Annotated in this window: 55 protein-coding genes, 1 pseudogene and 2 riboswitches (2 of these 58 only partly in view); of the genes and pseudogenes, 49 read left to right on the plus strand and 7 right to left on the minus strand. The window is 44.5% G+C overall.

Going from position 1 to position 57,671, the window contains the following annotated elements; all coding sequences use genetic code 11:
- The 5 genes in view from E4665_RS02730 to E4665_RS02750 are tightly spaced (at most 20 nt apart) and all read left to right on the plus strand, a layout consistent with a single transcriptional unit that may run on beyond the window.
- Positions 1–438: the end of a BglG family transcription antiterminator gene (locus E4665_RS02730; RefSeq protein WP_167815086.1), read on the plus strand. 1,509 nt of this gene lie to the left of the window's left edge; 438 of the gene's 1,947 nt are visible here — the last part of the coding sequence; the start codon falls outside the window, past its left edge; it ends in the stop codon at positions 436–438.
- Entirely contained in the window at positions 426–875 is a 450-nt protein-coding gene (locus E4665_RS02735) for a PTS sugar transporter subunit IIA (RefSeq protein WP_135347278.1), read from the plus strand. The genes E4665_RS02730 and E4665_RS02735 overlap by 13 nt, the downstream gene beginning before the upstream one ends.
- A gap of 11 nt (positions 876–886) precedes the next feature.
- Positions 887–1,207 (plus strand): PTS fructose transporter subunit IIB, encoded by a 321-nt coding sequence (locus tag E4665_RS02740; protein ID WP_135347279.1) that lies wholly within the window; start codon positions 887–889, stop codon positions 1,205–1,207.
- Positions 1,208–1,227: 20 nt separating this feature from the next.
- The gene (locus tag E4665_RS02745) at positions 1,228–2,292 is read left to right on the plus strand and encodes a PTS fructose transporter subunit IIC (RefSeq protein ID WP_135347280.1); all 1,065 of its coding nucleotides are present in this window, start codon (positions 1,228–1,230) and stop codon (positions 2,290–2,292) included.
- Positions 2,292–4,925 (plus strand): glycoside hydrolase family 38 N-terminal domain-containing protein, encoded by a 2,634-nt coding sequence (locus E4665_RS02750; protein WP_135347281.1) that lies wholly within the window; start codon positions 2,292–2,294, stop codon positions 4,923–4,925. Before E4665_RS02745 ends, E4665_RS02750 begins: the two co-directional genes overlap by 1 nt.
- Positions 4,926–5,035: 110 nt before the next feature.
- Here the strand turns inward: E4665_RS02750 and E4665_RS02755 are convergent, their stop codons facing one another.
- The gene (locus tag E4665_RS02755) at positions 5,036–5,656 is read right to left on the minus strand and encodes a GntR family transcriptional regulator (RefSeq protein WP_135347282.1); all 621 of its coding nucleotides are present in this window, start codon (positions 5,654–5,656) and stop codon (positions 5,036–5,038) included.
- Between the two features lie 266 nt (positions 5,657–5,922).
- Between E4665_RS02755 and garR the strand changes: the two genes are divergently transcribed.
- From garR to E4665_RS02775, 4 genes are all read left to right on the plus strand, one after another.
- Positions 5,923–6,843: a 2-hydroxy-3-oxopropionate reductase gene (gene garR / locus E4665_RS02760; RefSeq protein WP_135347283.1), complete on the plus strand. Its 921-nt coding sequence runs from the start codon at positions 5,923–5,925 to the stop codon at positions 6,841–6,843.
- 3 nt (positions 6,844–6,846) lie between these two features.
- Positions 6,847–8,301 carry a four-carbon acid sugar kinase family protein gene (locus tag E4665_RS02765; protein WP_135347284.1) on the plus strand — a complete coding sequence of 485 codons (1,455 nt, stop codon included), beginning with the start codon at positions 6,847–6,849 and terminating at the stop codon, positions 8,299–8,301.
- Positions 8,302–8,354: 53 nt separating this feature from the next.
- Entirely contained in the window at positions 8,355–9,200 is an 846-nt protein-coding gene (locus tag E4665_RS02770; RefSeq protein ID WP_135347285.1) for a class II fructose-bisphosphate aldolase, read from the plus strand.
- Positions 9,201–9,270: 70 nt separating this feature from the next.
- Positions 9,271–10,590 (plus strand): gluconate:H+ symporter, encoded by a 1,320-nt coding sequence (locus E4665_RS02775; RefSeq protein WP_135347286.1) that lies wholly within the window; start codon positions 9,271–9,273, stop codon positions 10,588–10,590.
- Positions 10,591–11,028: 438 nt separating this feature from the next.
- On the opposite strand, the gene E4665_RS18435 is transcribed toward E4665_RS02775, so the two are convergent.
- Positions 11,029–11,244, minus strand: coding sequence for a hypothetical protein (locus E4665_RS18435; RefSeq protein ID WP_241654634.1), 216 nt, complete (start codon positions 11,242–11,244; stop codon positions 11,029–11,031).
- 361 nt (positions 11,245–11,605) lie between these two features.
- On the opposite strand from E4665_RS18435, the gene E4665_RS02785 reads away from it, so the two are divergent.
- From E4665_RS02785 to E4665_RS02900, 24 genes and pseudogenes are all read left to right on the plus strand, one after another.
- Positions 11,606–12,244 carry a GntR family transcriptional regulator gene (locus E4665_RS02785; protein WP_135347287.1) on the plus strand — a complete coding sequence of 213 codons (639 nt, stop codon included), beginning with the start codon at positions 11,606–11,608 and terminating at the stop codon, positions 12,242–12,244.
- Between the two features lie 280 nt (positions 12,245–12,524).
- Positions 12,525–14,474 (plus strand): AAA family ATPase, encoded by a 1,950-nt coding sequence (locus tag E4665_RS02790; RefSeq protein ID WP_135347288.1) that lies wholly within the window; start codon positions 12,525–12,527, stop codon positions 14,472–14,474.
- 52 nt (positions 14,475–14,526) lie between these two features.
- Complete coding sequence (locus E4665_RS02795; protein WP_135347289.1) at positions 14,527–17,307, plus strand: molybdopterin-dependent oxidoreductase; 2,781 nt, start codon at positions 14,527–14,529, stop codon at positions 17,305–17,307.
- A gap of 273 nt (positions 17,308–17,580) precedes the next feature.
- Positions 17,581–18,045 carry an SRPBCC family protein gene (locus E4665_RS02800; RefSeq protein WP_167815087.1) on the plus strand — a complete coding sequence of 155 codons (465 nt, stop codon included), beginning with the start codon at positions 17,581–17,583 and terminating at the stop codon, positions 18,043–18,045.
- Between the two features lie 65 nt (positions 18,046–18,110).
- Positions 18,111–18,986 (plus strand): FAD binding domain-containing protein, encoded by an 876-nt coding sequence (locus tag E4665_RS02805; protein WP_135347291.1) that lies wholly within the window; start codon positions 18,111–18,113, stop codon positions 18,984–18,986.
- Positions 18,987–19,018: 32 nt separating this feature from the next.
- On the plus strand, positions 19,019–19,792 hold the full coding sequence (locus E4665_RS02810) for a LamB/YcsF family protein (RefSeq protein ID WP_135347292.1): 774 nt from the start codon (positions 19,019–19,021) through the stop codon (positions 19,790–19,792).
- An 85-nt stretch (positions 19,793–19,877) separates the two neighbouring features.
- Positions 19,878–21,164, plus strand: coding sequence for a cytosine permease (locus tag E4665_RS02815; RefSeq protein WP_135347293.1), 1,287 nt, complete (start codon positions 19,878–19,880; stop codon positions 21,162–21,164).
- 219 nt (positions 21,165–21,383) lie between these two features.
- Positions 21,384–22,445: an XdhC family protein gene (locus tag E4665_RS02820; RefSeq protein WP_135347294.1), complete on the plus strand. Its 1,062-nt coding sequence runs from the start codon at positions 21,384–21,386 to the stop codon at positions 22,443–22,445.
- 16 nt (positions 22,446–22,461) lie between these two features.
- Entirely contained in the window at positions 22,462–23,472 is a 1,011-nt protein-coding gene (gene moaA, locus E4665_RS02825; RefSeq protein WP_135347295.1) for a GTP 3',8-cyclase MoaA, read from the plus strand.
- 36 nt (positions 23,473–23,508) lie between these two features.
- On the plus strand, positions 23,509–24,528 hold the full coding sequence (locus tag E4665_RS02830) for a thiazole biosynthesis adenylyltransferase ThiF (protein WP_135347296.1): 1,020 nt from the start codon (positions 23,509–23,511) through the stop codon (positions 24,526–24,528).
- A 107-nt stretch (positions 24,529–24,635) separates the two neighbouring features.
- Positions 24,636–25,898, plus strand: a complete 1,263-nt coding sequence (locus E4665_RS02835) for a molybdopterin molybdotransferase MoeA (RefSeq protein WP_135347297.1) — start codon at positions 24,636–24,638, stop codon at positions 25,896–25,898.
- A gap of 78 nt (positions 25,899–25,976) precedes the next feature.
- Positions 25,977–26,486: a MogA/MoaB family molybdenum cofactor biosynthesis protein gene (locus E4665_RS02840; protein WP_135347405.1), complete on the plus strand. Its 510-nt coding sequence runs from the start codon at positions 25,977–25,979 to the stop codon at positions 26,484–26,486.
- Positions 26,487–26,589: 103 nt separating this feature from the next.
- Complete coding sequence (locus E4665_RS02845) at positions 26,590–27,042, plus strand: molybdenum cofactor biosynthesis protein MoaE (protein WP_135347298.1); 453 nt, start codon at positions 26,590–26,592, stop codon at positions 27,040–27,042.
- A complete protein-coding gene (locus E4665_RS02850) occupies positions 27,039–27,269 on the plus strand; it encodes a MoaD/ThiS family protein (RefSeq protein WP_135347299.1) in 231 nt (76 codons plus the stop codon). The genes E4665_RS02845 and E4665_RS02850 overlap by 4 nt, the downstream gene beginning before the upstream one ends.
- A gap of 14 nt (positions 27,270–27,283) precedes the next feature.
- Positions 27,284–27,769 (plus strand): cyclic pyranopterin monophosphate synthase MoaC, encoded by a 486-nt coding sequence (gene moaC / locus E4665_RS02855; RefSeq protein WP_135347300.1) that lies wholly within the window; start codon positions 27,284–27,286, stop codon positions 27,767–27,769.
- Positions 27,770–27,837: 68 nt separating this feature from the next.
- Positions 27,838–28,911, plus strand: a complete 1,074-nt coding sequence (locus E4665_RS02860) for a FecCD family ABC transporter permease (protein WP_135347301.1) — start codon at positions 27,838–27,840, stop codon at positions 28,909–28,911.
- Positions 28,908–29,693 carry an ABC transporter ATP-binding protein gene (locus E4665_RS02865; protein ID WP_135347302.1) on the plus strand — a complete coding sequence of 262 codons (786 nt, stop codon included), beginning with the start codon at positions 28,908–28,910 and terminating at the stop codon, positions 29,691–29,693. Before E4665_RS02860 ends, E4665_RS02865 begins: the two co-directional genes overlap by 4 nt.
- Positions 29,694–29,751: 58 nt before the next feature.
- Positions 29,752–30,855: an ABC transporter substrate-binding protein gene (locus tag E4665_RS02870; protein ID WP_135347303.1), complete on the plus strand. Its 1,104-nt coding sequence runs from the start codon at positions 29,752–29,754 to the stop codon at positions 30,853–30,855.
- An 80-nt stretch (positions 30,856–30,935) separates the two neighbouring features.
- Positions 30,936–31,577, plus strand: a complete 642-nt coding sequence (locus E4665_RS02875) for a nucleotidyltransferase family protein (RefSeq protein WP_135347304.1) — start codon at positions 30,936–30,938, stop codon at positions 31,575–31,577.
- 8 nt (positions 31,578–31,585) lie between these two features.
- Positions 31,586–32,221, plus strand: a complete 636-nt coding sequence (locus E4665_RS02880; RefSeq protein WP_135347305.1) for a class I SAM-dependent methyltransferase — start codon at positions 31,586–31,588, stop codon at positions 32,219–32,221.
- Between the two features lie 219 nt (positions 32,222–32,440).
- Positions 32,441–33,730 carry an aspartate aminotransferase family protein gene (locus tag E4665_RS02885; RefSeq protein WP_135347306.1) on the plus strand — a complete coding sequence of 430 codons (1,290 nt, stop codon included), beginning with the start codon at positions 32,441–32,443 and terminating at the stop codon, positions 33,728–33,730.
- A gap of 4 nt (positions 33,731–33,734) precedes the next feature.
- Positions 33,735–34,718 carry a C-terminal binding protein gene (locus E4665_RS02890; RefSeq protein ID WP_135347307.1) on the plus strand — a complete coding sequence of 328 codons (984 nt, stop codon included), beginning with the start codon at positions 33,735–33,737 and terminating at the stop codon, positions 34,716–34,718.
- A 206-nt stretch (positions 34,719–34,924) separates the two neighbouring features.
- A pseudogene (locus E4665_RS02895) lies at positions 34,925–35,848 on the plus strand (TIGR01777 family oxidoreductase).
- A 336-nt stretch (positions 35,849–36,184) separates the two neighbouring features.
- Entirely contained in the window at positions 36,185–37,342 is a 1,158-nt protein-coding gene (locus E4665_RS02900; RefSeq protein ID WP_135347308.1) for an RNA-guided endonuclease TnpB family protein, read from the plus strand.
- A 98-nt stretch (positions 37,343–37,440) separates the two neighbouring features.
- Here E4665_RS02900 and E4665_RS02905 read toward each other — a convergent pair whose 3' ends face one another.
- The 3 genes from E4665_RS02905 to E4665_RS02915 form a co-directional block, all read right to left on the minus strand.
- A complete protein-coding gene (locus E4665_RS02905) occupies positions 37,441–37,749 on the minus strand; it encodes a disulfide bond formation protein B (protein ID WP_135347309.1) in 309 nt (102 codons plus the stop codon).
- A 467-nt stretch (positions 37,750–38,216) separates the two neighbouring features.
- Positions 38,217–39,023, minus strand: a complete 807-nt coding sequence (locus E4665_RS02910; protein ID WP_174845437.1) for a BtpA family protein — start codon at positions 39,021–39,023, stop codon at positions 38,217–38,219.
- Between the two features lie 17 nt (positions 39,024–39,040).
- The gene (locus tag E4665_RS02915) at positions 39,041–39,646 is read right to left on the minus strand and encodes a phosphoribosylanthranilate isomerase (protein ID WP_135347310.1); all 606 of its coding nucleotides are present in this window, start codon (positions 39,644–39,646) and stop codon (positions 39,041–39,043) included.
- A gap of 336 nt (positions 39,647–39,982) precedes the next feature.
- Between E4665_RS02915 and E4665_RS02920 the strand changes: the two genes are divergently transcribed.
- From E4665_RS02920 to E4665_RS02970, 11 genes are all read left to right on the plus strand, one after another.
- Positions 39,983–40,729 (plus strand): GntR family transcriptional regulator, encoded by a 747-nt coding sequence (locus E4665_RS02920; protein ID WP_167815088.1) that lies wholly within the window; start codon positions 39,983–39,985, stop codon positions 40,727–40,729.
- Positions 40,730–41,265: 536 nt separating this feature from the next.
- Positions 41,266–42,459, plus strand: a complete 1,194-nt coding sequence (locus E4665_RS02925) for a BMP family lipoprotein (protein ID WP_135347312.1) — start codon at positions 41,266–41,268, stop codon at positions 42,457–42,459.
- A 260-nt stretch (positions 42,460–42,719) separates the two neighbouring features.
- Complete coding sequence (locus E4665_RS02930; RefSeq protein WP_135347313.1) at positions 42,720–44,246, plus strand: ABC transporter ATP-binding protein; 1,527 nt, start codon at positions 42,720–42,722, stop codon at positions 44,244–44,246.
- Between the two features lie 6 nt (positions 44,247–44,252).
- Positions 44,253–45,329, plus strand: a complete 1,077-nt coding sequence (locus E4665_RS02935; RefSeq protein ID WP_206663548.1) for an ABC transporter permease — start codon at positions 44,253–44,255, stop codon at positions 45,327–45,329.
- A 7-nt stretch (positions 45,330–45,336) separates the two neighbouring features.
- Complete coding sequence (locus E4665_RS02940) at positions 45,337–46,245, plus strand: ABC transporter permease (protein ID WP_135347314.1); 909 nt, start codon at positions 45,337–45,339, stop codon at positions 46,243–46,245.
- Positions 46,238–46,804, plus strand: coding sequence for a cysteine hydrolase family protein (locus tag E4665_RS02945; RefSeq protein ID WP_135347315.1), 567 nt, complete (start codon positions 46,238–46,240; stop codon positions 46,802–46,804). The genes E4665_RS02940 and E4665_RS02945 overlap by 8 nt, the downstream gene beginning before the upstream one ends.
- On the plus strand, positions 46,804–47,748 hold the full coding sequence (locus E4665_RS02950) for a carbohydrate kinase family protein (RefSeq protein WP_135347316.1): 945 nt from the start codon (positions 46,804–46,806) through the stop codon (positions 47,746–47,748). Before E4665_RS02945 ends, E4665_RS02950 begins: the two co-directional genes overlap by 1 nt.
- A 16-nt stretch (positions 47,749–47,764) precedes the next feature.
- Complete coding sequence (locus tag E4665_RS02955) at positions 47,765–48,520, plus strand: nucleoside phosphorylase (RefSeq protein ID WP_135347317.1); 756 nt, start codon at positions 47,765–47,767, stop codon at positions 48,518–48,520.
- On the plus strand, positions 48,517–49,674 hold the full coding sequence (locus tag E4665_RS02960) for an iron-containing alcohol dehydrogenase (protein WP_135347318.1): 1,158 nt from the start codon (positions 48,517–48,519) through the stop codon (positions 49,672–49,674). Before E4665_RS02955 ends, E4665_RS02960 begins: the two co-directional genes overlap by 4 nt.
- Complete coding sequence (locus E4665_RS02965; protein WP_135347319.1) at positions 49,671–50,390, plus strand: tryptophan synthase subunit alpha; 720 nt, start codon at positions 49,671–49,673, stop codon at positions 50,388–50,390. The genes E4665_RS02960 and E4665_RS02965 overlap by 4 nt, the downstream gene beginning before the upstream one ends.
- A 167-nt stretch (positions 50,391–50,557) precedes the next feature.
- Complete coding sequence (locus E4665_RS02970) at positions 50,558–51,364, plus strand: MoaF C-terminal domain-containing protein (RefSeq protein WP_167815089.1); 807 nt, start codon at positions 50,558–50,560, stop codon at positions 51,362–51,364.
- Positions 51,365–51,581: 217 nt separating this feature from the next.
- On the opposite strand, the gene E4665_RS02975 is transcribed toward E4665_RS02970, so the two are convergent.
- Both E4665_RS02975 and E4665_RS02980 read right to left on the minus strand, forming a co-directional pair.
- Positions 51,582–51,950 (minus strand): hypothetical protein, encoded by a 369-nt coding sequence (locus E4665_RS02975; protein ID WP_135347321.1) that lies wholly within the window; start codon positions 51,948–51,950, stop codon positions 51,582–51,584.
- A 56-nt stretch (positions 51,951–52,006) separates the two neighbouring features.
- Positions 52,007–53,359 carry a YeiH family protein gene (locus E4665_RS02980; protein WP_135347322.1) on the minus strand — a complete coding sequence of 451 codons (1,353 nt, stop codon included), beginning with the start codon at positions 53,357–53,359 and terminating at the stop codon, positions 52,007–52,009.
- 229 nt (positions 53,360–53,588) lie between these two features.
- A riboswitch (SAM riboswitch) is annotated at positions 53,589–53,697 on the minus strand.
- 156 nt (positions 53,698–53,853) lie between these two features.
- Positions 53,854–53,962, plus strand: a riboswitch (SAM riboswitch).
- An 85-nt stretch (positions 53,963–54,047) separates the two neighbouring features.
- On the opposite strand from E4665_RS02980, the gene E4665_RS02985 reads away from it, so the two are divergent.
- The 5 genes in view from E4665_RS02985 to E4665_RS03005 are tightly spaced (at most 12 nt apart) and all read left to right on the plus strand, a layout consistent with a single transcriptional unit that may run on beyond the window.
- A complete protein-coding gene (locus tag E4665_RS02985) occupies positions 54,048–55,676 on the plus strand; it encodes a nitrite/sulfite reductase (protein ID WP_135347323.1) in 1,629 nt (542 codons plus the stop codon).
- A 12-nt stretch (positions 55,677–55,688) separates the two neighbouring features.
- Positions 55,689–55,907: a DUF3906 family protein gene (locus tag E4665_RS02990; protein ID WP_135347324.1), complete on the plus strand. Its 219-nt coding sequence runs from the start codon at positions 55,689–55,691 to the stop codon at positions 55,905–55,907.
- Positions 55,908–55,917: 10 nt separating this feature from the next.
- On the plus strand, positions 55,918–56,694 hold the full coding sequence (cobA, locus tag E4665_RS02995; RefSeq protein WP_135347325.1) for a uroporphyrinogen-III C-methyltransferase: 777 nt from the start codon (positions 55,918–55,920) through the stop codon (positions 56,692–56,694).
- Positions 56,694–57,440 (plus strand): sirohydrochlorin chelatase, encoded by a 747-nt coding sequence (locus tag E4665_RS03000; RefSeq protein WP_135347326.1) that lies wholly within the window; start codon positions 56,694–56,696, stop codon positions 57,438–57,440. The genes cobA and E4665_RS03000 overlap by 1 nt, the downstream gene beginning before the upstream one ends.
- Positions 57,415–57,671 carry the 5' portion of a precorrin-2 dehydrogenase/sirohydrochlorin ferrochelatase family protein gene (locus E4665_RS03005; protein WP_135347327.1) on the plus strand. It continues 376 nt past the right edge of the window, so 257 of the gene's 633 nt are visible here — the first part of the coding sequence; it begins with the start codon at positions 57,415–57,417; its stop codon lies off the right edge, out of view. The genes E4665_RS03000 and E4665_RS03005 overlap by 26 nt, the downstream gene beginning before the upstream one ends.

The raw sequence follows: 57,671 nt of genomic DNA on the forward strand, positions 1-57,671 counted from the left end.
ACCTTACTGGATCCCAGATTAATTTTCATTAACCCGGATCTCAAATATAGAGATGAGGTCATCCAGTTTATCAGTGCGAAGTTAGTTTCATTCAAGCTGGCAAAGCCGGAAATATTTCAAAGTGCTTTGGAACGGGAAAAACTCTCCAGTACAGCTTTTAATAACATCTCCATACCCCATGCGCAAATTGACTACGTACTCGATCCAAGGATTGTAGTACTGATTAGTAAAAAAGGAATTGTTTGGGGAGAAGAGACAGTGAATATCGTTTTCTTTATCGCCTTGAATAAGAAAGTTCACAAGGAAATTGAGTCCATCTATCAATATTTTAATGAAATACTGGAGGACAGCAGCAAATTAAACAAAATAAAGAACGCTAACAGCAGGGAAGAAGTCCTGGCAGTTTTGAAAGGTGGTGATCCTGTATGCAAATCATAGATTTAATCAGTCAGAAAAATATTGTAATGAATCTCGATGCAAAGACCGAGCAGGAAGCGATAAAAAAATTGTCTATTAAACTTTTTGAAAACGATTACATTAACAATGCGGGTGGATTCTATGATGATGTTTTAGAAAGGGAAAGTTACACAACAACGGGAATTGGCAATGGCATCGCGATTCCACATGGGAAAAGTGACTATGTCAATGAATCAACAGTCATTTTTGCGAAAACAACCGAAGGGATTGAATGGAACTCGTTAGATGGCAGTAAGGTCAGAATTATTTTTTTGATGGCTGTTAATCCCAGAGATAAAGGGAAAGAACATTTGCAAGCCTTAGCGAAAATTGCTTCCAGATTAATGGATGATCATTTTGTAAGGGCTATCAAGGAAGCGAACACAACTGAAGAAGTTATTCAAATTTTATCAAAATAGGGGGATTTATGATGTCACTAAAAATTGTTGCAGTAACAGCATGCATTGCGGGAATCGCACATACCTACATGGCCCAGGCAAATCTTAAAAAGTATGCTGAGAAATCGGGATATGAGATTAAGGTTGAGACTCAGGGATCAATGGGAATTGAAAATCGCTTATCACAGGAAGATATTGACAATGCCGATGTTGTGATCTTCGCAGTCGATACAACAGTTTCCGGTAGAGATCGGTTTGATGGAAAGAAAATATTAGAGCTTGGAACTTCAGCTGTTGTAAAAGACGGGAAATCTGCCATTGAAAAAGCAGCTGCGCTAGTTTCAGGTAATTAATCACAAAGGGGGAATAAATCATGAGTATGAAAAAATTTGGTAAAGATTTGGCTGCACATTTTCAAACAGGTGTGTCGTATATGATTCCACTTGTAACAGCAGCCGGGTTATTAACCTCTATAGCTGTCATCATTGGGGGGCCAAACGTATGGAATGAAACGAAAGATTTATGGGGTAACTTGAGATTAATAGGACAGACTGGACTAGGATTTATCGTTCCAATGATTGCCGCTTATATCAGCTATTCAATTGCGGACAGACCCGGACTAGCACCCGCTTTTATCTGTGGAATGATTGCCAACCAGCTGGGAACCGGGTTCCTGGGCGGCATGCTAGTAGGTATTTTAGTAGGTTATCTAGTTCTATGGCTGAAGAAAATGCCTGTGCCGCAAAATATCATTGTGGTTAAGACACTGATCATTATTCCTTTTGTCGCAAGTTTGGTAGTAGGTTTGCTGCTAATCTATGTCATTGGTGATCCAATACAGGCCTTAACAAAGGGGCTAACGGCTTGGCTCACAGGTATGAAGGGAGCAAATAGCATTCTATTGGCAGCAATTATCGGAGCCATGATGGCAGTTGATATGGGTGGCCCGATCAATAAAATAGCTTATGCCTTTGGTGTTGCTTCTTTCTCATCCGGAGTATACGCACCAAGCACCGCAATGCTTATGGCTATAGCTATTCCGCCGCTAGGCATGTTTGCCGCAACGATAATCGGCAAAAAATATTACTCTGATGCGGAAATAGAGAGTGGGCGATCCGCATTGATCATGGGGTGTGTCGGTATTACAGAAGGGACGATTCCATTTGCGGTTGCTGATCCGGTTCGCGTGATTCCCAGTATTATTGTAGGAACATCTGCTGCCTGTGCCGTTAATGCAGCCTTTGGTGTAACACATAGCACCATGCTTGCAACCGTTATGGCGATTCCTTTCGCAAGTAATGTTTTCACTTATACACTGAGCATTTTAATTGGTGTTGCGATCACGGCGGTCATGGTTAACTTTTTGAAATCACTTAAGAAACGCAATCTAGTAAAACTGGAAACATCTAAAACTGTGGCTCAGGGTGAGGCAAAATAATGGTCACATCATATATAGTGAATCACACACATTGGGATCGTGAATGGTATTTTACAAGCATGGATGCCCTGGTTTTGAGTGATCAACTGTTCACAGAAGTTCTGGATGAACTTGAGAAAAACCCGGACGCCAATTTCTGCCTGGACGGACAGTCATCAATTGTCGATGAGTACGTGGAGATTCATCCGGAAGGACTCAGCAGGATCAGGAATTTAGTAAATGAGGGGCGCCTTTTTTTGGGTCCCTGGTACACGCAAACGGACGCGATAAATGCCGATGCCGAATCCATATTGCGCAATCTTATTATTGGGATTAATGATACGAGAAGAAAGTATGGTAATCCCATGATGATTGGTTATTTACCCGACACATTCGGATTCAACGCTCAAATACCAGAATTACTGAATCAAGCAGGAATTGATAACTTTCTCTTTTGGAGAGGCATCAATCTCGATAAGCAGGTACAGTCACTCTACTTCAAATGGAAAGGATTGGGCGATAGCAGAGTCTATGCGATCAATTTCCCGTTCGGTTACTTAACCGGTATGATCACTCTTGATTCAAAGGAACATTTACAGGATTTTGTCAATGACAGGCTTGATAAGGCGATTGAATTTGAGAGCCGGTATGGAAATCAGGAAGATGTCCTTATTCCATCAGGTATTGATCAGATGAATATTGTTAAGAAACTGGGTGAAACCGTTAAAAAAATAAATGACCTGAGTAAGTATGAGAACAAGATCAGCAGCTACCTGGAGTTTGTGAATATCATCCGGCACAAGAAAGATTTGGAAACGTATCAGGGCGAATTAAAGGATCCAGTATATTCGCGTGTGCATCGGACCATAACGTCAGTCAGAACAAAAATTAAATTGAATAATTTCCTGATTGAACAAAAAATTCTGCGGCGAATTGAACCTTTGATGGTGATTGCGCATAATAACGGCGTCAGAATAGGTCCGGGGCTGCTCACTAAACTTTGGAAAAAGTTACTGGAATGTCAGGCACACGATAGCTTAGGCGGCAGTGTTTCTGATAACGTCGCAATTGATATTATGCATCGGTTTAAGGAGGCAGACGAACTGGCTGACGGTATTGAAAATATGATCTGCAAAAAAATGGCCGATGCCATGGAACTGAAAGATCATGATGTTCTGGTTTTTAATACCGACCCCTTTGAATTTGAAGGCAACAAAACAGTTAAAATTCTGACGGCAACAAAAAGCATCCATTTTATTAATGCGGATCATCCGGTGATTCTTTCTGAGAAATACTATCCCAGCCGCAGTAACATTTTGAAACTTGTTCCAAAAGGAACTGAATACTTTGATGAACCGGCTTATTATGAATTGGACGTTCGAATTCATGTTACTCTGCCACCTATGGGTTTCAAGATCATTCACTTTGAAAACTCAGTAGAACAGCTCCCATCCCGTGTATCCAGCAAAGAGGCATTGGGACAAAATGTAAGTGTCCAAAATGACTATTTCAGCCTATCATTTAATGACGGAGAAATTAGTTTAAAATCCGGGGATAAAGTGTATGATCACATTATTGAAATTGTCGACTCTGCAAATGATGGCGATACGTATGACTATTCACCGCTGCGACGAGATAGCGAACGAGCGCTAACACTTGAAAAAGCATACACAATAAAAGATGCTGAAAAACAATCGCTTGTGGTAATAGGGGCAACTGCTTTACCACTAGATCTAGAAGATCGTAAAGTATTAAGCCCGGCTTATGGCCGTGTTTCCCTAAAAATCATTATGACAGTGACGCCGGAATCACATTTGATTGATGGGAAACTGATTGTTAATAATCAAGTGTACTCTCACCGGTTAAGATTAAAGATAAATACATCAATTGAAAGTGATCATGTTGTTGCGCAGATTCAGAATGGGTTTATTGTTCGGGAAAATGAACCCATTCCCGAAGACTGGGAGAAGAAATATGTTGAGAAACCGGTCAATATTGCTGCATTTGACAAGAGTGTCACAGTTGAAGATAGCAAGAGTCATTTTTCGGTATTTGCAAAAGGGCTGAAAGAATACGAGTATTTGAACAGTTTCCTGTTTATCACACTTATGTCTACCACCGGACAATTAGGCAAACCCGATCTTGTCTGGCGTCCTGGGAGGGCTTCAGGCGATACCACGAATCAGGGACATGTTATGATGCCGACCCCTCTGGCACAGGAAATTGGAGAAAGTAAGTTCGAATTTGCATTGAATATGGAACCTAGTGTATTTGATGAACAAAAAGTAGCTCTTTGTGTCAGAGACTGGCTTTCACCGTCTGTCAGCTATCAATTGCAAAGCCTAAATTTCTTTATCAACAGGCTGGACAATAAGATATGGAAAACAGAGACCGACGTCATACCAAGCAATGGATACTCGCTGATCAAAGCGGATCACGATTTAATTGTTTCATCTATTTATCCGTCTTATCTCGATGCCGATGCTTACATTGTCAGATTATCCAATCCAACAGCAATCCCCGTACCGATCCCGTATGATTTACTGAAAGACAGCATTCGGGTTAATGCACTTGAGGAAGGTGTACCTGTTCAGCAGAGCGTACCGGCTTATAGCATGGTAAGCTTAAAGCGTAAGTTTCAGGTTGAAAATTAGTTTTATTTTCAATTGATCATGGCTTTTGGATGGTACTAACGACAATGAGAACAATTACAGTTAAAAAATCGAAAAAGCTCAGCCATTTGAAGATGAATGGCTGAGCTTTTTTACTTTATAAAGTGCAACGAAAAATCGAGATCTGCCTGTAAATGCTCTTTCATCATTCGTTCCGCATTTTCCGCGTCACGGGCTCGAATGGTTTGATAAATTTTCTCATGTTCATCAATGAGAAACGGACGGTTATGAGAAATAACGGTTCGCCGAAAGAGATAAATAATCGATTTCATATGATCGATCATATCAATCATGATCGGATTATTACTTGCCTGGACGATAACATCGTGAAACCGTTCATTGGCTTTCATGATTTCATCGATGGATCCCGTTCTTCCGATTCGGACACATTCACTCAGGGATTCAAGGTCATGTTCTGTAAAATACATTGCTGCACAGTGGGCGGAGTATCCTTCAAGTAAAATACGCACCTGAAAGGAGTTGCGCAGTTCTTTTTCTTCCGGTTTGACCACCAGTTTGTTAACGATCAGGTGCTCTTGCTCCAGACGCTGTATCGCTTCTCTGATTGGCGTTCTGCTCACACCAACGATTGAGGCGAGTTTATCTTCTACAATTCTTGCCCCGGTAGGAATTTCTCCGTTTAAGATCATGTCACGGATGGATTCATAGGCTTTCAACGATGCATTTTGAGGTTTATCATTATTCCGCTCCATCCCATTCACCTTTTATCCGTTCCTGATTTATCTATCATTATAGCAAAATACGAATCACGTTCCAAAATAGAGGAATAGATCAACTCAAAGAAAATAGTAAATGATTGATATCACAGATTGACAGGAATATAATGAAATATGCAAAACAATTCATATTGTATACAAATTTATTATATTGTATACAAAAGCATTTGATTAAGCTAATATGTAAGCGCTTATCCAAACGCGTGCTTTAAAGAAAAATTAATACGACGGAGGCATTAAGAATGGAATCAAACATTGGTTTTATCGGATTGGGCATTATGGGCAAACCTATGGCACTTAATCTAATTCGGGCGAATTATTCACTGGTTGTCTTTGATATCAATCAATCAGCTGTGGATGAGCTCGTTCAGGCGGGAGCTACTTCAGCGGGCACAGCAAAGGAAGTGGCTGAGAGTTGCGAAGTAATTATTACGATGTTGCCCAAGGGTCAGCATGTCAAGCAAGTCACATTCGGATCTGAAGGCATTGTCTCAGGTGCGCATAAGGGGACTGTCGTTATTGACATGAGTTCGGTGACACCTGCTGATTCCAGAGAAATCGCGAAAGGATTGGCGGAACATAAAATTGAGATGCTGGATGCACCGGTGAGCGGCGGTGAGCCTAAGGCCATTGATGGGACGCTGGCCATTATGGTAGGAGGAAAACAGGTCGTTTTTGAAAGCGTTAACAATGTTCTTCATGCTATGGGAACAAGTGTCACGCTTGTGGGCGATCATGGCTGTGGATCAACCGCGAAGCTGGCAAATCAGATTATTGTCAATCTGAATATTGCTGCTGTGTCTGAAGCACTTGTCCTGGCTGCGAAGGCAGGCATTGATATCGAGAAAATGTATCAGGCCATCCGTGGCGGTCTCGCGGGAAGCACGGTTATGGATGCCAAGGTTCCAATGATTCTGGATCGTAACTTTGAACCTGGGGGCAAAATCGCAATCAATCTTAAAGACATCACAAATGTAATCGCTACCTCGCATGATTTGGACGTGCCGCTTCCGTTAACGAGCCAGCTGTTGGAAATTTTCCATGCGCTGAAAGCCGATGGAAAGATCAATCTGGATCACAGCAGCATTGTCCAGTTCTATGAAAAAATGGCGAATGTCACGGTGAACCGGTCCAATGAGAAAATCGAAGTAAAGAAGGGCTGAGCGATGGCAGATTCCCAGAGACTAACCACAGAAGTTCTTCAGCAATTGCCGAGAATTGATAAAACGTCGACTGATCAATTGCTGAAAAATGCACTGACAGGCTTTGATCGCAAAATCATTGTTCTGGATGATGATCCGACAGGTGTCCAAACCGTGCATGATGTCTCAGTCTATACCGACTGGTCACCAGCGAGCATAGAAAATGGATTCCGAGAAGAAAATCCCATGTTTTTTATTCTGACGAATTCCAGAGGATTTACCCGGAGTGAAACCGTTAAAGCCCATGAAGAAATCGCGAGGAACATTGTCCGGGCGTCAGAAAAATATCAGCGGCCGTTTATAATTATCAGTCGCAGCGATTCAACACTTCGAGGACATTATCCTACGGAAACGGAAGTATTGAAAGAAACCGTCGAGTCACTGACGACAATTAAGTATGATGGTGAATTATTGATGCCCTTTTTTAAAGAGGGCGGTCGGTTAACTTACAATAATATCCATTACGTCCGATATAATGACACCTTTGTCCCCGCGGGCGAAACGGAATTCGCCGGGGACCGGACTTTCGGTTACAAGAATTCTCATTTGGGAAAATGGATCGAAGAGAAGACGGATGGTGAGTTTACGGCGGAGGACACCACCTATATCTCCTTGGAAAGTATCCGGGCTCTTGCTATCGACTCAATTACAGAGCAATTAATGGCTGTCAGAGACTTTAATAAAATCGTTGTGAACGCCGTTGATCAGGCAGATGTACAGATTGTTGCAGCTGCGGTAGTTCGGGCCATTAAATCGGGGAAGAACTTCCTGTTCCGGACAGCCGCAGCTCTTCCTAAAGCGATTGGCGAAGTCAGTGACAGAGCTCTGCTGACTGGACCGGAACTTAGAAAAGAAGATGCCTCAACGGGAGGGCTGATTGTTGTTGGTTCACATGTTCAGAAAACGACTGATCAACTTCAGGAACTCAAAAGAAAGCCACAAATTGAATTCATTGAATTGAACTGCCCGCTGCTCATTGATGATGAAAAAGAGCAACAGGAGATAAACCGGGTGACGAGTCAATGTGATTCGTTGCTCCAGGCAGGCAAGACAGTCACCGTCTATACAAGTAGAAAACGAATCGACCTTGGGCCAGGAAAAAGTGAAGAGGAACTTCAACTTTCTGTAAAAATCTCTGATGCCGTAACGCAAATTGTCCGGCAATTAAATGTCCGACCATCGTATATCATTGCCAAAGGTGGTATTACATCAAGTGACATTGGAACAAAGGGGCTAAGCGTTAAAAAGGCTAAGGTTCTGGGTCAGATTTTGCCCGGAATACCTGTCTGGCAGACCGGAAACGAGAGCAAATATCCGGGGATCTCGTACATCATTTTCCCAGGGAATGTAGGAAAAAAGTCGACACTGCGGGAAGCCGTGGAAATTTTAGAGGAACAAAAAACGGAAGTCATAAAATAAAAGATTGTTACTGTTCTGGATCTCATTCGTATTGAAATGGAGGACGAATTCAAATGCTTGTAAATACTTTGGAACTGCTACGCAAGGCGCAAGAGAAAAAATACGCGGTAGCCGCCTTTAATGTTTACAATATGGAAACCATACAAGCTGCATTCCATGCCGCTGAATCAGAAGGACGACCTGTCATTCTTGCCTTGGGTGAACGGTATTTTCCAATGGTTGAACTGGATGGGTTCTCCGCCATGGTTAAAGCTCTGGCAGAGAAAACGAAGCTGCCTGTTGCCCTGCATCTCGATCATGCAGAACAGAAGGAATCGATTGTTCAGGCTATCCGATGTGGGTTTACTTCTGTTATGTTTGATGGTTCCAGGTTTGATCTGAAAGAAAATATAGCTCAAACGAAGGAAATTGCAGCTATTGCCCATCTGACAGGTGTCTCTGTTGAGGGTGAGGTAGGATCCATGAAGACAGGGGATTTTTCTGATGAAGCAGAAGGTGATGGATCACTGACAGATCCGCAATCCGCCGGGCTCTTCGCCCGTGAGACAGGAATTGATTTCTTAGCTGCTGCAATCGGCACGGTGCACGGTCTCTATAAAGGGGAACCGCACATTGATCTATCGCTCTTGCACGCGATTCATCAATGCGTCCCGATACCCTTAGTCCTTCATGGCGGATCAGGTACACCGGATGATGTGATCAGAAAAGCGATCCGGTTGGGCATTACCAAAATCAATGTCAACACGGAAGTTTCAATCGCAGCAGTCCAAGGTATGCAGAAAACGTTGGATAGTCATCAATGGCCTCATTTGTCCGTCATCACATCTGAAGCACAGAAATCAATGGAATCGGTTATGAAAAAATGCATCCGTCTGTTCTCAAGTGCTTCAGAGGACTAACTTTTATTTACATGTAAGAGCTGAGCGACCCTAGCCAAAATGAATAAAGTGAAAAACAAGGAGGATCAATATGCCGATTATCATTATCTGCGTGGGAGTTGCCTTACTGTTATTATTAATGATTGTCTTAAAAGTAAACGCTTTCATATCCTTGATTCTAGTTTCGATAGCGGTAGGCATTATGGAAGGTATGTCCCCCATTGCCGCAATAACCTCTGTCAAAACCGGACTTGGGGGAACCTTGGGAAGCCTGGCGATGGTTCTGGGGTTTGGCGCGATTCTGGGAAAATTAATGGCTGATTCCGGTGGTGCACACCGAATTGCCTTAACACTTATTAATAAGTTTGGGAAAAAACGTGTTCAATGGGCAGCCGTTTTAACTGGTTTTATTGTCGGTATCGCCCTGTTCTATGAAGTCGGTTTTGTTATCTTAATTCCTCTGGCTTTTACCATTGCCATTGAAGCAGGATTGCCGATTCTCTATATAGGAATGCCTGTCGTCGCGGCCCTGATCACGGTTCACGGATTTTTGCCGCCTCATCCGGGCCCAACCGCCATTGCGACAGTATTCCATGCGAATCTGGGTAAAACACTTTTATATGGGATCATTCTGGCCATACCGGCAGTCATTGCGGGTGGGCCGTTGTTTACAAAATTTTTCAAGGAAAAAGATCTGCAAGCTGAAATTCCTAAAGCACTCTTCAATCCAAAAAAATTCACAGAAGAGGAAATGCCAAGTTTCTCCACAAGCTTAATTACTGCGATCATTCCGGTTATCTTAATGTCTATTCAGGCATTGGTTGAAATATTTTTTCCAAAATCATCAATATTAAGCACGGTTACCTTTTTTGGTGAGCCCTCCATTGCCTTGCTGCTTTCCGTGATCATCGCGTTTTTCACACTGGGTATATTCAGGGGAAAGAAATTGCAGGAAGTGATGAGGTCTGTCCCGTCAGCCATTTCCTCGATTAGCATGATCATTCTGATTATTGGTGGCGGGGGCGCTTTAAAACAGGTTATTATTGACAGTGGTGTGGATAAATACATTGCCCATATCATGCAGGGGAGTACACTTTCGCCACTCTTGCTGACTTGGCTGATTGCAGCGATTTTGCGCGTTTCCCTGGGTTCAGCAACAGTAGCAGGGCTAACGGCGGCAGGAATTTCCGCTCCTCTGATCGGGTTAACCCATGTGAGCCCTGAATTAATGGTGCTTGCAACCGGTGCCGGGAGCATCACATTCTCTCATGTTAATGATGCGGGATTCTGGATCTATAAGGAATATTTTAATTTGTCTATTGGGAAAACAATTAAAACGTGGTCCATCATGGTAACTATTCTCTCACTTGTCGGTTTGGCCGGTGTCCTGATCCTCAACTTATTTATTTAATGGTTTCATAGGGCTTAAATTAAAGAGGCTGTTCCAATTGTTCGATGTTGGACAATGGAACAGCCTAGTTTTTACGGTTCTGCTAATGCATTATAAAAATCTCTGGGTGGATTCTTATAATTGTCCCAATGCGTGATGGAAAATGTTTTTCATTACTGGTGAGGATATATTGGCACTCCTCTCCGATTGCTGTAATCCAGATATGAAAATCATTCTGATCAAAGTCCTCCAGTGGCTGTGACATTTCCTGATCAGAATAATCTCTTTGGCCATTTCGCACGAAGATTCGCTGAGTTCAGCTAATACTTCGCCAATCGGTCGGTGCTCTCTTATTACAGTTTTTATACTGTATCTGCCAATGAGACTATTAACAGGTAAAGTATTGTAATACGAGAAGATTGGATGTAAGAATTTTGATAGAAGTCGCTAATCTCGGATTCACTTATATTGGATTCCTGCCAGTCCTTTAGACGTATGACATATAAATTCCCAAATACAAACTTTTGAAAGGACGGGGTGAAAAAGGTTAGGAAAGCGGGCCGCTTTGAGGATTTTTCGATTGACACCATCTACACGTAATGCGCCACAAAGAACGGTTGGATCGATAAAAACAGCAGGAGGATAAGGAGCGTCAGAGATTAAATTCATCAGCATTTCCATATCCACCATTTTTTGTGTCGATACGTTCAAAAACTATCTCAGCTTTTTTGTCCTGATCCCGTGTGGTTATGAAAAGATTTTCAGAAACTTTCCAATGACCACCATTTGTTTGAAATGCTCCCGGAAACTTCCCCTTTGATTTAAAATCACAACTTTATCCGTTTTAAAATATCTTTACTCCATCTCGTTTATCATCTGGATGAATTCGTCACAGGAAGGAATTAAAATGAATTGTCAATAGCTCAGAAATCAGTAATTATAAAATTATTTGAATATTTATTGACAACTTATTTTACGTAAGCTAGAATAACAATATCAGATATGTGATATGTGATCACAAAGGAAGTAGGAAAAGATGACAAAGCAAATAAAAGTGGAATCCATTCATGAAAAGGTCTATCAAAGGCTAAGGGAAGAAATTACAAGCAGCGAACTTGCTCCTGGCGAAAAAATTACAATCCGCCAGGTTGCTGATATGTATGGAGTAAGCGTCATGCCTGTACGTGAAGCTTTAAGACAGCTGCATACGGAAGGCCTAGTTAACTATGAAAGGACGGGTGTAACCGTTAAGGCACTCTCCGCGCATGAAATTCAGCAAATTATCGAGATTCGGAAACGGCTTGAACTGCTTGCTATGGAGTGGGCGCTGCCTAATCTAAAAAAAGAAGATATTAAGAAGAGCGAAGAAATGCTCGAAGCAATGGATCAGCGTACGGATGATGATAATGATTGGAGATTGTTAAACAAGGAGTTTCACCTGACCCTATATTCTTATTGCGGGTCGCAGCAATTGGAACAAATCATAGAAAATCTGTGGGTTTCAATTGAGCCATATATGCGGATTTATACTTCGACCGTTTCTTCATTAGAGTTTGCACAGGAACAGCATCATGAGATGCTTCATTCAATTAAACATAAAAATCTTGATGAGTTTGAAAAATTATTAAACAATCATCTCAACCATACGGCAAAGGTTATTCTGGATAACTTTTAAGTTTCAAAAGCATTAATCCTATGGAATCGTTGTGCATTTCGAATGGCCATTTTAATCAAAATTCATATTTATTAACTCTCACATCTGCTCATAAGCGACATGTTGGGAGTATTTTGCAGAACATATTTGCAATATTGCTAATAAATAGTAAATATTTCTACTATTAAATAACTGATTAATCATTAAATACAGAAATTTACACAAGGCAGAAAATTACCCATTGATCACAGGACATAAGCCGTTTATACATGATAGCAATGAAAAAGGAAGGAAGATAAACATGTTTGATATGGGCACTATTTTTAAACGATTAACGGGAAGAATTGTTGGGCGGGAAAAAGAACTGGCAATTATTCTGTCCGCGATTCATGCGAAAATGCCCGTGTTGCTGGTGGGGTTGCCGGGAGTATCAAAGACAACCATTTTAAACGCAATATCCGAGGAAATATACGGCAGCCAGCGTGTCATACAAGTTACTGGGGATGAACAGCTCAGCGCATACTCACTGGTCGGGAGTTTTGATCCCGCATTGGTCATAAAAGATGGGTACAAGTCTGAATATTTCACGGCCGGTCCATTAACTAAAGCAATGATCCAGGGAGGCATTTTATATGTCGAGGAGTTCAACAGGGCACCAAGCGGAGCACTGAATGCCCTGATGACCGCACTTTCAGATGGATACATAGAAATTCCAAGATATGGTCAGGTGAGGGCTGCATCGGGGTTCACTTTAATTGGATCAAGCAATCCCGCGGATGATGTAGGAACGGAACGATTGTCACGCGGACTGGCGGACCGTTTTGTTATGGTGGAACTCGCCTACCAGTCAGAAGAGGAAGAACTGGAAATTGTCAGAAGAAAACATAAGTTGTGGAGTGATGACTGGATCCGCTTTGCCGTTTATATCGCGAGGGCGACACGGGTGCATCCGGATCTTAGATCAGGGGCGTCGATACGAGGTTCTATTGCCTTTCTGAATCTTCTGAGCGGTTGGAATGAACCTTCAGAAGACATCATGTATTCCTCAGGGATTGCTGCTTTCCTCGGAAAAGTCAAAGTGAAATCGTCGAGCGGCCGTACGGGAAAAGAAATAATTCTGGAGATCATGAGGAAAAAGTTCACTCCGGAAAACAAAACCAATTTGCTGGAACATTGGAAAAAATCCGCTGAAGCTGAAAAGGATTCTTCAGGAGGGGCTTTGGTTGAGACAAATGGATCGGATATCGCTGATTCCAGAAAGGGTGGAGCGATACGCGAACAATCTGGCCCTTCTCCCCCAATGAAGAAAACAGCCAGGGAAGGGACAGGTGAGGGAGGCATACGCGGGGAGTCTTACCGCAAACCTGACGGACTTCCTTTTATGGATCTTCAGGTACGTGTGACCCATCAGGCTAATCCATTAACGAAGCATCGAGAGAAACCTTGGTTGTCCTTTGAAGATACGAAACTGTGGGCAGAGGTTTCAGCTCGAACTTTTCGAGCGGGAGATGTTGCGAGGAGGAGTCGTTCGGGTGCGCGTCTGTCAACAAGACCTTGGAACACTTCTTTTTATGGTGATATCGATGTTGATCGTACGCTGAGTAAATTCTCAGAGACATCCGGATATTTTAGCCCCGGAAACATTCAGGTACGTTATCGGGTGCCACTAAAAAGGGATTTCGTTATTTTCATCGATCACTCGGGATCAATGGTGGGAGAAAAATTAGCCTTTTCGGCGGGACTGGCAGGAGCTTTGGCCCGATTGGGAAGCACAGAATTAAGCCGCTATGGTGTTTATGCGTTCGACCAGGAAATCAGTGAAATCAAAAGCTTGGTGCAAAGCAGGGATACGAGTTCTGTCATTCAGGACATTTTTCATTTGCCCGAAGGAAGAAGCACAGATTTGTCCGGAGCGCTTCAATTCGCATTGCAGCTGCTCGATGATGAAGACAGCGATGCTGCAGATGTTATCCTGGTTAGTGACTGCATGCCGACCCGAGGTGAAAAAAATTTTCGTAATTTAAATAAAATAGTTCAAAAAATACCCAATTTATACATCTGTTACATGAACAGCAAGATCGGTAACGATTTTCCAGTTGAAACCGATTCGGGTATTTGCCAACTGGATCTTTATGGTTGGTGGGGATACAAATGGGTAGGCTCCGATCATTTCTTCTCGGTGGACTCATTCGAAGATGTTCCCGATGTGCTGAATATGCTTATCGGTCACCGTAATGAATCAATCGTCTGAACAATATTTAGAACACTATGCCCGACCGGCAATAAGGGAGGATGAGACACTAATGAAGCAAACAGTCAATTTAAAGGTCAATGGTGTTGAGAGATCAATATATGTGGAACCTAATCGTACATTACAGGATGCCCTGCGGTTGGATCTTGAAATGACGGGTACCAAGAAGTGCTGTAACGACGGTTATTGCGGTGCTTGTACGGTGATGTTGGATGGTGTTGCTGCAAAGTCATGTCTGGTACTGGCAGTGGAGGCTGAAGGGAAGGAAATTGAGACCATTGAAGGGCTGTCTCATGGAACAGAGTTGGACCCGCTCCAGAAAGCTTTTATTGACCATGGGGCATCTCAGTGCGGGATGTGCTCGCCGGGCATGATCATGTCTGCGAAGGCACTCTTAAGAGAGAATCCTCACCCGACAAAAGATCAGATTAAGGAAGCGATTAAAGGTAATCTTTGCCGATGCACTGGCTACATTAAAATTCTTGACGCAATTGCTTCAGTCGCAGATGAGAATGAAGAGAAAGAGAAACCGAAAGAACTGAGTCTTGCCCATTCAGGTAAAAAATGGGTTGGAAAGAGTGTGCCAAGAGTCGACGGACGCGAGAAAGTTACCGGGAAGGCGCCTTATGTCATTGATATGGTATTACCTGGCATGCTTTACGGAGAAATTCTAAGAAGTGATGTACCCCATGCACGTATTGTGAGCATCGATACCAGCGAAGCGGAGAAGTACCCCGGCGTTCTGGCAGTAATCACTGGGAAAGACATGGTTGGACATTACGGCAACTTTGTAAAGGATGAAACGGGTCTGGCTGTAGATAAAGTTCGGTATGTCGGAGACGGTGTTGCGGCTGTTGCGGCGCGGACTCAGGAGATTGCAACAAAAGCATTAAGTCTGATTGATGTCGAATATGAGGAACTTCCTTTTGTGACGGATGCTGAAAAAGCGATGCAAGAAGGCGCTCCTCAGATTCAGGAGGCCGAGCGGAACATCGCGGATCACAGGCGAGTTGTGGCGGGTGATGTGGCGAAAGGCTTTGAGAAAGCTGATTTTGTTTATGAAGATCGCTTCGAAACAACGAAACAGGCACATGCCAGCATGGAACCGCATGTTTGCATTGGTTACTGGGGGCCTTCAGACAGAATCACACTATATGACTCAAATCAGGCGCCATTTTTTATGAGAGCCGGGATATCCAGCCTGTTCAAGATACCGGCAAGCAAGATTCGCGTGAATACGCCATACATTGGCGGCGGATTCGGTGGGAAAAGTGAGGTTGACGCGATTCATGTTTGCTCGCTGATTCTCTCTAAGAAAACAGGTTGTTCTGTAAAAATGGCCCTTTCACGTGATGAAGAGTTTATTTCGTCCAAAACGCGTCACAAGGAAATCATCTATATGAAAACCGGTGTAACGAAAAATGGAAAAATCACAGCACGTCAGATCCGGGCAATCGTTGACAATGGAGCTTACACAAGCTACGGACCGGCCGTGGCCAATGCGCAGTCGATGCTAGGTGGTGCCGTGTATCGAATCCCAAATTATCGTTACGATGGTTATATTGTTTATACGAATACACCGGTCGGCGGTGCTTTCCGTGGTTTTGGTTCACCGCAGTTCACATTCGCTGCTGAAAGTCAGGCAGATATGATCGCCAAACGTTTGGGGATGGATCCACTTGACTTCAGGAGAAAAAATCTGACACAACCGGGTGATACAGCCATTTCCGGTCCGGTGCTGACTACGAACGGGGCAGAGCAGGCAATGGAAACCGCAGCGAAGGCAATCGGATTCGAGGAAAAGCGCAAGAACGAAGCACCGTATCATGGGGTCGGTCTTGCGGTTGCCACTCATTTTACAAGTGGCAAGTATATCGACATGAATGCGGACTTTGCCGGTGCAACCGTTAAAGTGAACGAAGATGGATCAGTAAGCATCCTATCTGGACAAATAGAGATGGGATCGGGAGTGGATACCGCACTATCCCAGATCGCTGCCGAAGAATTCGGTGTAAGTATTGAAGACGTTGAAGTGGCGATGAATGATTCTGATTCAACACCTCCTGATATGGGTACTCATGGGAGCCGCAGTACAACTTTGGGTGGTCAAGCAGTATATATGGCCTGCCAAAAGGCGAAGAAGCAAATTGCTGAAGTCGCGGCTGTCAAACTGGATTGTGAAAGTGAAGACATTATCTTTAAAGACAAGCAAGTTGTATGTAAGAGCGACCCGTCCAAAGCAGTTGGCCTGGCCCAATTGGTTGCAGATATGTTGTTTGACGGCGGCAAGCATGTTATTGCCAGTGCTCATTTTGAGGCACCGTGCTCACTGCCCGATCCGGAGACAGGCGTTGGCGACTTTGCCATGGCCTATTCCTTCGGGACTCATGCCGCATCAGTAGAAGTCGATCCGGAAACCGGGAAGGTTAAGGTACTGGACTTTGTTGCTGCTTCGGACTGCGGAAATGTAATTAACCCTGCAGGAGCAGAAGCTCAGGTTCAGGGGGGCGCCGTTCAGGGAATCGGGTATTCACTTTACGAAGATATAAAGATTCGTGAGGGACAGCCGATTAACACTCGATTTGGAACTTATAAAATTCCTACTGTTATGACCGTGCCGCCCATTCGAAGCTACTTTGTCGAAACCAATGATCCGCGCGGGACATATGGATCAAAAGGACTGGCGGAAATGGGATTGGTGCCGACAGCGCCTGCCATTGCGAATGCGATAGAGGATGCGATTGGTGTGCGTATCCAGTCACTTCCGTTAACCCCGGAAAAGATTTTGGAAGCACTAAAAGAAAAGAAAGAAAAAGAAAAACAAGAGTCATAAGATGGTTTCGGAGAGGCGTCTGAACTTTTTAAAGATTGGCAGTTTAAATTTAATGTTGTTTTTGCCCCTCCGTTGATTGGAGCGGAAGGCGCGAGACTCCTGCGGGATCAGCGAGCCAAGTGAGACCCCACAGCGAGGGCAACGAGCGAGGAGGCTCACGGATCGCCCGCGGAAAGCGAGCATCTGGAGCGAAAAACAACAGACAAGTTTAACAAAGCCTAAAGATTAAAGTGTTTTCTTCAATGAACTTAAATGATGAGGAGAGTGAGCTTGATGAAGATCAATGAAAAAGTTTTTCTGGATATCCAACCTGAAAAACTATGGGATGTCGTTGTCGATATTCCGGTTCTTGCGAAATGTATACCCGGTGTTCAGGAATTTACTCCTGAAGGGGATAACGTCTATGTCGGCACCATTCAGATGAAAGTGGGTCCGCTGCATGTCAACTTCAACGGTAAGATAACTGTATTATCGGTAGATGAGTCAAATTATACCCTTAAGCTACAGGCAGAAGCTACTGACGCGCATATCGGATCCCGTGTGAAAATGGAAGAAATTCTATCTGTAAAAGAAGAAGAAGAAGGATCTGATTTTATGATTGAAGCGAATGTAAATATGCACGGAAAAGTAGCACAGCTTGGTTTTGGATTGATTCGTCCCAAGGTGAAGAGTACACTGCGCGATTTTGCTAAGAATCTAAAAGACTATATGGATAAGAGAAATGAGCAGGCCGGCTGAATTTATTAGTTGAAAGGATCAGATGATCCTTTCAAATCTTACACTATCTGGAAGGAGGATCTGAGATGGAATACGTAAGACCTTCTAGTATCAAAGAAGCGATTGACGCATTAACTGAATTCGGTGAAGGAGCGAAGCTGATCGCCGGCGGGCAATCCCTGCTTGCATTCATGAAGCAGGGGATGTTTGAACCTGACGCCCTTGTCTCCCTGTCGGGCATCCCGGAATTGAAAGAGGTAGAAATAGATGAAGATGGATCGCTGAGTATCGGTGCTATGGTGACACATACAGAAATAATGCACCATCCTCTGATTCTGGAGCACGCTCCGCTGCTGGCTGAAACGGCTGGAAAAGTTGCCTCGACCCAGATCAGAAATATGGGAACCTGGGGGGGCAACCTCTCTCATGGGGAACCGGGGGCAGATCCGCCTGCTGCATTAATTGCATCAAACGCAACAGTGAAAATCACCGGGCCTGAAGGGACAAGGGCAATCCCGGTTGAAGATTTCTTTGTTGATTATTTGACAACAGACTTAAATCCGGGTGAAATTCTGACCCATATCATTGTCCCTGTTCAGCCGGAGAATTGCGGTACAGCTTATATCAAGCATACCATTCGTGACAATGGGGATCTGGCAATTGTAGGCATCGGTGTACGTGTCACTATGGATAAGTCTCGTACATTGATTCAGGATGCGAGAATTGGGATAAATGGGGCATCGTTGACCACTATACGAGCCAAAGAAGCCGAAAAACTTCTGAATGGGAATGTTTGGGACGAAAATCTGCTCGCAGCAGCAGGTGAACAATCGGCTGATGCCTGTGAACCGCTCGACGATGCCGAAGCATCTGCAGAGTATCGTATAAAGATGGTTAAGGTTCTTGTAAGACGGGCTTTGAAACAGGCAATTGATGCTGCGGTTGCAGAGAAAGCATATTAAATCAGGCATTAAATCAAGAAGAGGGTGTTCATTTGGTTGCTTCAATTGATTTCAACTCAGATATGGGTGAAAGCTATGGTCTGTATCGGTATGGTGAAGACGAACAGATTTTACCTTATATAACGTCAATTAATCTTGCTTGCGGCTTTCATGGAGGAGATCCGGGAGTCATGAGAAAAACGGTAGAACTTGCGAAGAAAAAAGGCTTGGGTATTGGTGCCCATCCCGGATTGCCAGATATACTGGGCTTTGGCCGCCGTTATATCGAAGTCGCTCCGCAGGATTTATATGATTATGTGCTCTATCAGATCGGGGCGCTGTCTGGTTTTATGAAACATGCTGGGCTGAATTTGTCCCATGTCAAACCGCATGGCGCCATATATATGATGGTTCTGGATCATGAAGACTTATCCAAGGCGCTTTGCCAGGCTATTTATGATTTTGATTCTTCGCTTCCAATCTATACGATCGCCGGTTCAGTAACTGAAAAAGTAGCGGAGGATATCGGTTTGAGTGTAGTCCCAGAGTATTTTGCCGACCGTCCCTACACAGAAAAAGGTGTCAAAATGTTCGGATGGACACGGGATGAGATCGGAAGTCCAGAAGACATCGCCGGGCGTGTTCTGGAAGTAGTCAGGAGTGGCTCGGTTACCGGACTTGGCGGTGTCAAAGTACCGATTCATGCCCAGACGATCTGTGTTCATTCGGATACACCCAACTCAGCTCAAATAGTCAGAACGATTAACGAAACGCTGACTAATACAGGGATTGAGCTAAAAGCTCCGCATAACCTTGTAAGACAATAATTCATTTGAGTCCTACCAATAGCATCTAAAAATGTTATTGGTGAACTATAAATTATCCAAAAATTCGGAAAAAAGGAGATTTAAAATGCAAAAAACTACTGCTATACCCGATCAAGGCGTCGTCGAAACTGGAACTGTCCTGGAAAACGAGTACGAACACATTGCTGTCCCTGTGGGAGCAAGAAAAAGTCTGTGGTCTGTTTCCTCTGTATGGATTGGTTTTCCGATGATATTAACAAGTGCATTGACTGGCTCACAGGTTGTTGCGGGATTAGGTTTTATGCAGGGAATGTTAGCCATTGTCATTGGTAATCTGATCATGTTTGGTTACGTTGGTTTACTTGGCGTCTTGTCAGCAAAGCGTGGTTATAATTTTGCATTGCAGGCATCAACGACTTTCGGTAAAAAAGGATATATGTTGGGGTCGGGTCTGCTGTCAACACTAGTTGTCGGCTGGTTCGCTGTTCAGACAGGTATGACGGGGACCTTCATGAATACGGCGTTCGGCACGAACTTACTTTTGGCAACGCTCATTGCCGGACTGATTTATATGATTGTAACCTTCATTGGGATCAGAGGCCTCTCGATTATCGGCGCCATTTCAGCACCACTCTTCTTCATTTTTGGAATTTGGACTATTGCGAGTGTCATTTCCCAATCAGGTTGGGGAACGATTGCTGCCTATAAGGGATCAACTTCAGCACCGATCACCTTCGGCCTGGCACTTACGCTCATTATCGCGCTCTTTGCTGATGCTGGGACTATGGGCGCTGATTATAACCGTTGGGCAAAGAATCCAGGGCACGCATTAATTGCCACATCTCTGGCGTTCCCTTTTGCTCAGTTTGTTGCCATGTTCTTTGGCGGGGTAATCACAGCTGCTGCCGTAAATACGGATGTATTTCGTTTTATTGCGGCGCAAGGCGGTTTCTGGTCTGTTATTGCGGTTCTCTTCCTGTTCATTAATCTCGGATCTGTGTGCTCACATGTTCTCTACAACGCAGCAGTCGGCTGGTCACACATTATTGGCGGGAAAATGAGAATAACAACAATTGTTCTCGGAATCATTGGCATTATTGTTGCGATTCTTGGAATTTACAGCTACTTCATCAGCTGGTTAACTGTGCTTGGCATTCTGGTTCCGCCAATTGGCGCGATTATTCTTGTTGATCAGTTTATTATCAGAAAAAAAGCATTGATCGGAGAAAATTACCGGTTAAAACCGTTCATTGCCTGGGCTATTGGATCGGCCGTCGCGTTATTTGTTAATTTTCAGATGCCGCATTTCTCAACCGCAATCGTGGGCTTAGTCGTAGCAGGGATTGTCTATTGGATCATCTCAATCAATGATCGAGAAAAAGCTGAAGCATGATCCGATCCGACGATCACAATTTATAAATCATGGGAAGGATGGACATCGTGTCTAAAAACGCATGCATGAATAAACCTCCCCCTCGTTTTTAACGGGGCTGGGTGTTAATCAGATCTATTGATTGTCTTGAATGGAATATTTTCAAAATGATCTGTAAAATGAAAGTATTGTAGATTTATCTAATATTATGTCGATTTGAAAAGAAAGGAGTTATCTATTATGAATGATTTTTACCGGGCATTGTCAAAGGTGAAACAGCGGAGTGGAAATAAGTTTGCAATGGCCACAATTATTCATATCGATGGATCTGCCTATCGACACACTGGCGCCAGAATGCTGATTGATGAGCAGGGTAATCGCTATGGGACAATCAGCGCCGGTTGCTTAGAGGAAGATTTAAATTACCATGCGCAGGAAGTGATTCAATCTTCTAAAACCCAAACTTTATCTTATGATATGAGATCAATTGATGACCTCGGGTGGGGACAAGGCGCGGGCTGCAATGGAAATATTGAGATCTATTTGGAGCCTGTCAGCTGGGAGAATACTCCGGAATGGAATGAAATTTATAAGTTACTTGATCAAAGAAAAAGTGTTGTTTCTGTCAGATGTATTGGTGGAAAATTCAAAGACAAAGTTTTTCACCTCTATTATCCTAATGGCAGTACCGTAAATCATATCGATGATCACGAAATTTCGAAAAGTCTGTCGTCTGATTTGGAAACCTTCTTGAAAAGTGGGCAAAAAATCGGCTTTGTCAAAATACCTTCACTTGAAAGTGATTTTTTATTTGAATATTACAAACCAAGAGAAGTGATGTATGTCTTCGGAGCCGGTCCGGATGCGATACCGCTGGTAAGATTAGCCTCTGAACTGGATTTTTGGGTGACCGTAATTGACCCAAGAGGAAGCTTGAATACGGATCATAATTTTCCTGATGCAGAAGCCAGAATACTTGAACATCCGGATGATTATTTCAGCCATGCAGAGATCAAAGATAACAGTTATGTTCTTGTGATGACACACAATTTTAAGTGGGATCAACAAGTCATGACCCACTTCCTTACAACGGGCTCCGCAGTCCCTAAGTACCTGGGCTTTCTTGGGCCGCACCGAAGGACTGTACGGCTGAACTCCGGAAAGGAAGTGCCTGACTGGGTTCGCTCGCCGATCGGGCTGAACATTGATGCGGAAGGGCCGGAGGAAATAAGCGTCAGCATTATGGCGGAACTCATCCAGTTAAAAAATGAAACAAGCAGTCAGAAAGAACTGATCAAATAGATTGTTGGTGAAAAAAATGCTGACAGACCAATTGAGACGTCCCCTCAGGGATTTAAGAATATCCGTTATCGACCGTTGTAATTTCAGATGTCGCTATTGTATGCCAAAGGAAATATTTGGTCCCGATTTTCCATTTTTGCCACAGGATCAGCTGTTGACTTTTGATGAGTTGAAACGTCTCGTTCAACTGTTTGTGAAATTAGGTGTACAAAAGATCCGTATTACGGGTGGCGAGCCCCTCCTGCGCAAAGATGTTAGCAAGCTTGTTTTTATGCTGCGGGATATTGACGGTCTGAAGGATATAGCGATGTCAACGAATGGTGTTCTGCTGCCAAAGTACGCCAGGCAATTGAAAGAAAGCGGCCTTGACCGCGTATCTGTAAGCCTCGACTCCCTGGATGATGAAAAGTTTGGATTCATGAATGGCAGAGGTACAAAAGTAAAAACAGTGCTGAACGGGATAAAAGCGGCTCAAGATGCGGGTCTGCCTGTTAAAGTGAATATGGTCGTTCAGAAAGGTATAAATGAACAGGACATCCTTCCGTTGGCCAGATATTTTCGGAAAACGGATTGTATTCTTCGTTTCATCGAATATATGGATGTGGGGAATGTCAACGGCTGGAAAATGGACAATGTTGTCTCAAAGAAAAAAATCTTTGACATGATCAATCAGGAAATGCCGCTTGAAGCGCTGGAACCAAATTACAGGGGTGAAGTTGCTTCACGCTTTCTATATAAAGGAACAAATAAGGAGATTGGCATTATCTCATCGGTAACGGATACATTTTGCTCAAATTGTACGAGAGCCCGCCTTTCAGCAGACGGTAAATTATATACCTGTTTATTTGCGGCTAAGGGAAACGATTTGAAAGCCTATCTCCGTTCGGGGGTTACCGATTCGATGATACTGGAAAGATTAAAAAATATCTGGTCACTCAGAAGAGACCGGTATTCGGAAGAACGTCAACAATTAATTAAAGATCATCAGGGCTATAAAAAAATTGAAATGTCCTATATCGGCGGATGAAGAAACAGGCACTCAATAAAAAAAGGATGATCTGAGATGGACAATCGATATTCAAGACAGGAACTCTTCTCGAATATTGGTGTGAAGGGCCAGAAAATGATATGCAGCAAGCATGTCGTGCTGGTCGGTGCGGGAGCTCTGGGCTCGGTGAATGCTGAGATCCTGACACGCTCAGGCGTCGGCCAACTGACAATCATTGACAGAGATTATGTTGAATGGAGTAACCTTCATCGCCAGCAACTCTACACGGAAAGCGACGCTGAATTGAAGCTGCCCAAAGCGATAGCAGCTAAGAAGCATTTGGAGGAAATAAACTCGGAGGTTTCGATTACTGCCAGAGTGGTGGATGCAACAGTAGACAATCTGGAAGGCTTGCTTCGGGATGCAGATTTAATCATTGATGCGACGGACAACTTCGACACTCGATTTGTGATTAATGATTTATCCCAGAAATTAAATATTCCTTGGATTTACGGAGCATGTGTCGGAAGTTATGGGATGAGTTTTACAATAATACCGGGCAAAACACCTTGTATGAACTGCTTATTGAAAAGCATCCCAATCAAGGGGCTGACCTGTGAAACCGGAGGAATCATCGCACCTGTCGTTCAAATGGTTGCCGCTCATCAGACTTCAGAAGCGCTAAAGATATTAGTTGAGGACTGGGAAGCGGTCAGAACGACTTTTGTTACTTTTGATCTCTGGAATAATGAATATTATGGAATTAAAGTCTCGAAGGCAAGGAATGATGAGTGTTTGTCCTGTGGGAAGAAACGGACGTATCCGTTCCTGTCCCGGTCTAACCTAACGAAAACGACGGTTTTATGCGGCCGCGAAACCGTGCAGGTACGTCCGCCGAAACCGGTGGAGTTGAACTTTGTCACTATGTCAGAAAGGCTTAAACGGATTGGCTATGATGTCAAGGCGAATCCTTATCTGATGTCCGTTCAGTACGCGAAGGAACGTTTAGTCCTTTTTAAAGATGGGCGTGCGTTGATTCACGGGACAAAGGACAGAAGTTATGCGAGGACGGTCTATCAGAGAATCATCGGTTAATAAGTAGAAACGAATGGCTTCAGCGAATCCTTTCGAGTTACATGATACGGAGAAATTTCATCCAGTAAACGAAGCAGACTAGTGAAAAGATAAGGGAGAATCGGGTTATGGTTGAAAAAAGAAAACCCATACCTGTCAGTGAGGCAGTGGCAGCCGTGATGCACTACGCGCTCAGTGGGAGTCCGGAGACAGTGGCCCTGGAAGAATCGTATGGGCGCTACCTTGGAGAAGATCTGATTGCGGACCATGACGTTCCGCATTTCGATCGGTCCCGTTATGACGGATATGCGGTTCGGTCTCAGGATCTGACGACGGCCAGTCCTGAGCATCCTGTCACGCTTGAGGTGATTGAAGAAATCGGTGCTGGTTTTATCGCTTCTAAAGAAATTAAACCCTTTCAAACAGTCAGGATTATGACTGGCGCTCAGATGCCGGATCAATGCGACGCGGCGATCATGTTTGAACTGACCGAGGAGTATGAAAAAAGCGGTCGGAAATTTATAGATATTGATCGGCCGATTAAATCAGGCAGCGATCTGTTTCACAAAGGCGAGGATATGAAAAATGGAGCGCTGCTTTTTCCGAAGGGAACGTACATTAATCCCGGTATCTGTGCAGTCCTGGCCACATTTGGTTACGCAAGCGTCAAAGTAATGAAAAAGCCGAGGATCGGCATTTTTGCGACTGGGACTGAATTGCTGGATGTGGATGAACCGCTGGTCCCGGGGAAAATCAGGAACAGCAACGCTTCGATGCTTCAGGCGCAGCTCAGGCGGGCAGGTGCCGAACCCCTTTACTTAGGAAAATTAATCGATGATTTTGATGTGAGCTATAAAGCAGTTTCCAGCGCACTCGAGGATCTCGATCTATTGATTACATCGGGAGGAGTTTCCGTCGGAGATTTTGATTATTTACCTGCTATTTATAAGAAACTGGGGGCGGAGGTGCTGTTTAATAAAGTTGCCATGCGCCCTGGAAGTGTGACCACCGTTGCTGAGCTGAATGGAAAATTATTGTACGGCCTTTCAGGCAATCCGTCGTCATGCTATGTGGGATTTGAGCTTCTGGTCCGACCGGTTATTAAAAGCCTGCTTGCTTCAAAAGACCCTCATCTGAAAAAGATCAGAGCAAAATTTCAGGGCAATTTTCCCGCTAATTCTTTTTCACGTTTTATAAGAAGTCATCTTGCCTACGGAAACGATGGTTTGGAAGTAGTGCCTGTTGGTGCCGATAAGCCGAATATGGTGTCAACCCTTGCCTCATCAGATGCGCTCTCTGTGTTACCTGGAGGAAGCAATGGTTTTTCAAAGGGCGATGTTATTGATGTATTGCTGCTTGAAAGTAATGAAGGCAGCAAATGGCCGTGGTAATGCCCAAAATCAGACCTGTAATTAAGAAATGATGGACCTGTGGTCACTATATAATAGAAGGTTTGCGGGGTGCAGCAGATGAGTGCAGAGGAACATAAGAAATTAGCTGACCAGCAGGTATCGTGTAAAGTCATCACGATATCGGATACGCGTACCCGGGAAACGGATAAGAGTGGTATGGCGATGATCGAACTGATTCAGGAGCATGGCTTCCTCGTATCTTCATATGAGGTTGTAAAAGACGAAAAAGCATCAATCCAAAGGGCCGTGTTATCCGGTTGTTCTGACGAGCATGTGGATGTCGTTCTGACAAATGGCGGAACAGGCATTACTAAAAGGGATGTAACGATTGAAGCGGTTAGCAGCCTGATCGAGAAGAAAATAACAGGATTCGGAGAATTATTTCGAATGATCAGCTACACCGAAGATATCGGAAGTGCGGCAATGATGAGCCGTGCGGTTGCTGGAACTCTGTTGGGCAAAGCGATTTTTTCAATGCCCGGTTCGACCGGGGCTGTTCGCCTGGCGATGCGTCAACTCATTCTTCCGGAACTTGCACATGTCGTTTGGGAATTAAAAAGGCAATAAATGTGAAGGAAAAGAGATCCCAACGTACAAATTATAGCGGCTATCTTCAATGACCAGCTAAAAAGCGGAATTTGGATCTGTGGATGTATAGGGGGAAGAAGTCATGTTTGATATTGTTACCACTCCAATCTCAATCGATCATGTCATGAAACAAGTCATGCATCATAATGCCGGAGCCGTTGTTACCTTTGTAGGGACTGTCCGTGAGATGACCGGCGAAAAGCAGACACTCTATCTGCAGTATGAGGCCTATGAGTCAATGGCGCGATCCATGCTTAGCAGGATAGGAAAAGAGATCAGGGAAAAATGGCCGGATACGCGAGTTGCGATTGTTCATCGGATCGGACGATTAGAGATAGGCGATGTCGCTGTTGCCATTGCTGTATCTTCACCGCATCGTCAGGATGCCTATGAGGCTAACCGTTATGCGATTGAGCACATTAAAAAACTAGTTCCAATCTGGAAGAAAGAGCATTGGACGGATGGAAAGCTATGGGTCGGAAATCAAACAGAAACCGTATCTTTCAAAGAAAGGGGAGGTGTGGCTCGGTTATGATTCGAATTCTATTGTTTGCCCAATTGAAGGATCAGGTTGGTGAAAACAAATTATTGCTGGATTATCAGCCGCTTTCCGTTGCGGATCTGAAGAAGCAGATGCAGGATCGATACAAGTTTCAGACCAAAGACGTGATGGTCGCGATTAATGAAGAATATGCTGCGGATTACGATATGATTCACGATGGAGACGTTGTTGCGATGATCCCACCTGTCAGCGGGGGATAAAGGAGAGGTAATCAATGGCTGAATTTTCTCATCTTAACGCTCAAGGGCATGCACGGATGGTTGATGTATCCGAGAAAGAGGAAACATTTCGGAGGGCAGAAGCCAGATCAAGTATCATCGTTTCTCAGAAAGTCTATGAGAAGATAACGCAGGGAGAAGTGAAAAAGGGAGATGTACTATCCGTCGCCCAGGTAGCTGGAATTATGGCAGCGAAGAAAACGTGGGAAATCATCCCGATGTGTCATCCTCTTCCTTTGACAGGAGTCGATTTAAGTTTTCAATGGGAGATTGAGAATGAAGACTATGAATTAATCATTGATTCGTTTGTGAAAACCAAATGGAATACAGGTGTTGAGATGGAAGCTCTGACTGCTGCATCGGTCTGTGCTTTGACCGTTTATGATATGTGTAAAGCGATTGACCGCGGTATGACTATTGGCCAGACCTATCTGCTCAAGAAAAGCGGCGGGAAAAATGGTGACTTTTCCAGGGAGTCGTAAGGGCCGCCGCATTAATAAATGATGACACAAAATCTGCAGCGTAACTTACCTAGAAAGGAGGGTCTTAAATGAAATTAGCAGAAGACGTCTATCGGGAAAGTGAAATTCAATTTTCTCAACCTAAAGTAAAGGCACATCATTTCTACATTAATGGTCTTTTATTAATTATATTGGTTATCGTTTTTGTACTATCCTTTCTGGTTGGCAGCTACCCGATCTCGATAAGCGAGGTTATTCAGGCTTTTTACGCCAAATTAACCGGAACGGTTTTCTCGAATACGGGAATTGAGAACGTTGTATTTAATGTCCGAATGCCGAGAATCGTCGCGGCTGTTTTAATTGGATGCGCCCTTTCTGCGGCTGGTTCGTCATACCAGGGGCTGTTCAAAAATCCGATGGTTGCCCCGGATATTCTCGGAGCGTCAGGTGGAGCAGGTCTCGGGGCGGCAATCGGCTTGCTTCTTGCTTTTAACTCCGTAGAGGTTCAAATGATTTCTTTTGCATTTGGGCTTGCGGCAGTCTTTTTCACCGTTGGAATCCATTCAGTAATTAACCGCGGCGGTGAAGGATCGGTGCTGAGCCTGATACTGACCGGTATGGTTGTTTCAAGCCTGACACAGGCGTTTATCTCACTGATTAAATATGCAGGCGATCCAGAAAACAAACTGCCTGAAATCACTTTCTGGCTAATGGGCGGTCTTTCCACCATAACGACGAATGATCTGCTGATTATGATCATTCCTATGGTTATCGGGCTCGTGCCACTGTATTTACTGAGATGGAATTTAAATGTCCTGTCCTTTGGTGATGAAGAGGCCAGATCACTTGGAATCAATACTTTCAGAATGAAGATCATCATAATCGTTTGCTCTACCCTGATAACTGCGGCATCAGTTTCCGTTGGTGGAATCATCGGCTGGGTCGGACTGATCATTCCTCATTTGGCTCGAATGGTCGTCGGACCGAATTATCGGGTGGCGTTGCCGGCCTCGATGCTGATTGGCGCCATCTATTTATTGCTTGTCGATGATATGGTACGGAGTTTGTTCACTGCGGAAATTCCGCTAGGCATACTGACTTCTTTGATTGGTGCCCCCTTCTTTATTTATTTACTGTTCAGAGGAAGAAGGGCCTGGATATGATCCTAAACTTAGATCGGGTTTCCTGTGGTTATGGATCGAAAGTTATCGTAGAAGGGCTTTCGCTGAATGTGAAAGCCGGCGATATACTGTGCATACTCGGTCCCAATGGCGCAGGTAAAACGACTTTATTTAAAACGATACTGGGATTCCTGAAATTGAAGTCAGGTGAAATCAGTATCGATCACCAAGATATAAGAACCCTGAGTAGAAAAAAGCTGGCACAAATGATTGGGTATGTGCCTCAGTCCCATACCGCCACGTTTCCCTTTACAGTTAAAGATGTGGTCATTATGGGACGGACAGCCTATCTTGGCACACTTGTGTCGCCCGGGAAAGAAGACGCGCGGATCGCTGAGCGAAATTTGGAACTGCTGGGGATCGGTTATCTGAAGGATCAAATCTATTCGGAGATCAGTGGCGGGGAGCGGCAAATGGTGCTCATTGCCAGGGCTCTGACCCAGGATCCGGAACTTTTGATTATGGACGAGCCCACGTCGAATCTTGATTTTGGAAATCAGGTCAGAGTACTGAGGCAAATTGTGAACTTATCCAAAAGAGGTCTGGGTATCATCATGACCTCCCACTTTCCGGACCATGCCTTTCTGTGTTCAACGAAAGTTGTTTTAATGCAAAAAAACAGAATGTTCAAAATAGGAACTGCTGATCAGATTGTTACGGAGGAGAATCTGAAAGAGGCATACGGGATTTCCGTTAAAATTATTTCGACAACTGATGAGAGCGGTCAGAATGTAAAATCCTGTGTTCCATTGCTGGGTAGTTGATGGATCACCATGACAATCAAAAACAAAAAAAATCACTAAAATTTAAGGGGCGATAATGATGAGAATAAAAAATTTTGTTTCACGGGTACTTATCTTTGGACTTTGCTCTCTACTTCTGCTGGCTGGATGTAGTTCTTCAAGTACAGGATCAGGTTCAGGCAGCAGTTCCAGTTCTGCTTCACAGGCCAAAAAGGTTAAGATTATAACTGACTCAACAGGTACTAAAGTTAAGGTTCCTGAGAAAGTGAATACCATTGCGGATGCATGGCCCGCCCATGTTGAAATTGCAGCAATGCTCGGCGGAGCGAACAAAATCGTTGCGAGTATTGACGGGAAAAATGCTTACCCATGGCTATACAAAGTTTTTCCGGAAATGAGACATTCAAAAACAATATTTACTAATACCACCGTAAACACTGAGACACTGGCCGAGCTAAATCCTGATGTTCTGTTCATGCCGACACAGTCTAAGTTGGTGGCCAAAACTCAGGAACTTGGTATTCCGACAGTACAATTAATTTTCCAGAACTATGCTGATCTCAAGAAAGTAGTGGACACGACGGCCCAGACGCTGGGAGGGAGCGCTCCCGCCAAAGCCGCTCAATTCAATACTTACTTGGATAATCGGCTTAAAGCGGTGACTGCTGTAACCTCGAAAATACCGGATAACCAGAAGCCCTCTATTTTACATATTGAATCATTTAATCCACTGACCATTGATGGGAAAGGAACAATCGTCGATGAGTGGATTAAGGCAAGTGGAGCAAAAGATGCCGCGCAAATTACTGGAAATAAACGACCGGTATCACTTGAACAGGTATTGAAATGGAATCCGGATATTATTCTGGTGGGTCAGAGCACACTGACGGATAAGAACAGTCCGATTAAAACGCTTGACCAGCTTTACAGTAATAAGCAGTGGAGCCAGGTGAACGCTGTTAAGAACAAGAAAGTATACATTAATCCGGCCGGTGTTTTTCTCTGGGACAGATACGGGATGGAAGCAGCCCTCCAATTTCAGTGGCTAGCTCAATTTCTTCATCCTGCCCAGTTCCAAAATCTGAATATGATCAAGGAAACCCAAAAGTTTTATAAGGAATTCTTGAATTACGACCTGAGCAGCACTGACGCTAAAAAGATTTTAAATGGACAGAATCCTTAACCTATAAGTCCCGTTTATTTTATTCATCTCTAAAACGATTTTCCAGATTGAAGAAATGGACTGTAAAGGAATGAGAATCCATGGTATCGGACAGGTCTGCAAAAATTTATGGGATCGTGCTGGCAAGCGGTTTTTCACGACGAATGGGAAGGCAGAAACTGTTGCTTCATTGGAACAATGCTCCGCTTCTGGGACATGTGCTGGAAACGGCATCGCAGTCGTTGTTAAGTGGAGTCATTGCTGTTTTACCTGAAAACGATTCGAAGCGCTTGAATGTGGCGTTGCGGTTTCGCTGTGATGTTGTTAAAAATATAAATCCTGAGCAGGGGCTGGGGTCCAGTCTTGCTGCAGGTATCAGGAGTATTTCAGATGAAGCGGATGCCGCTGTTGTTTTGCTTGGTGATCAGCCACAGATTAAGCAAGAAGACATAAATTCAGCTGTCCTCTTTTTTAACAGCCGATTCAATTCTGAGGATACATCTGCAAAGGTGATTATGCAAACGCGATATGCTGATGGAAGAAAGGGTCACCCGACTTTATTTTCAAAACCCTTTTTTGATGATTTATCGCAGTTAAATGGGGACATCGGTGCGCGCTGGATCATTAAGGCAAATGGACCGTTTGTTGCCTGTATCAACAGTGATAGCCCGTATCCACCGGATATCGATACACCGGCCGACTACAGGCAGCTTTTAAATGAATGCAATGGAAAGAAGGTGTGAGGTCAGCCATGGATCAGCAAGGGTATTGGGATAAAGTGGCAGCTCAAAAGCAGTTTACAACACCGTTTCAATTCAATTTATTTCGAAAATATGTCTCTGAAGAAGCAGCCATTCTCGATTACGGATGCGGCTATGGACGAACGCTGCTGGAACTGAAAGAGCGGCGGTTCGCCCATCTCTACGGTGTGGATTTCTCAGCGGAAATGATCAGCCGTGCCCGGCGAAACAGTACTGGTGGGGTGGATTTGAGAGCCGTGAAAAGCGGCAAACTGCCCTTCCCTGATCATACTTTTGACGCTGTATTGCTTTTTGCGGTTCTGACCTGTGTTTACAAGGATAAAGAACAAGACACAATTCTCTCAGAATTAAGGAGAGTACTTAAACCCAAGGGAATTATCTACATTAATGACTTTTTACTCAATGAAGATGAACGAAATATCGCCAGATATAAAAAATATCAGCAAAAGTATCAGACTTATGGTGTTTTTGAACTTCCTGACGGGGCAATTCTGCGCCATCACAGTCAAGATCGAGTAAGAGAATGGACGAAGGAATTCAGGGATTTGGAGATGGAAAATGTAGTCTATACGACAATGAACGGACATCTTTCAAATGGTCTGGTCTACATCGGGAGAAGGAATTGAATCAGCGAAGAGAGACAGAGAAATAGATGATCATTCAGAATTAGGCGAATCCATAATTCGACTTACCGCTCATTGCTTTTTCTTTGACACGAAGAGGTTCTGATGGGTTAAGTATCAGGACTATGTTCCTCTTCACCAAAACTTCCACTTTAAAATCTGGGCATATTCCCATGAACGCCAAATACCATATATCAAACGGCATTTCATGGGGGCATGAGCGTGAAATTTGAAGATTATCAGCCCTATTTGAGTCCGGCGCTCGCCAAGGCAACAGATCTGATTGTGGAAAGCGGTCAGGGCTGCTATCTGACCGACAGTCATGGTGATCGGTATCTGGATTTTGTTCAGGGCATCGCGGTCAATGCACTGGGACATTGCCATCCGAAGATTGTTGAAGCGATTACGGAACAGGCGAAACAATTGATCAATGCCTCATTTAATTTGGTAAATTATCCGGCCACACTTAAGCTTGCCAAGCGACTTTCAGAAGTGACGCCAGGCAGGCTGAACTCCGTGTTTTTTTCCAATGGTGGGGCTGAAGCGGTGGATGGCGCTTTGAAGCTGGCCAGAGCTTATACGAAAAGGCCGGCAATCATTGCTTTTCAGGGCTCCTTCCACGGGCGGACATTTGGGGCGCTGTCAGTGACCGGGTCGAACGCGAAATATCGAAGGTATTATGAAGGATTGGTAGGTTCCGTCTACTTTACAGCCTATCCTTCGAAAGATTTGTGCCCGAAAGGATTCAGTGAATCAGAGAGAACAGCGTTTTGCCTGAATGAGCTGGATCACCTTTTTCAGAATTTAATTGCCCCGGATCAGGTGGCGGCGATCATTATGGAGCCGGTTCAGGGTGAAGGAGGGTATGTCGTTCCGTCGAAAACCTTCGTTCAGGGCATTCGCAGCCGCTGCGATCAGTACGGTATTTTGCTGATAATGGATGAAATTCAGTCCGGTTACGGGAGAACGGGCAAAATGTTTGCCAGCGAGTATTTTGACGTGGTGCCGGATATTATGACTGTGGGCAAAGCGATCGCCGGTGGCCTGCCGATGAGTGCGGTGGTTTCCACACCGGAAATAATGGCCGAGTGGCATCCGGGCATGCATGGAACGACATTCGGCGGCCACCCAGTATGCGCAGCGGCCGCTTTAGCAGTGCTGGATGAATTTGAAGCATCGAATGTGCTGGATCACGTGAATCGAGCGGGCGCTTATTTAAGAGATCGATTAAAAGAGTTTCAGAAAAAATACGACTGTATTTCTGACGTGCGCGGACTTGGATTAATGCTGGCGATTGAATTCTCGCATCCGGACGGCACTCCGGCAGGAGATATTCTGGAAAAAGTCCGGGCAGGCTGTTTGAAAAATAAATTGCTGACGCTCTCCTGTGGTGTGCACAACAACGGGATGCGGTTTGCTACACCGCTGAATGTGAGGAAGGAAGAAATTGATCAGGGGATCGCGATTATTGACCACGTTTTGAGCCAGGTCTGCCCCAAAAGAGAGGACTGATTTTATGGCAAAAAAGAAAGTCCTTTATTACAACATCGACGACAGCCTGGATTTTGAACGTGATTTGTTAATCGAGTGGGGGATTCAGGATATCGATCTGATTGAGGTCAAAGATTATGCCGGCGAGAAAACTTTTACTGCCCATGCCAGGGAGGCAGAGGGGGTTGTCGTCGAATATCAGCAGATGACTCGAACGATCATTGAACAATTGCCAAAATTAAAGATTATTTCGCTTCAGGCCATTGGCGTCGATAATGTGGATGTCAAAGCGGCGACAGATCATGGGGTGTACGTCACCAATTGTCCCGGTTTCTGCTCAGAGGAGGTGGCTTTGCATGCCATCGGGCTGATGATTGATCTGACGCGAAAAATCACCTTGCTCGATCGCTCCGTTCGGCAGGGAAAATGGGATCCCTTATATGGCTATAAGACGAATCGACTGACCGGCAAAACCGTCGGGCTCTACTTTTTCGGCAGTATTCCCCAAGCGATGATGCCGATGCTTCGAGCGTTAAAGGTCCGGGTTCTTGTCTATGCGCCGACAAAGATGAAAGCCTTTTTAGAGGGATACGGCGCCGAGAAAGCCGAGACGTTTGAAGAATTGTTGACACAGTCGGACATCCTGTCGCTGCATTGTCCGCTCACCGATTCGACCACCCATCTCATTGCTGAAAGAGAATTAAAGATGATGAAAAAGAGTGCCTTTCTGATCAACACTGCGCGCGGCAAGGTCGTTGACGAAAAAGCACTGGTGAAGGCATTAAATAACAGCGAAATCAAAGCCGCGGCGGTTGATGTCATTGAAGATGAAACAACTGAAGAAAGCCCCTTATTTGCCCTCGACAACACAATCATTACCCCTCACGCCGCTTTTGTTTCCGAAGATTCCTTTTACAATGCAAGAAAAATAGCGCTGGAACAGCTCGTTCAGCGGTTGAGTAAAAATCAAAGGCCGTCCCATTTAGTCAATCAGGATGTAATGAAGTAGATGTTCTCATGAACTTCTGAGATGCCTGTTGACACATGTGCCTAATAATCTTAAACTTTCGTGAAGCGAAGGATTATCCGGGAATCGATTAGAATGTAAAAGTGGGTAATTAACGACGGGGATGTGGCTGAAGGCGGACTGCAATATTCCGTCAGGCGGATCTTAAGTTCGGTAAATTTGATACAGCTCTAAGGAGGACTGTGAAGATGACTCAAAATATTGTTATTTCCGGAGGCAGCGGATTTATTGGACAGGCACTGATTCATTACTTTCTTAAAGAGGATTGCAATCTATATATATTAACCCGGAAAACTTCCAGTAGCTTTGCCCCTTAAAGCCGTGTCCATTACATTCAATGGACAGGAAAGGATCTGAATGATCGATCGGTCCGGTTTCCAGATCCGGTGGACATCATCATCAATCTGGCTGGAGCTCCGATCAACGGAGGAAGATGGACGCGGAGAAGAAAAGCACTTCTGGTCAGAAGCCGTCTGCAAACGACCGAAGCAATCATTCACTGGATCAGTGGGGCAAAGATAAAACCGGATCTTCTGATTCAGGCATCTGCTGTCGGCTATTACGGGACTTCCGAAACAGCCGTATTCACAGAAGAGTCGGGTTGGGGGGACAGCGATTTTCTCAGCCGTCTGACCTTCAGTTGGGAAGAAACTGCACTCAAGGCAGAGGATTACGGGGTGCGGACAGTCTGCGCACGATTTGGCATTGTGCTGGGGAAAACAGGGGGGGCGCTTCCTCTGTTGAATCTTCCCTACCGACTGTTTCTCGGCGGCCGCATCGCGTCCGGTGCACAGTGGCTATCGTGGATTCATATCGATGATCTTGTACGTCTCGCTGACTTCCTCATTGCTCATAAGGAAGTCGTGGGTCCCGTCAATTTTACATCACCCCATCCCGCTACGATGGGTTTCTTTGGACAGACCCAGGCGAAAGTCATGAAGCGCCCATACTGGCTGAACGTTCCGAAATCATTGATCAGACTCATTCTCGGCGAGAGCAGCCTTATGGTAATCGAAGGCCAACGTGTTTTGCCGCAAAAAGCGCTGGATGCTGGCTTCCGTTTCCATTTTGATTCACTTGAGGCGGCGCTTGTTGATTTGTTGAAAAAATGATCGGATTTACATGTCGACTGATTTTTCTCTGGAATGGCTTGAAATCACCGCTGGTTTTGCTTTCACAAGAATCATGGAGAGAGTAATTAAGAGAAAAGCGGTTCCTGACATGAATGGGATGGTGATAAAGCTGAACAGAGAAAAATCTTGCACCGTACAAGGGGCGGACAGAGTACATATTTTATTTAAGGGTTGCCAGCGGAGAAAACTCGTCAATTTTAATGACGAGATGAATCTGCGTCTTGGGCAATCCCGTACTGACAAGAGATAACCTCTCAATCCCGTGTTGAAATGAGAACAAACGTGCTATAATTATCTCGGAAGGAGGTGAATCCCATGGTTACGAAGGGCTTAAAATTGAGAATCTATCCCAACAAACAGCAACGCCGGCAATTGGCTCAAAACTTTGGCTGTGTGCGTTTTGTTTGGAATCAGATGCTGGCAATGCTCAATGAGCGGCATGAAAATAATCCCAAGGCTTCTTTTTTGACTGCTTATGCTCTGAATCACTTGCTTCCCCTGCTGAAAAAGGAACATCCCTTTCTTAAAGATGCGGAGAGCACCAGCCTGCAGGTCACCAATCAACATTTAATCGAAGCCTTTCACGCGTTCTTTAGAAAAGAAAAAGGGCATCCTAAGTTCAAAGCCAAACACGCCTTCAAGCAAAGCTATACCTCGAAATTTGTGAAGGGCAACATCCAGCCCGTCGGCGATCATGGGATTCGCCTGCCGAAACTGGGAATCCTTCGCTTTAAAACGGGACAACGGATCCCGGAAACGATCAAACAAGTCACCCTGAGCCGCACGCCGACAGGGAAATACTTTGCCGTCTTAACCGTGGAAGGCGAAAACCAAACCTTCCCGAAAACCGGCAAAACCATCGGCTATGATTTAGGCATAAAAGACCTGCTCGTGGGTTCGGATGTTCAAAGACAGGGCACCTGCCGTCATGACAAGCTCTTGGCGCATAAGCTCCGCGTCTGGCAGCGAACATTAGCTCGGCGGCAACGGCGGGCGAAAAAAGCCATCGCTTGGGACTACCACCAAAAGGTGCCCGTACCCCGCACCTTGGCGGACTTTAAAAACGTAGCCAAAGCCCGCCTTCAAGTGGCTTTGATTCATGAAAAAATAGCGAACCAGCGGGCGTACAAGCTCCATAAACTGACGACCCAACTCGTGAAGACGTATGACCGAATCGCCCTAGAGAACTTAAAAACCAAAAATCTGCTTCGAAATCATACACTCGCCCGGGCGATCGCCAACCAGGCGTGGGGTGAGCTCCGGCGGCAGCTCATCTATAAGAGTGCGTGGTACGGCAAAGAGCTCAAGCTTGTGAATCCGTATAAAACGTCGCAGCTCTGTTCCACGTGCGGGCATGACGATGGAAAGAAAGCTTTGGCTATCCGGGAATGGACGTGCCCGCAATGCGGTACGCACCACGATCGGGACGTCAACGCAGCGATCAATATCAAGCAGCTCGCTTTTGGTCGTTAAGCAGTGAGCCTGCGGGTTCGGGACGAGCCCTGGTCAAAAAGCAGTGGCCTCTACTTTAGCATTTTCGAAGCAAGTGAGCTGTGTTCCCAGAAACTTGGCTATTCATAGCCGAGTAGTTCACAAGAAGGGTATATGGGAAACATCTGAATGGTGTAATGGTGGGTGGCAATAATGAATCCCAGGATCGAAATAGGAAGAATATATTTTTTGATCGAAATATCTTTACTGAAAAATGCGATGCCAAGACTGAGGGTTAAAGGATACATTAATATTCTCTGATACCAGCAAAGGGTGCATGGCGTGAGGTGCATCACTTCGCTGAAAAAAAGACTACCACCGGTCGCGGTGAGTGAGATGATCCATGCGATCAGAAGAAAGAAGCGGTTGGATTGCTGCGTGTTGCTCATTTCAATCATCCTTTCATTTGAGAAGTCAGGTGTGTCTCTTTATTGTCTTAACGGCAGAATCGGTCGACTCTGTAAAATTCGTGTAGACGTACGTCGCTCTCATTATACCGGAAAATGAGAATGGGTGGCCTGATAGGACCGATCCGGAGTTATTGTGGAAAAGTAGCAATTGTGCAGGTAGAGAGGAAAATGTCTCCTTTCTTTTTTGTTGTTTCGCTCCCTCTCACTGACCGGAATAAGCATGAAAAAAGGCACCCCAATGATCTTTCGGTCATCAAGGGATGCCATCTATTTGCTTAAAATTAAGATTGTCTCGCATCAGGTCTGCGAATCAAAGAATGCCCCATCTTCGTTCATCCGGGGCGATATGCTCAAGCCTAACGGACAAGTAAGTGCTCAATTCTCTGACTGTAATGGTTTCACTCTTGCCTTTCGCTGAAATGACTTGAGTGTTAATCCAATCATTTTTAGTTTCTAAATTCTTTAACGATATCCATAAATTCTTTGACACGTTTATAATCCACAGGGTTCTCAAAAATACCGTCTACTTTAAACGTCGTTGCACAAATTGCCCCATCAGCGACCGACAATTGGCGCTCTATGTTATCTTTATTGCAGCCCGTATTGCAAAAAATAGGCGTTTTCCGGACAGCATCTTTCACGACTTTTAAGACTTGAGTGTCCGTCTCGCTGCCTGCCGTGAGACCGGAAACGCAGATGGCATCCGGTTTATTATTAAATTCGGTTGTTTTGGCAATTTCCGAAATATCTCTGTCGGCCAAATATTTTGCCGCTTCGGGAACAATGTTGTAGAACATTTTTACATTTTTAGCACCGATGCGTAATCGGTGCCTCGCAGTTTTGCCAGGATCTGTGTTCCAGAGGCCGAAGTCGCTGGCATAGACACCGGAGATAATTTCACGGATGAATTGTGCGTCGACAGCGGCGGCCAGATCCAAAGAAGCAATCGGATCCCAGAGGCAATTCACACCGTAGGGAATTTTGACGAATGATCTTAATTCACCGATGACACGAGCCATAGCCGCGACAGTAACCGTTTCTACTTTTGTTAAATAAGGCAGGCTGTATTCGTTAGAAAACATGATGCCATCTACGCCGCCTTCCTGTAGGGCAATGACATCATTTTTGGCAGAAACAATGACTTTATCCATTCCACCTGTCGCGTCATAGTCCGGATCTCCCGGGAGCGCCTGCAGATGGCACATTGCAATGATTGGTTTTTCCGTATCAAATACTTCTTTTATCCAGGACACTATTTGTTCCCTCCAACTCATCCGGTTTTTCTGGCAAGCTTAACTAGTTCCATCATCTTGGCAGGATCTTTTTTGCCATCTGTTTCCGCACCCGTACTTAAATCTATTGAGTAAGGATGAAAACGATTAATGGCACTTTCTATATTCGTAACATTGATTCCTCCCGCTAGAAAAAACGGACGGTGGATCTCTTTGATCAGATTCCAGTCAAAGGTATTTCCGGTGCATCCGCCGGGAGCATCCAGCAAGATAAAATCCGAACAACTTGAAATGACTTTGTTAATGTCTTCCGGTTTTTTCACACCGGTCGCGTTGATCACCGGTTTATGTGTCTTCTCCATCACCGTTCGTACGTACTGCTCATCCTCATTGCCATGGAGCTGTGCAAGATCAATGACGCCATCATTAAGTAACTTGATCACATGGTCAATGGGTGCATCCACAAAAGCACCGACGGACTTGATATCCGAAGAGAGCAGGGACTTAAATTCTCTTGCTTGTTTTTCAGTAATATAGTGTCGGTCGAAATCAGCGAAAATGAAACCCACAAAATCTGGCCTAGCCTTATTCGCCGCGAGAATATCTTCAGCCCTCTGCATACCGCAGATCTTTATTTTGCTCATTCATGATATACCTCCTTCTTCATATGATATAATGATATATCGATTTGTTAAAAGGATTCTATCACGTTTTGAATTGTGCGTCAATTTTAAAAATAATAATAAAATTGTACTTGAAATCCGATGTACTTGACCGATATAGTCTTATAGTAGTACTGCAAATGAATGCTTCAGACCAATCTGTTTCTGTATTTTCAGCCTTTGAAAGGAAAAACAGAATTTGATAAAATTAAGTGATAAATGGAATTTTAACTTTTTTGATAATTTCACGCCAGAAAATTCGCTGGTTTCTCAGATATGATATTCTAGTTTGTAAATTAGAGAGAGGATGTATCGATGATGGATCTTTCAAATTCAAATATTCAAACCGTTTTACCAAAATACTATATAGTAAAAAAGGCGGTCCTTGACTATATTCAGTCGGGAAAATTAAAAAAGGATGATTTAATCCCCACTGAGAAATTATTGCAGCAAAAGTTCAATGTCAGCAGAATAACGGTAAAAAGAGCTTTAGATGAATTAACAACGGAAGGCTACTTATACAGACTGCAGGGACGGGGCACTTTCGTACGCAGTGTCAAAAGTGCGAATATGCCGTTTTCAAAGAAAATGATTAGCTGCAGTGAAGAAATCAGAAGACAGGACATGGTTCCCTCCCGTAAGGTGTTGATTAAAAAGGTAGTGAAGTGCGATTATACTGTTGCGCATGAACTGAGGCTGGAAGTCGGTGACCCAGTCCTCCATTTTTCCAGAATTTATTATGCGGACGGCTCACCTATTAATTTTTCCGACGGTTTTCTTTCACTCGAGGATCTGGAGGGTATTGCTGAAATGAATCTGGAGGAGCAATCCCTGACGCATATCGTTCGCAATGAATACCATCTGGATATTGAAATAGCGGAGGGAAGTCTTGAAGCCACGATGGCTCAAGGCAAATTGCTTACGTATTTACAAGTGGATAAGGGATTTCCGCTACTGAAAATCCATGCCGTATCCAGTTACATGAAAAAAGGCGTACAGAAGTATTGTGAAGTAGTTAACAGTTATTACCGTACAGATTCTTTCAAAATTACCTTACAGGATTGATCGATTTTTTTAATCTAGACAGGAGAATATGACATATTGCTCTACCTCTTTTAAACCCAAACTAAAGAGCGGCATGGATCGAAGAGTTTCGGTATCCTGTTGCTTGGTTTCATTTAACAGATTTAGATTTATTTAATAAGACTTCTTTCCCGAATTGAAGAACGGACAACACATCCCAGCGACCTCTCTTTAAATTTGCAAAATACCATCTCCGAGCTCTCTCTTCATTTTTTTAACAATCAGTATTTGACCGATTACAAGCCTATTTGTTACTGAATTTCCCCCAAAAACACAGTTACTAAAATTCTGAATAATTTAAAAAACATATTGATTTGCCATTTGTATAATGATATGATGTTATATCAATAAGGATGTTACATTAGTTCACATTGTCTTTCGACATATAAAGACAATTGTAAGATAGTGTGACAACCACGATTTCGATCTTTTTTGGTTCGTAAATAAAGGCGTAAATCGACTGGTTTATGATCTTTACTTACACAAACTACAATCATCTACAAAAGGGGAGAATCAGTATGAAAAAGCGGGCCATCAGTATCTTTCTTGTTTTAGTCATGTTGGTATTTACTTTTGCGTTAACAGGGTGTGGGTCACAGGCATCATCCGGAACAGGCGGCTCTAAAGCAAAGGACCTGAAAATAGGTATTATCACAAGTGATGCTGGACGGAATGATAATGGGTATAATGCTTCGGCGATCAAGGGCGCAATAAAAGCAAGCAAGAATCTTGGCGTTCAGTATAAAGTGGTTGATTATACCAATGGAGGGACTGCCAAATCCTTTCAGGCGCTGGCCCAAAATGGTTACAATCTGATCTTCACTCTGGAATATGATTTTAATGCTCTGGTCAAGGGCGTCGGAAATAATCCACCGATTGCCAAACAATTCCCTAATACAACATTTGTGGTTTTTAATGACAATCCAAATGTGGACAGCCATGGAAAGACATTGTTCAAGAATGTGATCTCTGTCATGTTTAATGTTCATCAGGCGTCATATCTTGCCGGGGCGGCGAGCGCACTGATCAATGAAAATGCGAAGACATTATTCGGCAAAGGGTATAACTTTACACCAACCAGCCAGACGCGCTCCGTTGGATTTATAGGCGGAACAAATTCAAATGGTATTACTGTATTTTCAGATGGGTACATTGAAGGCGTGAATTATGTGGCACAGCAGCTGGGTGTTCATTATGATTTTTACACGAATTTCAACGCCGGCTTCACAGATCCGTCACTTGGAAGTTCACTGTCCGGAAGCTTCTACGACAAGGGGGCTAACGTTGTCTTTGCCTGTGCGGGTGTCGTTGGAGATGGTGTGACGGCAAAAGCGAAACAAGCCGGCAAACTAGCGATTCAGGTTGACGCTGATAAAGACAGCCAGCAACCGGGTTATGTATTAACCAGTACGCTGAAAAATACGGAAGTTCCGGTGTATAAACTGACCGATGCGTTGGTGCACGGTTCGCTCAATAAGATGGCCCGGGTCCAGAATTACTCTCTGGCGTCCGGAGCGACTGGAATAACGGACATGTCTACTCTTCAGAAACACTTGGCCAACACATCGGAAGCTAAAGCAAAATGGAAGGAAATTAAAACTGAATTGAATACGATTGCCAATAAGATTAATGATGGACAGATAAAGGTGACAAACGCGCAGATTGGAGAAAAATTCGATCCGTCTTCCCTGAAAAACGTCACTTTTAAATAATACCGATGGTGAATACAAGACGAATCATGTCTTGTATTCTTTTTCAAGGCTATGTTTCAATTCAATGTTGTTTTTGCCCTTCGTTGATTGGAGCGGAAGGCGAGCGTCTGAAGCGAAAAACAACAGATAAGTTTAACAAAGCCTTTTTCAAAAGGATCAACCGTACGAGTAACTGAAATAAGGTTTATTGCTTTTGTTTCAGCACATCTGTATTGGATGCCTCGTCTCGCCAAGTTTTCTTTATTATTTTGGAGGTCAATATGAATATAGTTGAGACCGTTCGTTTAACTAAAAAATTCGGAGACTTTGTTGCCAATAACGCGATAAGCATATCTGTTCAAAGCCAGGAGATAAGGTGTATTGTCGGAGAAAACGGAGCGGGTAAAACAACTTTAATGAACATGCTGTATGGGCTGCTCAAACCAACGTCCGGAGAAATTTTTGTCAAAGGAAAGAAAGTAGTTTTCCATTCGCCGGCGGATGCGATCAGCGGAGGACTGGGGATGGTTCACCAGCACTTTAAATTGGTGCCGAGTTTAACGATCTATGAGAATGTGCTCCTTGGCAATGAGATTGTGAAAAGCAGGTTTCTGATCAACAAAAAGAAAGAAATAGAGTCTGTTCGTGAATTAATTGAGAAATATAAATTTGATCTGGATCCGCTGGCAAAAATTGAGGATCTTTCAATCGGAGAACGTCAAAGGGTCGAGATTTTGAAGATGCTTTGCAGGAATGTTGATATTTTGATCTTTGACGAGCCTACTGCAGTACTGACACCGCAGGAAGTGGACAAGTTTATCGACAGTTTGAAAGAACTGCGCAGTAATGGAAAAACAATTATCGTCATTACGCACAAATTAAGAGAGGTTATGGAATTAGCCGATCATATCACGGTAATCAGACACGGAAAAGTAATTGGGACTGTCGGCAAGGCAGAAACAACAGAGACTGAACTGGCACAAATGATGGTCGGACGAAAGGTTACTCTTGATGTCGCCAATCATCATAAAAAAATTGGAGATCAAAAGGAAATTTATCGAGTAAATAACTTATCAGTCATGAATTCATACGGGCGCAAAGTCTTAAGAGACATATCTTTTTCAGTGAAAAAGGGAGAAATAGTGGGCATTGCAGGCGTGGAGGGAAACGGCCAGTCGGAATTGATCGATTCTTTAACCGGATTGATGGGTGTCAAGCAAGGCCAAATCTTTTTAGAGGATCAGGAAGTGACTAATTTCTGGCCAGATCAATGCAGGCGCAACAAAATCGGTATTATCCCGGAAGATCGTTTTTCTCAAGGGCTTTGCGCTACAATGACTGTCGCTGATAATTCTATTGCCGGTTATCATCGAAACCAATCAATCAGACATTGGTCACTTCTGGATTATAGAAAGATAAATGCGCTCAGAGACAATTATATTGAACAATATGACATACGGGTTGGAAACAGAAATGGAGAGGTTGGCCAACTCTCGGGTGGTAATGCGCAAAAGCTGATTATTGCCAGAGAATTGGAGAACAAACCGGTACTGCTGATCGCCTGTCAGCCGACGAGAGGTGTTGATATTGGTTCCATTGAATACATTCATACGAAAATCGTGCACTATCGGGACAGCGGTAATGGAGTACTATTGATTTCCAGTGAATTATCGGAAATTATGGCTTTGTCTGACCGAATTCTGGTCATGTATAAAGGAAAAATCGTCGGATGTGTGAACCCGGAAGAGACTTCCCAAGAGCAAATTGGATTGTTAATGGCGGGTATATACGATGAGCAAGGGGGATGAGAAAAGTTGACAGGCAGAAAGATACCTTTGAGTATCATTAATTCACTCATGCCCGTGATCTTGGCACTGCTTATTGGCGGTATTATTATCACCATGATTGGACAGAACCCCTTTACAACCTATCAGGTTCTGTTCCAGCAGTCGCTTTTTACACCTCAGGGGCTGGCTTACACTTTGCATGGAGCGGCGCCTTTGATATTGACGGGACTCGCGATTGCCATCACCTTTAAAGCCAATATTTTTAATATGGGTGTTGAAGGACAATTCGTATTGGGCGGATTTGTAGCAGGAATTGTTGCACTCTATTGCAAATCTCTTCCCGGTCCGCTTGCGCAATTTATCTGTCTGGTTGCCGGTATCATCGGGGGTATGCTGTTTGCCTTAGTGCCTGCGCTGTTAAAGAAATACTTCAGAGTCAACGAGATGGTCGTTACACTCATGCTTAACTATGCGATGGCGACGGTTCTGGAATTTCTTACGACGGGGATATTCCGTGATAACGGATCCGGTTATGTGACCACGCCAATGATTCCTAAAAGCGTGATGTTTCCCAGATTTGGAGATACGCACATCACTTTCTTTTTTGTCATTGTCATGCTTGTATTTATCATCATGTACATTGTGATGAAAAAATCTGTACTAGGCTATGAAATGACAGCCATCGGCAAAAATCCCGGATTTGCCGAAGCGACAGGGATGCGTGTGGGCAATAAGATTGTGACCTTGATGCTGATCAGCGGTGCCCTGGCTGGCTTGGGCGGGGCGGGGTACATGCTCAGTGACCAATACAGCTATACACTTAATTTTTCCGCCAACCCAGGAATGGGATGGGACGGGATGCTGGTGTCTTTACTTGGCGGTCATAACCCTTTGGGTGTTCTGGTTGCAGCCGTTTTTTATAGTGCCTTGAAAAATGGCAGCCAGGATATCAACATCTTCACGGGTGTACCGCAGGAAATCATAGCTGTGATCCAAAGTCTTCTTGTCTTGTTCCTTTCGGTTAAATTTATTAGCGAAAACACACATGTGTTTGATCGAATCAGATCTTTCTTTCGTAAGAAAAGCAGCGTGAAGGAGGAATGATCAGCGGATGATAAGTAACATTCTATTCGATATGATCCTGTACAGTACGCCGATTATTTTGTGCGTTATTGGCGGAAACTTTGCCTATAAAGCGAACGTACTTAACATTGCTTTGGAAGGCATGATGCTTTCAGGTGCTTTTGTCTCTATGTTCATCGTTTATTTTACCGGGAATATACCGCTCGCTGTAGCTGGTGCGCTGGTTTCAGGTTTGCTTCTGGGCCTATTATTTTCGTTCCTGGGCATCACATGTAAGGGGAATGTCATTGTCATTGGTTTAGGAATTAATATGATGGTTTCGGGTATTGCCGCCTTTGTTCTGCGGCTTATGAACAGTTCAAATATCTATGTAAAAACGATTAATGTTTCCATCTTCAAGGTGAACATTCCGTTGATCGAAAATATACCGTTTATCGGGAAAATTATCAGCGGACATACCGTGATTACATATCTCTCGTTTTTTTTGATCTTCGTCGTATGGTTGCTCATGTACCGAACAAAGCTTGGCATCTATGTGAGGACTGTTGGCGAGGATGAAGACGCAGCTAAGAGTGTCGGAATTAATACAGACTTCTATAAATACATGGCAGTGCTGATTGGTGCGCTTTTTTCAGCTTTGGCTGGTGTCAATCTGGCGATGGAAAATTTAATGTTGTTCACAAACAATATGACAGCCGGAAGAGGCTTCATAGCCATTGCCGCGATCTATTGCGGGCAGGGGCGACCGGTGACATCTTCACTATTTGCCATTATATTCGGTCTGGCGTGGGCCCTGTCGGTTGACTTGAGCACGTATGCAGGATCAGCTTCCGGTCTGTTCAATGTCGTACCCTACGTTCTGATGACAGTAGTTCTTGCGGTTGTTTCAATTTACCGGTACAAAAACAATAAAATGAGGGGATATAAATTTGAATAATTCGGCTTTGATTGTCGTCGATATGGTCTATGATTTTACCAATCCCGAGGGTCTGGTTTATTATCCGCAAAACAAACTCATTTTGCCGAAAATCAAACAAGTGATTGATTACTGCAGGAATAAAGATATGCTGATCATTTTTTTACAGCATTGCTATAGAAAAGGAAAGTTTGATAAAAATCTGATCAACATGCGTCCCAATTGTATTGAAGGAAGCGGAGGGGAAATGATTGATCCGGTGCTGGAAGTCGACGAAAAAAAGGATTATGTGATAAAGAAAAGACGTTACAGTGGTTTTTTCGGAACGGACCTGGATCTTGTACTAAGAGAAAACCATATTGCAAACACAGTGATTGTCGGAACCAAGACCAATTGCTGTATACGGGCGACAGTAACCGATGCCTATTATTTAGACTACAAGCCGATCGTGATCCGCGAATGCGTGGCTACAAATTCCGACGTCGTCAATGAAGTCCATTTAACCGATATCGAGAAGTATTTCGGAGAAGTTGTATCGATGGAGGAGTTCTTCGGCAGGCTGGAAAAAGGTGATTTGTAATGGGTTATGATGTTTTGACAACTGGGTATGTCAGTATGGACAGAATTTTAAAAATTCAAAGTCCGGCGCAAGTGGGCTTTACTTCAATCATCAGTAATAAGGATAACTCAAAAATTAATTACGGCGGATGCTCGATTAATATTTCCGCTGCATTATGCGAACTCGGCAAAAATGCCTTACCTATTATCCGGGTCGGGACAGACTACGAGGAAATTGGTTTTAAAGATTTTCTGGTTAATCATCATGTGTCCCTGAATGGTCTGACAAAAATTGATCACGAATATACATCCTGTTCTTATCTGGTGGAAGACAAAGAAGGAAACCATATAACGTTGTTTTATCCGGGAGCTATGGATAAAAAATACTACGGAGAATTGAACGACAATCTTTTTGCGGGCACCAGACTAGCTGTTATTACGGTTGGTCCCTATGATGATAATCTGGCCTTTTTTGAAAAATGCAAGAAATACCGGATCCCTTTGGTTTTTAGTATGAAATTGGATTTTGATGCTTTTCCGAGGGATTTATTGTGGGATTTATTGTGTTATTCGACCATCATTTTTACCAATGAAACAGAAAGAAAGGCAATTGAAGAAATTTTTAAAATGGATATCACCGGATTTTTTAAACAAGGGAATGCGGATATCATCGTTACAACCTGCGGCAAAGACGGAAGTGCCTGGTACAGAAAAGAAGGCGAAACAGTGACTCAGGGAATTGTTCCCGCCTATCAATGTAAAAAGATTATCGACACGACAGGCTCGGGAGATGCCTATTTGTCAGGTTTTATCTATGGCTATTTAGAAAATAAAAAGGTCAGTGAATGTGCGGCACTCGGTGCAACACTGGCTTCCTTCGTATTGGAGTCCGAGGGATGCTGTACCAACCTTCCTGACTGCAGCAAATTGATGACGCGTTATGAAAAATACAGCCATTCATTATAGGGAGGAGGATCCACTTATGGAAACATTATATATGAAACTCTCGGAAGAGAACATCGCGCCAAATGTTATTTTATCGGGTGATCCCTGGAGGGTGGAAGTATTAAAGAAATATTTAAGCAACCCAAAAAAAGTAGGCTTTTTCAGAGAGTTTAACACCTATACAGGTTCCTATCAGGGTGTCCCGGTAACCGTTACATCAACAGGTATTGGTGCGCCATCAGCAGCCATAGCCATGGAGGAACTCTATCAGGCAGGTATGAAGGTTGCTGTGCGTATGGGTACGATCATGACTCTGGACAGCGAGATGCTGGGCGATTTTATTATTCCCTCAGCCTGTATGAGGGGAGAGAGTACAAGCAGTACATACGTTGAAAATTCATATCCGGCTGTTGCCGATTTTGCTTTGGTGAATTGCATGAATGAAGCGGTGACATCCTTTAACGCAAACTATCATAACGGGATAACCTGTTCAATGGATGGATTCTATTCCAAAATGCATGAATCCAGGCTTTCCAAAGCTCTTGATTTTGATATAATGGCTACTTTTGAAAAATTGAAGAGCTATCATGCGCTGGGTGTGGATATGGAGTCTTCATGTATTCTCACGTTGGGTAATCTGATGGGCATCAGGAGCTGTGTGTTGACCGTTGCCACCGTATCGGAAAATTTGAATGAGAAGCTTCAGAGCACCGAAAGAGCGGCAGCAGAAGATCTATTATGCCGGGTCGCCTTACAGGGTATCTACATTCAGGAGGGGAGAAATAAAAAATGATGCGACCAATGAAACTGGCGGGGAATGAATTGATGTTCGGGGCAGGCAGCCTCGAGTATATACACAAAATACCTGAAAAACGGGTGTTTATCGTCATAGGTGGTTCCAGCATGGAGCGTAATGGAGTCCTGAATAAGGTAGAGAATCTTTTCCGGGACAATGGTGCTGAGGTTGCTCTATTTAAAGGAGTTAAATCAGATCCGCAATTTTCAATCGTGTGGGAAGGCGCGGAAAAAATAAAACAATTCAAACCGGATCTGATCGTCGGATTGGGCGGAGGATCTGTGATGGATGCGGCCAAGGCCATGTGGATCTACTATGAGCATCCTGAAATGACGACACTTGAAGCGCTATTAAATGCAAAGGCGTTTCCTAAATTACGGACAAAAGCCAGATACCTTTGCATTCCGACAACGAGTGGGTCGGCCAGTGAAGTTTCAAGATCAATCGTCATCAGTGATGATGAGAAGGACCTGAAACATGGACTGGGAAATATGGTAATGATGCCTGACATAGCTATCTGCGATCCTGCAGTGGCGCTTTCGATGCCGCCGCATATTACCGCTGAAACGGGCATGGATGCGCTGACACACTCCGTTGAATCCTTAGTTTCCAACAGGGCAAACTATCTTTCCGATGTGCTGGCGACAAAAGCTGCATGTGATATTGCTGTCTATTTGCCTGAAGCCTATGCGAATGGGGAAAATCTCGATGCACGGGACCATATGATGATGGCCTCCATGATGGCCGGTCTGGCTTTTACGAATGTTTCATTAGGTATTGTCCACTCTATGGCTCACACAATTGGAGGATTGTATCATGTGAGCCACGGTCTGGCCGATGCGATTATACTGCCGTACATTATCAGGTACAACAGCCATGTGCCCTATGCAGATAAAATTTATAAGGAGCTGGGCAAAAAACTGGGCAATGAAAATCTGGCTGAACTCGTCGATCATCTGAATGAACGCTTGGGCATACAGAAAACTTTAAAAGAAGTTGTTCCGGACGAAGCGGATTTTAAGAATAATTTGAACAGGATGGCGGAGATTGCAAAGAAAGACGGATGCACAAAAACGAATCCAATTATTCCTGAGGTATCAGATTTTGCCGATTTGTTCATGGAATGCTATTACGGAGGGAAAAATCTATGAAACTGATCTGTTATTTGTCAAATGGATATCCCACCCTTAATGCAAGTAAAATGATGGCGGAGAATTATGTTAATGCCGGATGTGATGTGATTGAAATGGATTTTCCAAGTCACAATCCATTCTTAGAAAATGAGTTTATTGCCGGCCGAATGAAAACAGCATTGGAGAACTGTGATGATTACGATGCTTATATGCGGGAAATGATAGAAATTAAGAACGAGCTTCCTCAGACAAAATTTATATTGATGGTTTATGAAAATACTATTTTGGAGATCGGATCAGATAAATTTATACATTTTTGCATAAACAATGGGTTTAACGACATTATTTTGGTTGGCATCAAAGATCAAAAAATCAAAATGAATTTGATACAAAACAACCTGAAGGTCAGCTGTTACGTCCAGTATCAATTGCTGGATGAAGAAGTGAATCAGGCAAGAAATTCAAATGGTTTCGTCTATTTACAGGCAAAGCCAACGCAGGGTATCGTGAATCCGCAATTCCCGCAACTGAAAAATTGCATTGACTTTTTGCGGGATCAGGGTATTGACCAGCCTATATACTGCGGAGTCGGCATACGTACACCTGAAGATGTGCTCATGGTTAAAGAATCCGGGGCAGATGGTGTATTCGTCGGGAGTGTCATTTTAAAGCTGCATGAAGATCTGCCTATGCTGGAGAAAGTGATCGGGGACTATAAAGCGGCGTGTGATTAAGACTTTTCAAAAGTCAGCAGAGTTTTAAGAGGCACTTGGAAAGGATTTCCTGCAGATTCCTCCTAAGTGCGTGATTGACTTCAGCGATCATGGATCTGGAGGGGAATAATGTGGGAATAGAAGGACATAGGAACAGGTTTAGCAGAGAAGGTGAAGGCCCCATTGGTATGAGTGATAACATCCTATCAACCGTGAGTTACCTTGCTCATAAAAAATTCCGCCTTTTTGAGGAGAACGGCACCATTCTTGAATTATATTTTTTAGCTCCGGCAGCGGTCAGGTATACTGAATCGGGTGTTGATGAGGATTCGCCATTTCGGTCCGTCTGCGGTTATCGTGCCTATTCCTTACGCAAGTCTATCTATTTTCTGGATTTAGTTGTTTCGTATGGATGCACAAAGTCCGTATCTGTAATCATGGATACAGCTGAAGGTATCGCAACGATCATTACCGCTGTTTTGCCGACAGCGGAGAAAATGAGCATCCCGTTATTAGATCGGGCAAAATACGATTTGCCGTTGACAGTGGTCAATATGGAAATCCGTCACGCAAGAATCAATGCACCTTTTTCTTCTACTACGAAAAGGCATATGGAGACGAGTGATCTCATCGGGCAGCGGATTTTGTTTTCTTACAGTCCATCTGGAAGCTACGAACACATTTATCTCAATCAGCAATTGTACTGCTGGCATTGTGTTGAAGGCAATGAGAAAGGCCTTTCTGATACAGATCGCTGCTATTATTTAAAAATTGCTGATTACCTGTACTGCTTTATCTGGATTGAAAAAATCATTCCCACACTTGGTGTCGTTGTGGAAGATTTAGACATTATGCACTCTTATGGAAAACTTTATGGCTACGACAATTATGAAACAGGAAAAGTTTCAAATTTTGCAATTAATGCCTACGCCACTTTTTTAAATCGGACGGGATACCCGGAAAATAATTTGATTTTTGAAAACGAGGGACTTTAAGATTGTTGGTGTCTTAGAACGCTTTGTTCGCGTAATGGCTCTTCATTGTCAATTTCAGGGGTTCCTTAAATCATTCCTTTTCAGGAACTACTATTGTGCAGAAAAATAAGGCCAGAGAAAATTTTCCACGCCCATCAACCCAAAAAAGGCATCCGATGATCTGGTGATCAAGGGATGCCTTTTTAAAATTAAAATTGTCTCGCATCAGGTCTGCGAATCAAAGAATGCCCCATTTTCGTTCATACTCGACGTCAAGCTGATAGTCCTGTGCACGAAAACCTTCTTCGGCCAGGGCATCGACTGCAGAGTGGAAGTCGATGTTGTCTGTTTCCAAGATGATTCTATCCCTTTTACCAGTGACGATCCATTGATCATTTTCAGACTGAAGGATCTCGATCATCCGGGCGATATGCTCAAGCCTGATGGACAAGTAATTGCTCAATTCCCTGACCGTACCGCTGTCCGGGGTCCGAAGCCGGTTCTGCCAATTTTTCAGTGTGACGACCGATCCGGATCGCTCTGAATGGGGATAAAAGTTAAAAATGAACGTGACTCTCTGCCTGCATGTCAGCTGATCAGTTTTCATGATCCGTGCCTCCTTATTTATTGATAGGCTCCCAAATGCCCTAATTTACGTCGGGCTTAAAGCGATGCCCAGAAATTATGAAGAATCAGGACGGAAAGGATATATCCGAGAATAATATTGACCACGGCACCGGTACTGAAAGCGGCAAAGGGTTTCCAGCCGAAGGAGGTCAGTTGCTTGAAGCGTGTGGTCAGCCCGATCGAAAGGAATGTAAAGGTGAACGCCCATGTTCTGAATTCTTTGATCGGCGCAATAACGTCTGTATTGATCACTAAGCGACCTGATGCAGATGTCGCGGCGATGACCACCGTCAAGAGAATCGAAGCGGCAAAAAACCCGATAATGAATTTGGGGAAACGGTGCCAGATTTCACCGGCGTCCGCTTTGGTTCCCGCTTTTTTATTTTCCCAGAAGGTGATGGATATAAAAGCGAGTATGAAAGCCCAGACACCAATGAAAATATCGCGACCGATCACTTTCATCAGTGTGAAGGAATTCAGGGCGTGATCACCGAACGCGCTTGCCGCGGTAACACCGGCTGCGTCCGCAAACTCTGATGTACCAACCCACGCGCCTGCCGGTCCTGCCGGGATGCCAAGCCATTTGATGAGTAATGTGAGCAGGAAGATGGAAGCAACTGCCCAGATCACAACGATTGAAATAGTGATTGAAACATGTTCTTTTTTCGCCTTGATCGCACCACCAACGGCGATCGCCGCGGAGACACCGCAGACCGAGCCTCCGACGCCGAGTGTTGCAGCGAGTGGTTTGTCAAGCCCGAACCATCGTGTGCCGGCGAAATAGATCACTAGAAAAGTAATGACTGCAATCAGTGTGGCCTGAAGGAAGGCAACCGGTCCTGCCTGAATGATTAAAGTAAACGGAAGGGTCGCACCGAGCAGGACGATGCCGACCTTGACATAAAGCTCGGTCCGGAGCGCGGATGAGAACCAGCCGGGCAGAGGAATAAGGTTTCCGGCGATCAATCCGATAGCCAGTGCCACGATGGGCGCTTCAAGATCATACTGCAGCGCCCATCCCCAGGAACTAAAAACGTTGACAATGACGCTGATAATGAACAGCACCGTAAAACCGGCCGCAAACGGGGCGACTTTGATATGAAGAAAGGCCGCGGCGACAGAGAACAAGATAAGGAAAGTCAGGAAGAGCAGAATGATTGAACCGAGATGTGCGGACAGGATGCCGCCAAGCGTCGGAAAATCTGTCCACTTCTGTATCTGTGCGGTCAGAACTTTGATCGAACTTCCGGCAGTCCAGAACAGAATTCCCGCAAGAACAAGAAATAAGCCGACCCAGACGGCCCACCAGTCTTCTTTGCGGATCAGCTCGAACCATCCGCTTTTTCTCACCGTGTTTGAATGGCCTTCAGACGTTAAATCAATAGACATGTATGATTCCTCCTAAAAATAATGTTCACAACCGAAATCAGGCAAGACAGTAAAAAATGTTTAACGGGCTCTTATCGAATATAAATAACTAAAAACATCAGATTACTTGGTTAAGTGCAAGAATTCATGACACACTGTTCCATGGTTCCCACCCCGCTTTCTTTAGTGATTCAATAAAAAAAGCCTCTTTCTGAAAGAAGGGGCTGGCACTGGAACAGTGTGCTTCACGTCCTTATCTTTCAGGAAAATCCTGTTGGATTTAGCACCTGTACTTTACAGAATGCAAAGTGGTTGCCGGACTTCATCGGGCCAATTCCCTCCGTCTCTCTTGATAAGAGTCAATTAAATTGAATATATCCTATCATGTTACTTGGAATAAGGCAATCTTTATTTTGGAAAATTTTTTCGACACAAAAAGACAGGCACATATCCGATAAAACAGATGAGATATATTGACAATAATTTGACAACATCCTAGAATAAATGAAACGAAACAACTATCCAGAGTGATTGAGGGACTGGCCCGATGACATCCAGCAACCTGCAGGAAGACTGTAAGGTGCTAATTCCAGCAAAATGGACTGCCATTTTGAAAGATAGGAATAGGATGACCCAAGTCTTTTCCTAAATTCAAAATGGAAAGGGCTTTTTTCATGCCCTTTAATCAATCAGGGGGAGGACGATCATTTTGAGTTATGTCAAGGTTTGGGCGGATCATGAGCAACTAAATAAGAACGAAATCAATAAGCTTAAGAAAGACGGATTATCGATTTTTGAAGACATTCCGAAGTATGCGAGAGACGGCTTTGAATCCATCCCAAAGGATCAATACATGTATTTTAAATATGCTGGTTTGACCGTACAGAAACCTCAGGATAAAGGTTTGTTTATGATGCGTGTCAAAATTCCAACCGGTATTTTGAATGCCGAGCAGGCGGAGGTGCTGGCGGAGATTGGCCATGATTACGGACGGGATATTCTCGATATAACGACGAGGCAGTCGATCCAGTATCATTGGGTACCGCTTGAAAAACTGCCCGAAATTTTTGACCTTCTGAAGAAGGTTGATCTGACAACAAGCGAAGCGGAAGGGGATGCGCCGAGAAATGTGGTTGGCAATCCTCTTGCGGGCATTGACCGGGATGAACTGTTTGATACACGGCCGACCGTGAATGAAATCTACCGTTTCTTTCAGGATAATCCTGATTTTTCGAATTTGCCGAGAAAATACAAGATATCAATTAACGCCAATATCTATAATGCCGGACATGCGGAAATCAATGATCTCGCGTTTACACCGGCTTCCAAAGTCGTTGACGGGAAGAAAGTGCTAGGTTTTCATGTCAAAGTCGGCGGCGGGCTTGCGGCAAAGCCCTATCTCGCCGAGCAGTTGAATGTCTTCGTCGCAAAGGACCAAGTCAGGAACGTTGCCTCCGCGGTGACGACGTTATACCGAGATTACGGATACAGGAAGAGCAGGGCACGTGCCCGATTGAAATATCTGGTTGCGGACTGGGGCATCCGGAAGTTTGAAGAAAAAGTTCTGGAACTGACCGGACCGCTGCCTTCCGCGGGCAAGGACGAAACCGTCGGATGGAATGGTGGATTCTTTTTTGGCGCGCATCCTCAGAAACAGGATGGCTTAAATTATGTCGGAATCAGTGTTCCAGTGGGAAGGATCAGCTCAGGCGACTTTTCTAAGATCGCCGGGCTTGCGAAGCAATACGGAAGCGGAGAATTGAGGACGGTGAATTCCCAGAACCTGATTATCCCTAACATTCCCGATCGTGCACTGAACGATCTGCTGGCTGAGGACATTTTCAAAAAGTTCCCTGTTCATCCGACTCCTTTTACCGGCTACGCGATGGCCTGCACGGGCAACGAGTTCTGCAACCTCGCGCTGACGAACACCAAAGATAAAATGGAGGAAATCGCCGCCCGGCTTGACAGAGAGGTTGATCTGGATGTCCCGGTGCGGATCTATATGGTGGGGTGCACCAACTCCTGCGGGCAGCGCCATATCGCAGATATCGGCATTCAGGGGCTGAAGCTGCGGACACAAAAAGGAGAACTGGTTGACGCGTATGAGATCTTTGTCGGCGGCACGCTCACCGGTGGCGGGCATTTCAACGAACGGCTGAAGGGGAGAATTGCGGCATCGCTCATTTCCGATGTGCTCAAAGATTTCCTGCTCTATTTCAAGAAGGAAAAAGAGAAGGGTGAAACATTCTTCACTTTTAAAAACAGGTTGGGAACGGAAAAATTGCAGACCGTTCTGGACGACATTCTAAAAGCTGCAACAAGTGAGCGGGAATGAGGGAGAAAGTAGATGGAATTGTATCGTTTGATTGCTTCCACGGAAGAAGGAGAGATTCCGATTGTCGCGGCTGCGGAGAGTGAAGCAGAGGCTTTTCGGATTGCGGACCGGGAAATTCAGCATCATTATTTAAAAAAGCCGAAAATCACAGACATTGCTTTAATCCAGAGAAAGAGTATCGGGAAGAACGGGGCCGGTTATCTGATCCGGCCGCGAGAATCTTATGAATGAAGGTGACCGTATGGGAAAAGTTTACCTCGTCGGAGCGGGGCCGGGGGATCCGGATCTGATCACGGTCAAGGGATTGAGGCTTTTGAGAGCCGCGGATGTGATTCTCTATGATCGACTGGTCAGCAAAGACCTCCTCAAGGAGGCAAAGCATTCGGCAAAATTAGTCTATTGTGGGAAGCTGCCGCGCATGCATCCACTCAGCCAGGACGCGATCAATCATCTGCTCGTAAAATATGCGGGTTTATATACAACCGTTGTTCGGTTGAAAGGCGGGGATCCGTTTATCTTTGGACGCGGTGGTGAAGAAGCCGCAGAACTCGCGAAAGAAAATATCGAATTCGAGATTGTACCTGGAATTACGGCGGGAATCGCTGCGCCTGCATACGCGGGCATACCGGTCACGCACCGTGATTACGCTGGATCAGTCGCTTTTATAACAGGCCATGGTAAAGCCGGAAGCAAGGACAAAACGGATTGGTCAAAGCTGGCTACAGCCGCCGACACCCTCGCTATTTACATGGGTGTGTCCACCCTTCCACACCTGGTAGCCGAGTTGATTGCGGGTGGCCGAAGCCCGTCCACACCGGCAGCTATTATCGAATGGGGGACGACGGAACGCCAGCGGACGCTGACCGCACCGTTAATTGATCTCAGTGAGGTGTCGGAGAAGGCGCAGGTTCACAGCCCGTCCATGATCGTCGTCGGGGAGTGCGTGAAGCTCAGAGAGCAGCTGAAATGGTTTGAAAATGAGCATTTGCAGGATGCCAGCCTCCGGGAGGCGTTCTGATGCTGGCCGTTTTGTATGTCGGCCATGGCTCGCGAGTCGCCGAGGGTGTCCACCAGTTGAATCAATTTCTGGCGCAGTGTATGGATCAGGTTCATGTTCCGATTCAGCAGATTTGTTATCTGGAGCTGGTCAGGCCGGACATTCAGGAAGGCATCAGCCGCTGCGTCCGCCTCGGCGCTGACTGCGTGATTGTTCAGCCGATTCTTCTTCTCTCAGCAGGCCATGACAAACGGGATATTCCCGGTGAAATCGAGAAAGCTCGGGCCTTTTATCCGAATGTGCGATTTATCTACGGGCGCCCTTTCGGTGTGGACGACCGTATCGTTGATATTCTGCTGGAGCGTCTCCACGAACGGCGGGACAAACGGACCAGGAATGAGCGCGTACTTGTTGTCGGCAGAGGATCCAGCGACCCGGAAACGCTCCGTGCCTTTTCAGAGATTAGCGCTATGCTGATGAAACGCGGTGTTTCTCGTGTTTCGGTTTGTTACATGGCGGCTGCGAAGCCTCTGCTGAAAGAGGGACTAGAGCTCGCTTCCAAGCAGGCCGCGGACAAAGTTTATATTATTCCGTACTTATTATTTTCAGGTGTTTTGATGAAAACAATCAAAAAATCAATCGAGGCCGGCGATCATCAGGCTTCGTTTGTGCTCTGCCGGCCCCTGGGCTACCACCCCGCATTGATCCGATTGCTTCGGAAACGAATTGAGGAGGCCACGCATGCCGGATTATCCGCTCATTCTTAATTTGGAAGGGAAAAGCGCCGTGGTCGCCGGCGGGGGTTCTGTCGCAACACGCAAAATCCGTTCACTCGTCAGCTGCGGTGCCCGGGTCACAGTCATCTGTGAAAAAGCCTCCAATCAGGTGCAGGAGTGGGTTGAAAAAGGGGCCGTCATCTGGAAGAAGAGAGACTGGATCAATACGGACGCTGAGGGGGTTTTCCTGATCATTGCTGCCACCGATGACGAGACGGTGAA

It is taken from the genome of Sporolactobacillus shoreae, from assembly GCF_004684935.1.
GTDB classification, from domain to species: domain Bacteria; phylum Bacillota; class Bacilli; order Bacillales; family Sporolactobacillaceae; genus Sporolactobacillus; species Sporolactobacillus shoreae.

Excerpts from the sequence above, each read along its gene's own strand:
- E4665_RS02815 (WP_135347293.1), top strand. The coding sequence starts at position 19,878 with ATGCAAAAAACTACTGCTATACCCGATCAAGGCGTCGTCGAAACTGGA.
- E4665_RS02840 (WP_135347405.1), top strand. The coding sequence starts at position 25,977 with ATGAGTGCAGAGGAACATAAGAAATTAGCTGACCAGCAGGTATCGTGT.
- E4665_RS02890 (WP_135347307.1), top strand. The coding sequence starts at position 33,735 with ATGGCAAAAAAGAAAGTCCTTTATTACAACATCGACGACAGCCTGGAT.
- E4665_RS02980 (WP_135347322.1), bottom strand. The coding sequence starts at position 53,359 with ATGTCTATTGATTTAACGTCTGAAGGCCATTCAAACACGGTGAGAAAA.
- E4665_RS02845 (WP_135347298.1), top strand. The coding sequence starts at position 26,590 with ATGTTTGATATTGTTACCACTCCAATCTCAATCGATCATGTCATGAAA.
- E4665_RS18435 (WP_241654634.1), bottom strand. The coding sequence starts at position 11,244 with ATGCTGATGAATTTAATCTCTGACGCTCCTTATCCTCCTGCTGTTTTT.
- E4665_RS02770 (WP_135347285.1), top strand. The coding sequence starts at position 8,355 with ATGCTTGTAAATACTTTGGAACTGCTACGCAAGGCGCAAGAGAAAAAA.
- moaA (WP_135347295.1), top strand. The coding sequence starts at position 22,462 with ATGCTGACAGACCAATTGAGACGTCCCCTCAGGGATTTAAGAATATCC.
- E4665_RS02940 (WP_135347314.1), top strand. The coding sequence starts at position 45,337 with ATGATAAGTAACATTCTATTCGATATGATCCTGTACAGTACGCCGATT.
- E4665_RS02975 (WP_135347321.1), bottom strand. The coding sequence starts at position 51,950 with ATGAAAACTGATCAGCTGACATGCAGGCAGAGAGTCACGTTCATTTTT.
- E4665_RS02750 (WP_135347281.1), top strand. The coding sequence starts at position 2,292 with ATGGTCACATCATATATAGTGAATCACACACATTGGGATCGTGAATGG.
- E4665_RS02740 (WP_135347279.1), top strand. The coding sequence starts at position 887 with ATGTCACTAAAAATTGTTGCAGTAACAGCATGCATTGCGGGAATCGCA.
- E4665_RS02880 (WP_135347305.1), top strand. The coding sequence starts at position 31,586 with ATGGATCAGCAAGGGTATTGGGATAAAGTGGCAGCTCAAAAGCAGTTT.
- E4665_RS02800 (WP_167815087.1), top strand. The coding sequence starts at position 17,581 with ATGAAGATCAATGAAAAAGTTTTTCTGGATATCCAACCTGAAAAACTA.
- E4665_RS02960 (WP_135347318.1), top strand. The coding sequence starts at position 48,517 with ATGATGCGACCAATGAAACTGGCGGGGAATGAATTGATGTTCGGGGCA.
- E4665_RS02745 (WP_135347280.1), top strand. The coding sequence starts at position 1,228 with ATGAGTATGAAAAAATTTGGTAAAGATTTGGCTGCACATTTTCAAACA.
- E4665_RS03000 (WP_135347326.1), top strand. The coding sequence starts at position 56,694 with ATGCTGGCCGTTTTGTATGTCGGCCATGGCTCGCGAGTCGCCGAGGGT.
- moaC (WP_135347300.1), top strand. The coding sequence starts at position 27,284 with ATGGCTGAATTTTCTCATCTTAACGCTCAAGGGCATGCACGGATGGTT.
- E4665_RS02775 (WP_135347286.1), top strand. The coding sequence starts at position 9,271 with ATGCCGATTATCATTATCTGCGTGGGAGTTGCCTTACTGTTATTATTA.
- E4665_RS02735 (WP_135347278.1), top strand. The coding sequence starts at position 426 with ATGCAAATCATAGATTTAATCAGTCAGAAAAATATTGTAATGAATCTC.
- E4665_RS02900 (WP_135347308.1), top strand. The coding sequence starts at position 36,185 with ATGGTTACGAAGGGCTTAAAATTGAGAATCTATCCCAACAAACAGCAA.
- E4665_RS02755 (WP_135347282.1), bottom strand. The coding sequence starts at position 5,656 with ATGGAGCGGAATAATGATAAACCTCAAAATGCATCGTTGAAAGCCTAT.
- E4665_RS02920 (WP_167815088.1), top strand. The coding sequence starts at position 39,983 with ATGGATCTTTCAAATTCAAATATTCAAACCGTTTTACCAAAATACTAT.
- garR (WP_135347283.1), top strand. The coding sequence starts at position 5,923 with ATGGAATCAAACATTGGTTTTATCGGATTGGGCATTATGGGCAAACCT.
- E4665_RS02830 (WP_135347296.1), top strand. The coding sequence starts at position 23,509 with ATGGACAATCGATATTCAAGACAGGAACTCTTCTCGAATATTGGTGTG.
- E4665_RS02870 (WP_135347303.1), top strand. The coding sequence starts at position 29,752 with ATGAGAATAAAAAATTTTGTTTCACGGGTACTTATCTTTGGACTTTGC.
- E4665_RS02930 (WP_135347313.1), top strand. The coding sequence starts at position 42,720 with ATGAATATAGTTGAGACCGTTCGTTTAACTAAAAAATTCGGAGACTTT.
- E4665_RS02905 (WP_135347309.1), bottom strand. The coding sequence starts at position 37,749 with ATGAGCAACACGCAGCAATCCAACCGCTTCTTTCTTCTGATCGCATGG.
- cobA (WP_135347325.1), top strand. The coding sequence starts at position 55,918 with ATGGGAAAAGTTTACCTCGTCGGAGCGGGGCCGGGGGATCCGGATCTG.
- E4665_RS02765 (WP_135347284.1), top strand. The coding sequence starts at position 6,847 with ATGGCAGATTCCCAGAGACTAACCACAGAAGTTCTTCAGCAATTGCCG.
- E4665_RS02795 (WP_135347289.1), top strand. The coding sequence starts at position 14,527 with ATGAAGCAAACAGTCAATTTAAAGGTCAATGGTGTTGAGAGATCAATA.
- E4665_RS02805 (WP_135347291.1), top strand. The coding sequence starts at position 18,111 with ATGGAATACGTAAGACCTTCTAGTATCAAAGAAGCGATTGACGCATTA.
- E4665_RS02865 (WP_135347302.1), top strand. The coding sequence starts at position 28,908 with ATGATCCTAAACTTAGATCGGGTTTCCTGTGGTTATGGATCGAAAGTT.
- E4665_RS02955 (WP_135347317.1), top strand. The coding sequence starts at position 47,765 with ATGGAAACATTATATATGAAACTCTCGGAAGAGAACATCGCGCCAAAT.
- E4665_RS02785 (WP_135347287.1), top strand. The coding sequence starts at position 11,606 with ATGACAAAGCAAATAAAAGTGGAATCCATTCATGAAAAGGTCTATCAA.
- E4665_RS02790 (WP_135347288.1), top strand. The coding sequence starts at position 12,525 with ATGTTTGATATGGGCACTATTTTTAAACGATTAACGGGAAGAATTGTT.
- E4665_RS02835 (WP_135347297.1), top strand. The coding sequence starts at position 24,636 with ATGGTTGAAAAAAGAAAACCCATACCTGTCAGTGAGGCAGTGGCAGCC.
- E4665_RS02820 (WP_135347294.1), top strand. The coding sequence starts at position 21,384 with ATGAATGATTTTTACCGGGCATTGTCAAAGGTGAAACAGCGGAGTGGA.
- E4665_RS02950 (WP_135347316.1), top strand. The coding sequence starts at position 46,804 with ATGGGTTATGATGTTTTGACAACTGGGTATGTCAGTATGGACAGAATT.
- E4665_RS02860 (WP_135347301.1), top strand. The coding sequence starts at position 27,838 with ATGAAATTAGCAGAAGACGTCTATCGGGAAAGTGAAATTCAATTTTCT.
- E4665_RS02990 (WP_135347324.1), top strand. The coding sequence starts at position 55,689 with ATGGAATTGTATCGTTTGATTGCTTCCACGGAAGAAGGAGAGATTCCG.
- E4665_RS02970 (WP_167815089.1), top strand. The coding sequence starts at position 50,558 with ATGAGTGATAACATCCTATCAACCGTGAGTTACCTTGCTCATAAAAAA.
- E4665_RS02850 (WP_135347299.1), top strand. The coding sequence starts at position 27,039 with ATGATTCGAATTCTATTGTTTGCCCAATTGAAGGATCAGGTTGGTGAA.
- E4665_RS02915 (WP_135347310.1), bottom strand. The coding sequence starts at position 39,646 with ATGAGCAAAATAAAGATCTGCGGTATGCAGAGGGCTGAAGATATTCTC.
- E4665_RS02965 (WP_135347319.1), top strand. The coding sequence starts at position 49,671 with ATGAAACTGATCTGTTATTTGTCAAATGGATATCCCACCCTTAATGCA.
- E4665_RS02925 (WP_135347312.1), top strand. The coding sequence starts at position 41,266 with ATGAAAAAGCGGGCCATCAGTATCTTTCTTGTTTTAGTCATGTTGGTA.
- E4665_RS02875 (WP_135347304.1), top strand. The coding sequence starts at position 30,936 with ATGGTATCGGACAGGTCTGCAAAAATTTATGGGATCGTGCTGGCAAGC.